The following is a 55,141-nucleotide window of genomic DNA, read 5'->3' as shown; positions in this document are numbered from 1 at the left end:
TCGCCGCAATGAAGCGGATCGAACGGCTGCTCGACGAGCGTCCGAAGCAGGCCCGCGTGCTGCTGCGCCTGCCGCGCAGCGGCGAGTGCGGCTGGCTCGTGCATCGCCAGGCGCAGTGGTTTGCCGCGCAACACGGCTGGGATCAGACCTTCGAGGGGCTGCTGGCTCGGATCGTCGCCGACTATGCGCAGCGCAACGATCCGCTGCGCGAGCGCTGCTGGATCGCCGAGCAGGACGGCGTGGTGGTCGGTTCGGTGTGCGTCGTCGGGGTCTCGACGACAGTGGCGGGCGTGCGTCTGCTGTGGGTCGAACCGGACGCGCGGCGGCTCGGCGTCGGCGCCGACCTGGTCGGCGAATGCGTGCGCTTCGCGCGGCGCGCGGGCTACACGAAACTCACGTTGACCACCGCGAGCACCTTCCCCGAACCGCGGCGGCTGTGCGAGCGAGCCGGCTTCAGGCTGGCCGGCTCGGCGGCGGAGCGCCGCTTCGGCCACGAGCTGACGATCGAACGATGGGAGCTGGAGCTATGAAAAAAGGCACGCGCCCGGGGGGCTGCGTGCCTTTTCCTGATTCGATGATTCGCCGCGTCGCGCTCAGCGCGTGAACGCGGCGACTGTCAACCCGCCGTGTTCATTAGAACGACGGCACCATCGAACCCTTGAACTGCGTCTTGATGAACTGGCGCACTTCTTCCGACTGGTACGCCGCGACCAGCTTCTTGACCCACGGCTGATCCTTGTCCTTCGCGCGCACCGCGATCAGGTTCGCGTACGGGCTGTGGATGTCTTCGAGCGCGATTGCGTCCTTGGTCGGCTGCAGGTTGGCGGCCAGCGCGAAGTTCGTGTTGATGACGGCGGCGTCGACGTCGGCGAGCGAGCGCGGCAGTTGCGCGGCGTCGAGTTCGACGAACTTGATCTTCTTCGGGTTCTCGGCGATGTCGAGCGGCGTCGCGTTGTTGCCGCCGGTGCCCGCGCCGGCCTTCAGCTTGATCACGCCTTGCGACTGCAGCAACAGCAGCGCGCGGTTTTCGTTCGACGGATCGTTCGGCACCGCGATCTTGCCGCCTTGCGGCAGATCCTTCAGCGACTTCAGCTTCTTCGAGTACGCGCCGAGCGGCGAGATGTACGTGAGGCCCGCGTTCGCGAGCTTGTAGCCGCGCTGCTTGATCTGGCTGTCGAGGTACGGCTGGTGCTGGAAGCTGTTCGCGTCGAGGTCGCCCGCGTCGAGCGCGGCGTTCGGCTGGATGTAGTCGTTGAATTCGACGACCTTCACGTTCAGGCCGTCGCGCTTCGCGACCTTGGTGACGACTTCCCAGATCTGCGCGTCCGGGCCGCCGATCGTGCCGACCTTGATGACTTTGTCGTCGGCGTGCGCGCCGAAGCTGGTCAGGATTGCCGCGCCAGCGACGACTGCGGTGAGGGCTTTGAGGAGATTTCTGCGCTGCATGTGATTCTCGCTATTGCTGATCGACTGGATATCGATCGGGTTCTGGACCTTGCCGGAACCGGGTAAGAAAACTCGCGGCGCACTCGTTCAGGCTGGCGCGCCGTCGGCCAAACCACGAATTGTTCCATATGGCCGGCGCGTTGGGAAATACCCTGATCGCATATGGGTATGCGGGGGCGGAGTGTCCGTGGTTGGCCGCATAATTCAAGGCCGCGGCCGCCGACGGCCCCACCCAATCGCCAGTGAGAACCACCATGTATGTAATCAACCTCGTCTACACCGCCCCGCTCGATCGCATCGACGACGCACTCGACGCGCATCGCGCGTTTCTCGCGACGCAATTCGATGCGGGCATTTTCGTGGCGGCGGGGCCGAAGGTGCCGCGCGACGGCGGCATCATCATTGCGGTACGGATCGAGCGCGACCGGCTCGACCGGATTCTCGCCACCGATCCGTTCGCCGAACAGGGGCTGGCGCGCTACGAAGTGACGGAGTTCAAAACGACGCGGCTCGCAGCGGGGCTGAATGTACCGATCCCGGTTTGAGCGCTAGAGGAATGCGAATCAGCTAAGCAGCAGCTTGATGTCGTGCACCCACGGCGTCGCGCCCTGCCCGTCACGGACGAACAGCCGCAGCTTGCCGTCCGTGTCGAACACATAGCTCGCGGCGGTGTGATCCATTGTGTAGCTGTCGGGCGTCTTGCCCGGCGCCTTCGCGTAGTAGACGCGGAAGTCCTTCGCGACCTTCGCGAGCTGCGCGTCGTTTTCCGGACGCAGACCGACGAAAGTCGGATTGAACGCCGGCACGTACTGCGCGAGCAATTGCGGCGTATCGCGCTCGGGGTCGACGGTCACGAATAGCACCTGCACGCGCTTCGCGTCTTCCGGGCCGAGCTGCTGCAACGCCTGCGACAGTTCGGCCATCGTCGTCGGGCAGACGTCCGGACAGTGCGTATAGCCGAAGAACAGCACTACCACCTTGCCCTTGTAGTCGGCCAGCGTGTGGACCTTGCCCGAGGTATCGGGCAACGAGAAGTCGCTGCCGAACTGGGTGTTGCCGGTGATGTCGAGATTCGAGAAGGCCGGCGGCTGCTGGCCGCAGCCCGCTACCAGCAGGGTGCCGCCCAGCGCGCCGCCGAGCGCGCAAGCCATCACAGCGGCGCGCGCGACGCGCGCAAAGCGGTTCTTGAGCATGGTGTTACGCGCCGATCACGACGCGCGCGTAATGGTCGATCAGCAACGCCGCGAACAGCAGCGACAGATAAACGATCGAATAACGGAAGGTCGCGCGGGCGAGATCGTCCGAATACTCCCGGTAGATCTTCCACGCATACGCGAGGAACACGGCGCCGAGCAGCACCGCCGAGACGAGATACACAACGCCGCTCATGTCCGAGATAAACGGCATCAGCGACACCGCGAACAGGATCACCGTGTAGAGCAGGATATGCAGACGCGTGTATTTTTCGCCGTGGGTGTTCGGCAGCATCGGCAGACCGGCGTTCTCGTAGTCTTTGCGGCGATACAGCGCGAGCGCCCAGAAATGCGGCGGCGTCCACACGAAGATGATCAGCACCAGAATCCACGCGTCGCCCGGTACGTGACCGGTGACCGCGGCCCAGCCGAGCGCCGGCGGCATCGCGCCCGACGCGCCGCCGATCACGATGTTCTGCGGCGTGGCCGGCTTCAGCAACAGCGTGTAGATGACCGCATAACCGACGAAGGTGGCAAGCGTGAGCCACATGGTCAGCGGATTGGCGAACGTGTACAGCGTCCACATGCCGAGGCCGCCGAGCACCGCCGAGAACAGCAGAATCTGCGCGGTGGTGATTTCGCCGCGCGCGGACGGGCGCCACGACGTGCGGCGCATCTTCGCGTCGATCTGCTGTTCGACGAGGCAATTGATCGCGAACGCGGCGCCGGCCAGCAGCCAGATGCCGACGGTGCCGCCGATCAGGACGGTCCACGGAACCATGCCGGGCGTCGACAGAAACATGCCGATGACCGCGCAGAACACCGCGAGTTGCGTAACGCGCGGCTTGGTGAGAGCGAGATATTGGGAGACCCGGCTACCGGGCGTCTGGGAGAGTGTCGTGCTGTCCATGTGAGTCACGCTGGCGCGGCATCGCGCGCTGGGAGCACGGCGCGGCCGGGACGGCTATAAGCGATCCTAAAGTTTAACATAACGAGCAATAGCAGCAGGATCGCGGCGCCACCGTTATGGGCGACCGCGACCGGCAGCGGCCATTGCAGCACGATGTTCGACAAGCCCGTGACGAACTGGATCAGCACCACCAGCAGCACGCCGTCGGCCGGCCGGCGCAGCGATTCGAAGCGACGCATTTTCACCGCGAACCACACCAGATAGGCGATCACGACGAACGCGAAGGTGCGATGGGTCCAGTGAATCGCGACCAGCGCATCCTGCGTGATCACGTCGCCGCTGGCTGTCATGCCGAGCGCGCGCCACAGGTGGAAGCCGTGCGCGAAGTCCATCGGCGGAAGCCATTGGCCGTTGCAGGTCGGGAAGTCGGTGCAGGCGAGCACCGCGTAATTGGTGCTGACCCAGCCGCCGAGCGCGATCTGCAGCACCAGCAGCGCGAGACCCGCGAGCGCCGCCGCGCGCCAGCGCGCGATCTGCGGCTCGTAGGCGGGCAGCGGCGTCAGCCGCGCGGCCAGCCAGCCGAGCGTCCCGAGCAGCGCGAGACCGAGCAGCAGGTGGATGGTCACGATCACCGGCTGCAGCTTCATCGTTACGGTCCACGCGCCGAACGCGCCCTGCACGAGGATCAGCAGCAGCAGCGAGGTCGGCCACCACGGCGACACGTGCAGCGGCCGGCGCTTGATCCGCGCAGTCCACGCGATGACCGTCTGCGCGATGATCAGCACGCCGATCGCCATCGCGAAGTAACGGTGAATCATCTCGATCCACGCCTTGGTCATGCTGACGGGGCCGCTCGGCATCGCCTGATAGGCGGCGGAGATCGCCGCGTGCGCGATGAACGGCGACGAGGTGCCGTAGCAGCCCGGCCAGTCCGGGCAGCCGAGGCCGGAATCGGTGAGGCGGGTGAAGCCGCCGAACATCACCAGATCGAGCGTCAGGAAAGTGGTGAGCCAGACCAGCTTGCGGAATTTGTTGTCGTCGGCCTTGACCCATACGTAGGACAGCGGCAGCAACGCGATACACAGGCCGATCAAGGCCAGTTGCAGTACGAACATCTTGGTTACCCTGTTTGCGGCATCAGCCGATCCGCGACCACTTCAGCAGCTTGGTCAGATCGCCCTTGATCTTGCTCGGATTTGCGTCCTTCGGGAAACGCATCATCAGATTGCCGTTCGGATCGACCAGGTAGATATGGTCGGTGTCGCGCGTCCCCGTATCGGCCGGCAGCCACGCGGCGACCTGCGCGGGGTCGGCGATCAGTATGTTGGTGTCGGGGTAGGCGGTTTGTATCACATCGGCGACCTTGCCCGCATCGGTGCGCAGCCACACTTCCTCGACCCGCTCGCGTTCCGGCCCCTGGGCTGCGCGGATTTGTCGCATGAAGTAGAGCTTGGTCACGCAGGCCTTGTCGCACTCGCTGCCGTCGACCGAAATCATCAGCCAGTGACCGCGCAGCGACGCGAGCTGGAGCGGCTTGCCGTCCTCGCCGGTGACCGTCAGCGCGTCGGGAATCGGCCGCTGCGGTTCGATCAGCGTGCCGTAGTTGGTGCTGCCGCCAGTCGGCTTCACCACGTAGTAGACGAAGTACGAGATCGCGATCGGCGCCGCGCAGACCAGCGCGAGCAGCAACAGCACCCAGCGGCCGCGCTGCCACGAGCCCGGGCCGTTCGGTTGACCGGGGATCGGTTTGGTCGCGGCGGGCTTGCCGGCGGGTTTGCCAGCTTGCGGCGAACGGGGAGTTTGAGTCGACACTACAGAACCTCTTTCGATGATTGGACGGCGCGCGGCCGGCCGTAGACTACCTCAAGCGCCCGGCGCGTGCTGCTTTCTGCCCGCGCGGCGCGCCGCATACAGGCCGAAGCCGAGCGCCGCGGCGGCCATGCCCCACCACTGCAGCATGTAGCCGTAGTTGCGCTCGACGCCGGTGGTCGGCGCGGGCCAGTCGCGCACGAGGCCGTCGCCGGTCTTGCCGGTTTGCTGGATCACGAACGCCTGCAGCGGCAGCCCGGTTTCGGCCGCGTACGCGCCGGCGTCGAGATTCTGACGGATCCGCTGATGTGCGGCCGAACCGCCCTGCCCGAGTTCGAACGCGCGCGACGCATCGGCGCGCGCAATCCCTTCGATCTCGACCTCGCCCGCGGGCGTCGAGTACGGCGCGATCGTCTCGCGATTGCTCATATTGCGCGGCAGCCAGCCGCGATTGACCAGCACGTAGCCGCCGTCGGCCAGTTTAAAAGGCATCACGACGTAAAAGCCGGGCTGGTCGTTATACGGACGATTATCGAGGTACACGACCTTGTCCGCGACGAAACTGCCGCGCGCCTTCACACGATGAAATTCGACGTCCTTCAGCGCGAGCGGCGCGGCGCCGACCGGCAGCGCGGGCGCGTTCTCGAACTGCGTGATGCGCGCTTCGAGCGCTTCCTTCTGATGCGCGCGATCGCGCTGCCAGAAACCGAGCCGCACGGTCACGGCGACCACCAGCAGGATCAGCAGCGCGGGAATCAGGCGAAATTTCATGGCTGGCGCTCCGGCACCGCGTTCAGGGCAGCCGGGACCCCACGGCAGAGGCCCGCGCGCGGTGCGATAATAAATGTCTTGCCTCTGCGCTTTCCGGTTTCAGTCGGTTCCATGCACATCATCGTTCCCATTGCCTTTGCTCTGATCATCGCCAGCATGATTTCGGCGCTGTATTTCATGATGCACGACAAAGGCAAGACCAAGCGGATGGTCTGGTCGCTCGCCACGCGGGTCGGGCTGTCGATCTCGCTGTTCCTGCTGATCCTGTTCGCACACTGGATGGGCTGGATTCAGTCGACCGGGATTCCGTACGGGCGCTGAAGCCGCCAACGCCCCGATCGCCCCCCAGCAAACAAAACGCCGCCCCGACAGGTCGAGGGCGGCGCTGCATTGATCCTTGCATACTGCTCGTGCGCGCCGCCCGGCGGGCGTTTTCGCGCACGACCCGCGGCTCGCGCGGGTCCGACTGCGTTACAGCCAGTACACGACGACGTACAGACCCAGCCACACGACGTCGACGAAGTGCCAGTACCAGGCCGCGCCTTCGAACGCGAAGTGATGCTCGGCCGTGAAGTGGCCGCGGATCAGCCGCACCAGAACCACCGCCAGCATCGTGCCGCCGAGGAACACGTGGAAACCGTGGAAGCCGGTCAGCAGGAAGAACGTCGAACCGTAGATGCCCGACGTCAGCGTCAGGTTCAGTTCGTTGTACGCGTGGAAATATTCGAACGCCTGCAGGAACAGGAAGCAGACACCCAGCACCAGCGTCGCCGCCAGCCAGCCGATCGCCTTCTTGCGATGGTTGTCGCGCAGCGCGTGGTGCGAGACCGTCAGCGTCGCGCCCGACGACAGCAGCAGCGCGGTGTTGATGGTCGGCACCGGCCACGGTTGCATCGACTTGTAGGTCGGCACCAGCGCCGCCGGACCGTTGTTCGGCCACACCCCGGTGAAATCCGGCCAGATCAGCTTGAAGTCGAGGCTGCCGAGCTGATGCAGCGCGATTTCGCGCGCATAGAACAGCGCACCGAAGAACGCGCCGAAGAACATCACTTCAGAGAAGATGAACCAGCTCATGCTCCAGCGATACGAGCGGTCGACGTTCTTGCCGTACATCCCGCCTTCCGACTCGGCGATCGCGTCGCCGAACCAGTGCCACAGCGTGAACAGCAGCCACAGCAAACCGACGAACACGCCGAGCGGCGCCCAGCTCTGCTCGTTGATCCAGGCCGCAAGCGATCCGAGCATGACCAGCAACCCGGCAGCGGCGCTGATCGGATGCCGCGACGGATGCGGTACGAAATAGTACGGGCTCTCGTTTTGACCGCTCATTCTTGATTCTCCACTTCAGTCCAGTTGTTCCGGAATCCCCGGCTGTATCCTCGGCGGCGCGTCGATACCGCACCGCTTCACTCTAATTCGCGGGCGCCGCTGCGCCCCACTGCTGCCCACGTCCGTCGCTCTCACGGCACAACGCGGGCACTGAAGACCGCTCAACCGACTACCGCGCGCACGATCAGGATCAGCACCCCGATAAAGATCGCCGCGCCGATCAGCGCCGCCACGATCACATGCAGCGGGTTCAACTGCGTCGCATCCGCCTCCAGATGGCTGCGCTTGCGCACCCCGAAAAACGACCAGAACACCGCGCGCATCGACTGCCCGAAACTGCTTTTGCGCGGACCGCCGCCGTTATCGCTCATCTTGCTTCGTCTTCCTCGTTTCTTCGGCCGGCTTCACCGCTTACACCGGCTTCAGGTCGGCTTCGCGGCGCTCGCCGCCGGGTTGGCCGCGTTGCCCGCATTCGCCTTCGGCAGCGCGTCGTCCGCGTTCGCCGCCGCCGGCGTATTCAACTCAAAAAAGGTGTACGACAGCGTGATCGTCTTCACGTCCTTCGGCAACTTCGGATCGACCACGAACACCACCGGCATCCGCTTGCTCTCGTTCGCCGTCAACGTCTGCTGCGTGAAACAGAAACACTCGATCTTTCTGAAGTACTCGGTCGCCTGCTTCGGCGCGTAGCTCGGAATCGCCTGCGCGCGAATCGTGCGCGCCTGCTGGTTGCTGACGTCGTACATGACCGTCATCACTTCGCCCGGATGCACATCCATACTGCGCTGCTCCGGCATGAAACCCAACGGGCCGCGCGCGTTCGCATCGAATTCGATCGACACCGTGCGGCTCATATCGACCTGCGTGTTCTTCGCCTCGCGCGCGGTGGTGTCGCGCTGCACGAGGTTGTTCACGCCGGTGATCTCGCAGATCGCCCGATACATCGGGATCAGCGCGAAACCGAAGCCGAACATCATCAACGCGACGACGAACAGCTTGATCAGCATCGAACGGTTGAAAGAGCGGTCGGCCTCGGCCGGCGGTTGCGTCGACATCTGAATCCTCAACGATCCTGCAAACAGACTTCAAGACTTCAATAGCGGCGTCAGCCGAACCAGCACTGCTTGACAACGATGCTTGCGAAAAACATCGCCGCGATGGCCAGCATCACCAGCCCGATGCGCCGGTTGCCCGCGCGAATCTGCTCCGGCGTACGTCGTTCGTGTGGATTGCGCGTCATGCTCGACATTCTGAATACCTGTCCTGAGTGACGGCGCCGCGCTGGCGGCGGCCGCCTCGCGAAGCCCCGGGTTCCGGCCGTTGTGTATCACGGCCCGCGAACCCGGCGCCTCGCCGGATGCTGCTTACTCGACGGTCGGCGGATGCTCGAACGTGTGGAACGGAGCCGGGCTCGGCACGGTCCACTCGAGGCCGGTTGCGCCGTCCCACGGCTTGTCGCCCGCTTCGACGTGCTCGCCGCCGCCACGATAGGCCGGCAGCGCGACCGCGAACAGGAAGTAGACCTGCGCGAGACCGAAGCCGAACGCGCCGATCGAGATCACCTGGTTCCAGTCGGTGAACTGGGCCGGGTAATCCGCATAACGACGCGGCATGCCGGCGAGACCGACGAAGTGCATCGGCAGGAACGCGAGGTTGAAGAAGAACATCGACGCCCAGAAGTGGATCTTGCCGCGCGTCTCGTTGTACATCCAGCCGGTCCACTTCGGCGCCCAGTAGTACCACCCGGAGAACAGCGCGAACAATGACCCGGCCACTAGCACGTAGTGGAAGTGCGCAACCACGAAGTAAGTGCCGTGATACTGGATGTCGAGCGGCGCCATTGCGAGCATCAGACCCGACAGGCCGCCGAACGTGAACACGATCAGGAAGCCGACCGCGAACAGCATCGGCGTTTCGAACGACAGCGCGCCGCGCCACATCGTGGCGACCCAGTTGAACACCTTCACGCCGGTCGGCACCGCGATCAGCATCGTCGCGTACATGAAGAACAGCTGGCCGGTGACCGGCATGCCGGTCACGAACATGTGGTGCGCCCAGACCATGAACGACAGGATCGCGATCGATGCCGTCGCGTACACCATCGAGCTATAGCCGAACAGCGGCTTGCGCGCGAACGCCGGGATCACCTGCGAAACGATCCCGAACGCCGGCAAGATCATGATGTACACCTCGGGGTGCCCGAAGAACCAGAAGATGTGCTGGTACATGACCGGGTCGCCGCCGCCCGCCGCGTTGAAGAACGACGTGCCGAAGTGACGGTCGAACAGCACCATCGTGATCGCGCCGGCCAGAACCGGCATCACGGCGATCAGCAGGTACGCGGTGATCAGCCAGGTCCACACGAACATCGGCATCTTCATCAGCGTGAGGCCGGGTGCGCGCATGTTCAGGATCGTCACGACGATGTTGATACCGCCCATGATCGACGACGCACCCATCAGGTGGACCGCGAAAATCGCGAAGTCCATGCCCGGGCCCATCTGCGTGGAGAGCGGCGCGTACAGCGTCCAGCCCGCGGCGGTCGCGCCGCCCGGCGAGAAGAACGAACCGACCAGCAGCACCGCGGCAACCGGCAGCAGCCAGAAGCTGAAGTTGTTCATCCGCGCGAAGGCCATGTCCGATGCGCCGATCTGCAGCGGCACCATCCAGTTCGCGAAGCCGACGAAGGCCGGCATGATCGCGCCGAACACCATGATCAGCCCGTGCATGGTGGTCAACTGGTTGAAGAACTCGGGGCGCATGATCTGCAGGCCCGGCTCGAACAGCTCGGCACGGATCATCAGCGCCATCACGCCCCCGGACAGGAACATGGTGAACGAGAAGATCAGGTACAGCGTACCGATGTCCTTGTGGTTGGTTGCGAACAGCCAGCGACGCCAGCCGTGCGGCGTTTCGTGGCCGTGGTCGCCGTGCACGTGCTCGTGGCCCGCGACTACATCGTGTCCGATGCTAGACATGACTATCTCCTAAAGCGAATTCTGCGGTGCTGACCATGAACACGTCAGGCTGCCGGGCTGATCTGAACACGCCGCGCTTCCTTCGCGTCGGTGCCGCCCGTGATCGATTCCGGCTTCTTCAAAATAATATGGTCTTCGGCAATGCCGGCTGCTTTCAGTGCGTCGCGCACGGCTTCGGCACGATCCTTCGCGAGCTTCGCGTTCAGATCGGCGGAACCGCTTGCGTCGGTGAAGCCCGACAGCGTGAATTTCGCATCCGGATGCGCCTTCGCGTATGCGCTAGCGGCGTCGACCGCCGCTTTCGCGTCGGCCGGCAGCGTGCTCTTGCCGGTCTCGAAGTAGACGCTCGCCGGCAGCGTGGCCGCAGCCGCGCCGTTGTCCGTACCCGCAGCCGGAGCGGAGGCCGCTTCAGCAGCCGGTGCCGCGGCAGCCGCGCCCGCGTCGGCCAGATGGTTGCCGCCTTCCGGCAGCTTGCCGTTGCGCGCGTCGGCCACCTGCTTCGGCTGCAGAATGTCGCCGGTGTGGTTGCCCCACGAGTTACGTTCGTACGTGACCACCGAAGCGATTTCGACGTCGTTCAGCGTCGGCGCCCACGACGGCATCGCATTCTTGCCCTTCAGCACGAGGCTCACGTGTTCCGCGAGCGGGCCGTTGGCGATCTTGCTGCCGTCGATCGCCGGGAATGCGCCCGCGCCCTTGCCGGTCGGCTGGTGGCAGACCGCGCAGTTCGCCGCGTACACCTTGCCGCCGCGCTCCATCAGCTCGGCCATCGTGTAGGTCTTGTTCGGATCGTCCTGGCCGGCGGCCATTTTCTTCTTCTGCGCGTCGACCCACTTCGCGTAGTCCTCGGCGGACAGCACTTCGACGACGACCGGCATGAACGCGTGTTCCTTGCCGCACAGTTCGGTACAGAAGCCGCGGAACGTGCCGGTGCGGTTAGCCTTGAACCAGGTGTCGCGCACGAAGCCCGGAATCGCGTCCTGCTTCACGCCGAAAGCCGGCACGTACCAGGAGTGGACCACGTCGTTCGCGGTCGTGATGATGCGCACTTTCTTGTCGACCGGCACCACCAGCGGGTTGTCGACTTCCTGCAGATACAGCGTGGAAATCGGCTCGCGGCCGTCGGTCTGCGCGCGCGGGGTGGACAGCGTGGACAGGAAGTTGATGCCCTCGCCCGGCCCCTTCACGTAGTCGTAGCCCCACTTCCACTGGTAGCCGGTGACCTTGATCGTGAGATCGGCGTTCGAGGTGTCCTTCATCGCGACGACGGCCTTGGTGGCGGGCAGCGCCATCAGCACGACGATGACGAACGGCACGATCGTCCAGATGATTTCGACGGTGGTGCTTTCGTGGAAATTGGCTGCCTTGTAGCCCTTCGACTTGCGGTGCGCAAAGACCGAATAGAACATCACCGCGAACACGCCGATGAAGATCACCGTGCACAGGACCAGCATGAACATGTGGAGGCTGAACAGCTCCTCAGCGATTCTCGTTGCAGGCGGCTGGAGATTGATCGCATTGACGGCGGGGCCGCCGGGAGCATCGCCCACTGCCAGGGCCGCACCGGCGAAAAGCATTCCGCTCGTCGCCAGCACGCTCGTGAGCGCTCGCTTGATTGTTTTCATAGCTTCCTTACCCAAATTTTCCATTCAAACCCCTCGACCCCGCTGGCAACGTGTCGCGCGCCCCTTGAACGCCGCGTGCCCGGCACCACATTCAACACCGTGCCAGCCACATCCGCAGTTCGCCTGCGAACTGCGCGCGCCGATTCTGCGCGAGATGCTGCCCGATCATGATCGTCTGCCCGCGCGAGACCAATTTGATCTGTTCGCGCGGCGTTGCGCCCGGCTCGATCCGCACCCAGCGCGGATTGAATTCGAACTGCGTAATCTGCTCGGCGCTGACCTGCTCGATCACGAGCCGGTTTGGAAACAACCGGATGCGCTCGTAATCGACAGCATGGCGCGCATATATTGCAAACGCGATACCCACCGCCAGCAACTCGATTCCGGTGAACGGCAACACCAGCCAGGCGCCGACCAGAACCAGCATGAAAGCTATTGCAAGCGAGAACAACGCAAGCGACACGTACAGACAGACGAACTGCCGCGGCGATATCGAACAGTTGCGCTTCATGGTCCAGTCCCTGAGGACCGGCTCCGAATCCGCCAGCAGATGATCTGAAGCGCCCATCGCTGCCTCCTGCGAATCGTCGCGTCCGGCCTGCCTTCTTCTACTCCGGATGCATCTTGCGGCCGTCGCGTTTGCCTGCACTTGCATCACTGCGTGCGACCGCCCGAACCACTACCGCATCACTTCATATTGCAGCCCTGCGCCTTGGCGCTCGTCGCCCCAAAAGTGGGAACCTCGGGCGACAAACTGACGCATTATAGGCGCGATCCATAGGCACGACAAGCAAGCCCAGAATGGCCCGCAACCCAGGCGCGACAAGCCTTAGCGCCATTTTGCGCGGGCTTTTGCGACTCTCGCGGAGGGCAAATCCCAGGCATAACAGATGTCGTCTTTACCGCTTTAACAACACGTCACCCGCAACGTCGACAAGCTATTGATGACAAGCGCGCAATCTGCTAACGACGCTTCGACGGCCCCCGTCCAATATCCTCGAGCCGCACGATTCCGTGACCTTCCGCGGTCGTGCGCGGCACCGCTTTCCATGCGTGGCCGTAGATCACTTCGAAGGTCAGCGCGATCGTGCCGTCGGCGCGCCGGCGCGCTTCGAGCGCGGCCAGCAAGGCCTTGTGCAGACGCCGCGCGAGCGCGCCCGGCAGCGCTTCGCGCTCGAACGGATAGGCGCCCCAGCGGCGCACGTCCGCGAGCAGCGACTCGGGCGACTTGTAGGTGATCGTCAGCGTTTCCTGGTCCATCACCGGAATCTCGAAACCGGCCTCGACCAGCATGTCGCCGAGATCGTGCATATCGACGAAGTCGATCACATGCTTGCGCGACGCGACGCCGTGCGCGGCCTCGATCTCGGCATAGGCGCCGCGCAGCTCCTTCAGCGTGTCGGGACCGAGCGTGCTGAACATCAGCAGGCCGTTGACTTTCAGCACGCGCTGCCATTCCGGGAACACCAGATCGGGCCGCGAATGCCAGTGCAGCGCGAGATTGGACCAGATGAATTCGAACGCGCCGGCCGCGAACGGCAGCGCGGAGAAGTCGGCCTGCGCGAAGCGTGGGCCGCGCGCGCCGAGCGCCTTGCCGAGCGAGGCCGGCAGAAAGCGCCGCCAGCTGGTGTCGCCCGCATCGTGACGCAGCGCGCGGCTCAGCATGCCGTGCGATAGATCGGTGCCGAACACCGGCGCCTCGGGGAAGCGCTCGCGCAAGCCGGGGATGTCCTCGCCGGCGCCGCAGCCGGCGTCGAGCACGCTCGCCGGGGCCACCTTGATGTAATCGAGACGCTCGCGCATGCGCTGCGCAATCTCGCGCGGCAGGAATGCAACCTCGTCGAAGCTGGCGGAGCGGCGATCGAAAATACGCCTGAGGCGCCGTGAATCATTGGCCGGACGGCCAGATTGAGCGGGTGTTGGGGACATGAGTGTCGTGCTGGCGTAGAGCTCGAAGTATACTCGTTCGCTTCCCCGCATTCAGCGTGAACGGCCCTGCAACGCCCTTCCGGGCGCCCACTCGTGCGATTTCAGTCACTTTCCTCGTCCTGTCGCCAGCGCGTCGCGCGTTTGGCGCGCGATCTGCATCCGCTCTCGTCGCGCGTGCTGCAAGCCGCGTTGCCGAACCTGTGCGCGTTATGCGGCAATTTGTCGCATAACGCGCTGTGCGATGGCTGCGACGACGCTTACTGGAACGAGCCGCGGCTGCGTTGCACCGTCTGCGCGGTGCCGCTGGCCGCGTCGCGCTGGGCTGCGCGTGCGCACTATCGCTGCGCCGATTGCGTGGCCGCGCCGCCGCCGTTCGACGCGAGCTTCGCGCTCGCCGACTATCGCGCGCCGCTCGACACGCTCGCGGTCGGCCTCAAGTTCCGCGCCCGGCTGAGGCTCGCACGCGACTTCGCGCAGCGCCTCGCACGGCTCGCGCAGGACAGTTGGCGCGAGCAAAACGAATGGCCCGATGTGATCGCGCCGGTGCCGCTCGCGCAGCGTCGTCTGGTCGAGCGCGGCTACAACCAGGCGTGGCAGATCGCGAAGCCGCTCGCCCGCGCGCTCGGCGTGCGCAGTGACGCGACGTTGATCGAACGCACGCTCGACACCGCGCCGCAATCGCGACTCGATCTCGACGCGCGGCGGCAGAACGTCGGCCGCGCGTTTCAAGTCACGCATCCGGTACGCGGTCTGCATGTCGGCATCGTCGACGACGTGATGACGAGCGGCGCGACGCTCGAAGCGCTCGCGCATACGCTGAAGGCGGCGGGCGCGCGACGGGTCACCAACTTCGTCGCGCTGCGTACTCCAAAAAACTAGTCTCCAGGTGGTCCCTGTATGTTCAATGTCGTTCTCGTAGAACCCGAAATCCCGCCGAACACCGGCAACGTGATTCGCCTGTGCGCGAACACCGGCGCGCGCCTGCACCTGATCGAGCCGCTCGGCTTTCCGCTCGACGACACCAAGATGCGCCGCGCCGGCCTCGACTATCACGAGTACGCGGAGATGAACGTGCACGCCGATTGGGCCGCGTTCGTCGCGAAAGAAACGCCGGACCCGGCGCGCATGTTCGCGTTCACGACGCGCGGCTCGGGCCGCTTTCACGACCATGCGTTCCAGCCCGGCGACTGGTTCGTGTTCGGCGCCGAAACGCGCGGCCTGCCCGACGCCGTGCTCGACCAGTTTCCGAACCAGCAGCGCGTGCGCCTGCCGATGCGGCCCGGCAACCGCAGCCTGAATCTGTCGAATACCGTGGCGGTCGTGGTGTTCGAAGCGTGGCGTCAGGCCGGCTTCGAAGGCGGCAGCTGAACGCGTTCGAGTTCGAGCTCGTAGCGCGCGAACATTGCGGCGTCGAAACAGGCGAACGTCACGTGTTTGATGCGCGGCGTGCGCGGCAGCGTGTCGAGCACGGTGGCGACCGCGATGCGTACCGCATCGTCGGCGGGGAAATGGTAGATCCCGCAACTGATCGCCGGAAACGCGATGCTCGTGCAATGCGCATCGCGCGCGACTTCGAGCGAACGCTGGTAGCACGATGCGAGCAGATCGGCCTCGCCGTGCGCGCCGCCGCGCCATACCGGGCCCACCGCGTGAATTACATGAGCGGCGGGCAGACGGTAGCCGCGAGTGAGCTTCGCGTCGCCGGTCGCGCAGCCGCCGAGCGTTTCGCATTCGCGCAGCAACTCCTTGCCGGCCGCGCGATGAATCGCGCCATCCACACCGCCTCCGCCCAGTAGCGACGTATTCGCGGCGTTGACGATCGCATCGACCGCGAGCGTCGTGATGTCGACCACGCGCGCTTCGAGCGAGCAGATTCCGTGACTGAGAGTGAAGGTGGGCATGCGAGCCTCGCTGGTCCGTGCATCGATACCGAAGTGGACAGCAAGGTGAGGCAGCCGTTCAACGCGCAGCGGCGCTAAACGGCTGAAGAGAAAGGCTTATTCGGCTTTCGAGTCGCGCCGCAGCAGCGCGCTCACCGCATCGCGCGGCGCCACGCCGTCGAACAGCACCGCGCACACCGCTTGCGTAATCGGCATCTCGATCGAGTGCGCACGCGCGATCGAAAGCACAGCTTGCGCGCAGCGCACGCCTTCGGCCACGTGACCGAGGGCGCCGAGGATATCGTCGAGCGTGCGGCCGGTGGCAAGCTGCAAACCCACGGTCCGGTTGCGCGACAGATCGCCGGTCGCGGTCAGGATCAGATCGCCGAGGCCGGTCAAACCGGTGAAGGTTTCCGCGCGACCGCCGAGCGTCACGCCAAGGCGCGACATTTCGGCGAGACCGCGCGTGATCAGCGCCGCGCGTGCATTCAGACCGAGCCCGAGACCATCGGCGATACCTGTAGCGATCGCCAGCACATTTTTCACCGCGCCGCCCACTTCGACACCGACGACATCGTCGCCGGTATAGATGCGCATCGCGTCGTGATGGAATGCGGCAACCGTGCGCTCGCGGCAGGCCGCCGACGCACTCGCGATCGTCAACGCGACCGGCAGCCCCTGCCCCACTTCGCGCGCGAAGCTCGGTCCGGACAGCACGCCGTTGCTCGCGTGCTCGGGCAACTCCGCGGCGACCGCCTGATGCGGCAGCAATTGCGAATCGGCTTCGAAGCCCTTGCACAACCAGACGATGTGCGCGGGCACCTTGCCGGCGTCGCGCATCGTGCGCAGCAGTCCGCGCAGACCCGCGACCGGCGTCGCGACGACGCACAGCGCATCGTCGGCAAGCGCATGTTCGAGCGCCGCGCCGAACGCCGCCTCATAGCGAAGCGACGGCGGCAGCGCAACGCCCGCCAGGTAGCGGGCGTTTTCGTGCGCAGCGGAGAGTTCGGCAATGAGCGCGGACTCGCGCGCCCACAGCACCGTGTCGTGCCTTAAGGCCAGATGACCGGCAAGGGCGGTGCCCCATGCGCCGGCGCCAAGAACGGCAATCTTCATAGCCGGCACCGTTGCGGCGCGTTAATGCGTGACGCCGTTTTGCGCCGCGCCGTCCTGCTGGGCTGCGCCCAGTTGCGCGAGACGCTGTTCGTACAGCGCCTGGAAGTTGATCTCGGCGAGGTGGATCGGCGGGAAGCCTGCGCGGGTGATCGCGTCGGCGATGTTCGAGCGCAGATACGGGAACAGGATGGTCGGGCAGGCGATGCCGACGAGCGGATCGATCTGTTCGGCGGGAATGTTACGGATGTCAAAAATCCCGGCCTGCTTCGCTTCGATCAGGAACGCAACCTTGTCCGCGACCTTGGCGGTAACCGTACCCGTCACGAGGATCTCGAACACGGTTTCGGCGAGGCGCTCGGCCTTCACGTCGACTTCGACTTCGACCGACGGCATTTCCTGCTCGAGGAAGATGGCCGGCGAATTCGGCTGCTCGAGCGACATGTCCTTCAGATAGATGCGCTGGATGTTGAAGAACGGCTGGTTATTCTCGTCGGACATGATGGTGATTCCCTGATAGGTGTGCGTGGCGGCGGCCGATGCACGCATGGGCCGCCGAATTGTTGCGCCGGCTCGCGCGCCTCACGAGAGGCACGCACGCGCCGGCCGGTCGAGTTGTCCGCCCGCGCGCGCCGCGCGGCAGTCGAACTCAGGCTGCTTCGAGCAGCGGCATCAGACCGCCCGCGCGATCGAGCGCGGACAGATCGTCATAACCGCCGACGTGCGTCTCGCCGATGAACACCTGCGGCACCGTGCGACGACCGGTCCGGGTCATCATCTCCTCACGACGGGCCGGGTCCTTGTCGATCAGTACTTTTTCAACGTGCTCGACGCCGCGCGACTTTAAAAGACGTTCGGCCATCTGGCAATACGGGCACACCTGGGTGCTGTACATGACCACTTTATTCACTTGGCTGCTCCTTGTTTCACAACCGGCATACCGGCTTTCTGCCAGGCGTCGACGCCGCCCTCGAGAACATGGACTTCCGTGTATCCCGCTTCCTGCACGATACGCGCTGCCTTGTTCGACTGCTGGCCGGTCTGGCACACCAGCAGCACCGGGTTGCTCTTGTTCTTCGCGAGTTGCGCGACCTTCGCCTGCAATTCCGCGAAATCCAGATGCCGTGCCGACGGCAGATGCCCGGTGGCGTAAGCGGCGGCAGGCCGTACGTCGACGACTACCGCGTTGCGCCGGTTGATCAGTTGGGTCGCTTCCCCGGCCGACAGGCCGCCGCGGCCGCGCCGGCTGATGGTCGGCCACAGCAGCAACCCACCAGAAATGAGGACGATTGCGATCAGTACAAGGTTGGTGTAATCGGTGAAAAACTTCACGGAGAGGTCGCCGGTAAGAGAGAAATCGGAAAGAGGAATCCGCGCATTATAAAATAACCGTTTGACGCGATGGCGACGCGCCTCCGGGCACGCCATGCAGCGCACACCGCTTCCTCACTACCGACCGGCAATTCTCATGTACAAACTCGTTCTCATCCGCCACGGCGAATCGACGTGGAACAAGGAAAACCGCTTTACCGGCTGGGTCGACGTCGACCTCACCGAGCAGGGCAACCGCGAGGCGCAGCAGGCAGGCGTGCTGCTCAAGGAATCGGGCTACACGTTCGACATCGCTTACACGTCGGTGCTGAAGCGCGCGATCCGCACGCTGTGGCACGTGCAGGACAAGATGGACCTGATGTACCTGCCGGTCGTGCATTCGTGGCGCCTGAACGAGCGCCACTACGGCGCGCTGTCGGGTCTGAACAAGGCCGAAACCGCCGCGAAGTTCGGCGACGAGCAGGTGCTGGTCTGGCGCCGCAGCTACGGCACGCCGCCGCCCGCGCTCGAGACGACCGACGAGCGCGCGCCGTACAGCGACCCGCGCTACGCGAAGGTGCCGCGCGAGCAGCTGCCGCTCACCGAATGCCTGAAAGATACGGTCGCGCGCGTGCTGCCGCTGTGGAACGAGTCGATCGCGCCGGCCATCAAGTCGGGCCGCAGCATCCTGATCGCCGCGCACGGCAACTCGATCCGCGCGCTGGTCAAGTATCTCGACAACATCTCGGATAACGACATCGTCGGCCTCAACATTCCGAACGGCGTGCCGCTCGTGTATGAACTCGACGCCGACCTGAAGCCGATCAAGCACTACTACCTCGGCGACCAGGACGCGATCGCGAAGGCGCAAGCCGCGGTCGCAAGCCAGGGTAAGGCGGGCTAAGCACCCATCCCAACATATGGCCCCGCGCGGCAAAACCGCGCGGGGCCATATGCTGTCAGCAGGGCTACTGAGAAATACTGTATTGCGCGTGACGGTCGAAGTGGCGGCCAGTTAGCGCGTCGCGGAGCGGGCAAAGTTACCGGTCACGCAAAACCCTGCGATCGCCGACCTTAGCCGGCGGACGCGCCTCAACCGCCATCCTCCCCTCCGATGCCTCATCGCACGGCTTCGCGAGGTAACGAGCGGATCCCGCGAACCAGGACCTTCCCGTACTGTCGAAGCACGATTGTCTGCACCGCGCCCTGACCGGGCAGGTGTGCAGTTATACTTGTCCGTCCAATCTTTATCGACGCTGCCACGCGCTCCCGACCGCAACAGACTCTATGCGAAAGAACCTGAAAAATATCGGCCTGATTGCCGCGGGCCTTGCTACCGGTGTCTTTGCCACCCTGCAATTCTCCGCCTCGGCTGAGCAACCCGCGAGTGCCGTGGTTGCCCCCCTGCCGCTAGACCAGCTCAGGCTCTTCGCCGAAGTGTTCGGGCAGATCAAGCACGAATACGTCGAACCGGTCGACGACAAAAAGCTCCTCACGTCCGCGATCAAGGGCATGGTGTCGAGCCTCGACCCGCACTCGTCGTATCTCGACAAGACCGATTACGAAGAGCTGCAGGAACAGACCAAGGGCCGCTTCGCGGGCCTCGGCATCGAAATTTCGTCGGAAGACGGCCTGATCAAGGTGATTTCGCCGATCGAGGACACGCCCGCGTTCCGCGCCGGCATCCGTCCGGGCGACCTGATCACGCGTATCAACGACAAGCCGGTGCGCGGCATGACGCTCGACCAGGCGGTCAAGCAGATGCGCGGCGAGCCGGGCACCAAGGTCACGCTGACCATCTTCCGCAAGACCGACGACCGCACGTTCCCGCTCACCGTGACGCGCGCCGTCATCAAGGTGCAATCGGTCAAGGGCAAGATCGTTGCGCCGGGCTTCGCGTACGTGCGCATCACCAGCTTCCAGGAACGCACCACGCCTGATCTCGCGGCCAAGCTGCAGGACCTCGCGCGCCAGGAGCCGAACCTGAAGGGCGTGATCCTCGATCTGCGCAACAACGGCGGCGGTCTGCTGCAAAGCGCGGTCGGCGTCGCCGGCGCGTTCCTGCCGCCCAATTCGGTGGTGGTGTCGACCAACGGCCAGATCCCGGATTCGAAGCAGATCTATCGCGACACCTACGACAACTATCGCCTGCAATCCTTCGACAGCGATCCGCTGAAGGACGTCCCGGCGATCTTCAAGACCGTGCCGATGATCGTGCTGACCAACGCCTACTCGGCGTCGGCGTCGGAAATCGTCGCGGGCGCGCTGCAGGACCAGCATCGCGCGCTGATCCTCGGCAAGACCACGTTCGGCAAGGGCTCGGTGCAGACCGTCCGGCCGATGACCGCCGACACCGCGCTGCGTCTGACCACCGCGTACTACTACACGCCGAGCGGCCGCTCGATCCAGAACAAGGGCATCCGCCCGGATCTGCCGGTCGATCAATACGCGGACGGCGATCCGGACGACGCACTGGTGACCCGCGAAGTCGACTACTCGAATCACCTCGCGAACACCCAGGATCCGAACGAGAAGAAGGAAGCGGAGCAACGCGAGCAGGAGCGCATGGAGCAGCTGCGCCAGCTCGAAGAGCAGAACGACAAGAAGACCCCGGAACAGCGCCAGAAGGATCGTGAGCGCAAGCCGGTGGAATTCGGTTCGGCCGACGACTTCATGCTGCAACAGGCGCTCAACAAGCTCGAGGGCAAGGCGGTTCAGCAATCGAAGTCGATCATGGAACGCCGCCTCGCGCAGAACAAGCCGGCTACGTCGGCTTCCGCGCCGGTCGCGGTGAAGCCGACCCAACCGGTGCCGGGCGCATCGGGACCGGCGCCGGCTTCGGCGCCCGCTCCGGCTGGCAAGTAAGCAGTCATCCGTACGTGTCTTCGCAGCGCTTCAGGTTGCGAAGACACGCGGTAACCTTGCGTCTCCTTCGTAGTTCCTCGTAGCAGCGCCCGCACCAACCCACCCTCCCCGCGCGACTAAAATAACAGCGACAACACGCGCGCCGCGGACCGTCCCGGTCCGTCTCCCGATGCGCGACACACTCGCGCGCCTCCGCCATGAATGACGATCAACTCCTCCGTTACTCCCGCCATATTCTCGTCGACGAAATCGGCATCGAGGCGCAGCAGCGTTTTATCGATGCGCACGCGATCATCGTCGGCGCCGGCGGCCTCGGCTCGCCGGCCGCGATGTATCTGGCGGCCGCGGGCGTCGGCCGTTTGACGCTGGTCGATGCCGATACGGTCGACCTGACCAATCTGCAGCGACAGATCCTGCACGTGAGCGCATCGGTCGGCCGCAAGAAAGTGGAGTCCGGGCGCGACATGCTCGCGCAGATCAATCCCGAGGTCGTCGTCAATGCGGTGGCCGAACGTGTCGACGACGCGTGGCTCGATCGCGAGGTCCCGCACGCGAGCGTCGTGCTCGATTGCACCGACAACTTCGCGACCCGTCACGCGATCAACCGCGCGTGCGTCAAACATCGCGTGCCGCTCGTGTCGGGCGCGGCGCTGCGCTTCGACGGCCAGATCAGCACCTTCGATTTCCGCAACGAAGCGTCGCCGTGCTACGCGTGCGTGTTTCCCGAGGACCAGCCGTTCGAGGAAGTCGCGTGCTCGACGATGGGCGTGTTCGCGCCGACGGTCGGCATCATCGGGTCGATGCAGGCCGCCGAAGCGCTGAAGGTGATCGGTGCGATCGGTACGCCGCTGGTGGGCCGTCTGACCATGCTCGACTCGCTGCGGATGGAGTGGAACACGATGCGTATCGGCCGTCAGCCGGATTGTCCGGTGTGCGGCCACGCGCATCCGGCTTGATGGAGCGCGCCGCGCTTACTCGCACTGCGCGACTACAGCGAGCGACACGTCAAAATGAAAAACGCCGCACATGTGCGGCGTTTTTCATTCAACGGTGACTGACGACGCTACCACTCAAACCAGCGCGACCCGCTTCAGCGCCGCCTGCACTTCTTCCGGCTCGAACGACGCGAGCACGTCGGCGACCGGCTTCTCGAGCGTGCGCAGATGCGAGCGCAGCACTTCCTGCTTGACCTCGAGCAACTGGCTCGGATGCATCGAAAATTCGGTGAGGCCCATGCCGAGCAGCAGACGCGTCATCGCCGGATCGCCGGCCATCTCCCCGCACACCGACACCGGCACGCCCGCGCGCTTCGCCTCGCGCAGCGTGAACGCGATCAGATGCAGCACCGCCGGATGCAGCGGATCGTACAGATGCGCGACCGCGTTGTCCGCGCGATCGATCGCGAGCGTGTACTGGATCAGATCGTTGGTGCCGATCGACAGGAAATCGAGCCGCTTCAGAAACAGCGGCAACGCGATCGCCGCGGCCGGAATCTCGATCATCGCGCCGATCTGCACGTTCGGATCGTAGGCGATGCCCGCGTCGTCGAGTTGACGCTTCGCCTCGCGGATCAGATCGAGCGTCTGGTCGATTTCCTGCGCGTGCGCGAGCATCGGAATCAGGATCTTCACCTTGCCGAACGCCGACGCACGCAAAATGGCGCGCAACTGCGTGAGGAACATCTGCGGCTCCGACAGGCTCCAGCGAATCGCCCGCAGCCCCAGCGCGGGGTTCGCGGCGGTCTCGTAGCCGTCGCCGCCGCCCATCGAATCGAGCGGTTTGTCGGCGCCGACGTCGATCGTGCGGATCGTCACCGGCAAGCCGTTCATCAGCTCGACCGCGCGGCGATACGCTTCGAACTGCTCCTCCTCCTCCGGCATCCGGTCCTTGTGATTCATGAACAGGAACTCGGTACGGAACAGGCCGACGCCGGTCGCGCCGGATTCGATCGCCGCGCGCGCGTCTTCCGGCAGCTCGATGTTCGCGCACAGCTCGATGCGCGTGCCGCACAGCGTTTGCGTCGGTGAGAACTTCAGGCGCTGCAGCTTGCGCTGCTCGAGCTCCTTCTCGCTTTGCCGGTACGAGTACTCTTCGAGCACGATCGGCGCCGGATCGACGATCACGATGCCGTGGTCGCCGTCGACGATGATCAGATCGTCCTGGCGAATCAACGCGCTCGCATGCTGCACGCCGACCGCGGCCGGAATGCCGAGACTGCGCGCGACGATCGCGGTATGCGAGGTGCGGCCGCCGAGATCGGTGACGAAGCCCTGGAAGGTCTGCGTCTTGAACTGCATCATGTCGGCCGGCGCGATGTCGTGCGCGACGACGATCATTTCGTCGCACGCGCCATGCACGTTGTCGACCAGATTCGACGCGCCCGCGAGCGCCTTCAGCACCCGTTCCACGACCTGCTCGATGTCGGCTTTACGCTCGCGCAGATATTCGTCTTCGATATCGTCGAAGTGGCGCGACAGCCGTTCGAGCTGCTCGGTGAGCGCCCATTCGACGTTGTAGCGGCGGGTGCGGATCAGGTCGATGGTTTCCTGCACGAGCATCGCGTCGTTCAGGATCATCGTATGGACGTCGATGAACGCGCCCATTTCGCTGGGCGCGTCGGCCGCGAGATCGGCGCGCAACGCGTTCAGCTCTTCATGCACGCGTTGCTGGGCCGCGCGAAACCGCGCGACCTCCCCTTCGATCTGGGCAGGTTCGATCAGATAGTGGTCTACGTCGAGTGCTGCCGGGGCGATCAGATAGGCCCGCCCGATGGCGATACCGCGTGACACGGGAATTCCATGCAGCGTGAATGACACGCGCACCTCCTCTAGTTGTGTGATGCCGCGGCAAACCGCTGCAATGCTCTCAGACTGTACTGGGCATTATAAATTCCGCGCCTTTTTGAAGTATGTCAGGGCTGTGTGCGGCGCAGCACGAATTGTCGTAATCGGCGCCCGCGCACGGCCGCTACATCGGGCGAAGCGCGGTTTTAGCGGAAGACTTTAATTATTGAAAAATCGCCGCTCGCCTTACCCGCTCTTTCACCCTGGCTTTCGCTCCCATTTAGGAAGCCGACGTTTTAATAATCGAATGCCGGCGGCGAAAAAAAACCGCGGCGAGGGCCGCGGCTTTGTTCTGCCATTCGAATCGCACAGCGCGTGGCTTTATTGCCCCTCGCCGAATTTATCGGCGATCAGTTTCAGCAATGCGTCCATCGCGTCCTTTTCGTCGGCGCCTTCCGTTTCGATCAGCACCGTACTGCCGATGCCGGCGGCCAGCATCATCACGCCCATGATGCTCTTCGCGTTGATACGACGGCCATTGCGGCTCATCCAGATTTCCGACTGGTAGTTGCCCGCGAGTTGCGTCAACTTGGCCGACGCGCGCGCGTGCAGCCCCAGCTTGTTCACAATAGTCGTTTCCTGTTGCAGCATGTGTTGGTCCGAAGCGCGGGTGAATGAAAGGGTGAAGGGTGAAACCGCCAACCGGTTGCCAGGCCTTTGAAGCGTCGCGCGCACAACCGGCCGGCTTACAGGCCCGCCGCGTCCGTCTTCTGCGTCAGATCGGCGCCGGCCGGCAACGCCGGAATACAGTCGCCGGGTGCCGCGTCGGGCGGCAGCGCCGGCAGGCAATCGTTCGAGCACGCGGGCGGCGCGACCGGTTCCGGGGTCGCCGGACCGATCGCGTGCACGCCCTTGGTCGCGCCGGCCAGCGCCTTGTCGACCAGCGTGTCGAGCGGGGTCGCGCGATAGCAGACGGCGCGCACGAGCATTGGCAGATTGACGCCGCACAGCACGCGCACGTCGGGCAGCGTCGCGAGCCGCCCGGCGATGTTGGCCGGAGTCGCGCCGAACATGTCGGTGAGCACCAGCGCGCCGTTTTCTTCTCTCAGCCGTGTGATTTCCGAATCCGCGAACGCGACGACCTGCGCGGGATCGCAATCCGGCGACACGTCGATCACGCCGATCCGTGCCGGCAAACCGCCATAAATGTGGGAAATGCAATCGCGCAACGCGGTGGCGAACGGAGCGTGCGCAATGATCAGAATGCCTGCCATGTCAGCCTTACTGCAAAAGAACGGCCCCAAATCGTGGACCGGGGTTAGCCCGGCTCGCCTGCGCCTCGCAGCGGCCGTAGCTGGCGAGGGCGGCAACACATCGTGGAACGAGCGATTCGGCGCGCCTGTCGGCGCCGGCGCTCGCGTTGCCCGTTGCTGGTCCGCGAGCCGCGCCAGGGTCGCCGAGGGCAACCGCCAGGGCTGCCGGACGACGCCTCGCGCGGGCGAGCGGGCATTGTATCAGGCTCATTTTCGCGCCAAATCTGGCGACCTGCCCACTGCGGATTTACTTCCTAAATGGGGGACGCGGCCGCGCATTCAAGCCGGTCGCCCCCACGCCTGCCTGCCCGTCCGGCGGGTCAGGCGGCCGCGCGCTCCAGCGCGTCGATGAACATCGCGGCAACGTCGAAACCGGTCTGATCCATGATTTCACGGAAGCAGGTCGGGCTCGTCACGTTGACTTCGGTGAGCCAGTCGCCGATTGCATCGAGTCCGACCAGCAGCAAACCGCGCGCCGCGAGCACCGGCGCGAGCGTATCGGCGATCCGGCGATCCTGGTCGCTGAGCGGACGCGCGACGCCAAGGCCGCCGGCCGCGAGATTGCCGCGCACCTCATTGCCCTGAGGAATCCGCGCGAGCGAGTACGGCACCGGTTCGCCGCCGATCAGCAGAATGCGCTTGTCGCCGTCCTTGATCTCGGGGATGAATTTCTGCGCCATCACCGAACGCGCGCCGTCATGGCTCAGCATTTCGATGATCGAGCCGAGGTTCATGCCGTCCGCCTTCACGCGGAACACGCCCATCCCGCCCATCCCGTCGAGCGGCTTCAGGATCACGTCGCCGTGCTGCTCGTGGAACGCGCGCAGACGCGCGGCGTCGCGTGTAACCAGCGTCGGCGCGACGAACTGCGCGAACTCGCCGATCGCGAGCTTTTCGGAATGGTCGCGAATCGCCTGCGGCTTGTTGAAGATGCGCGCGCCGCCGCGTTCGGCCAGCTCCAGCAGCCACGTCGACGTCACGTACTCCATATCGAACGGCGGGTCCTTGCGCATCAACACCGCGCCGAAGCTCTTCAGCGAACGCGGCGCGAACGGATCGGCCGCATACCACACCTCGCGATGCAGATCGGTGGTGTCGCCGGTGATCTCGATGCGCTGCACGTTCGCCTCGACGTCGCCGCCGGTCCACGCGAGCTGCTTCGGCTCGCACGTGTACACCGTGTGACCGCGCCGCGCCGCTTCGGCCATCATCGAATAGGTCGAATCCTTGTAGATCTTGAACTGGCTGAGCGGATCGGCGATGAAAAGAATGTCCATGGAAATCCCGGTGCGCCCTGCTGGGCTTGGCATTATTCGTCAATGAATCGGCGCGGACAGCGCCGGCGGCACGCTCGCCGCCGGCGCTGTCCGCGCGCTAAGTGGCTTAGACCTGGATCGCTTCCGGATCGGTCTTTTCGAGTTCGACCGACGCGGCCAGCAGCCCGAGCCGCGCGACCACGCCGTACATGTAGAAGCGGTTCGGCGGCGCCGCGCCGGGCTTCGCATGCGCATCGGGCAGCGCGGTGTGCTCGAAGCCGAGCGGCACGAAGTGCATGCCCGGCGCGTTCAGGTTCTGGTCGCGCTCGCGGCTGCCGTGCACGCGATAGAAACCGCCCACCACATAGCGGTCGATCATGTAGACGACCGGCTCGGCCACTTCCTCGCCGACCCGCTCGAACGTGTACACGCCTTCCTGCACGATCACGTCGTGCACTTCGAGGCCGTCCTTGGTGGCCGCCATCCGCGCGCGTTCGCGCTTGGTCAGCGCGGCCACTTCCGACGCGTCGTGTACGGTCATCACGCCCATCCCGTAGGTGCCGGCGTCCGACTTGATCACCACGTACGGCTTCTCGGAGATCCCGTACTCGCGGTACTTGCGGGCGATCTTCTTGAGCACGCCGTCGATCGCATCGGACAGCGCTTCCTCGCCGGTGCGCTCCTGGAAGTCCACGCCTTCGACGTGCGCGAAGTACGGATTGATCATCCACGGATCGATTTCGACCATCTTCGCGAACTTCTTCGCGACGTCGTCATAGCACGAGAAATGCGTCGATTTACGCCGCACCGCCCAGCCCGCGTGCAACGGCGGCAGCAGATACTGCTCGTGCAGATTTTCGAGCACCGGCGGAATGCCGCCCGACAGGTCGTTGTTCAGCAGGATCGAGCACGGGTCGAAATTCTTCAGACCAAGGCGCCGCTGCGAACGCTCGAGCGGTTCGAGCACGAGCTTCTGGCCGTCGGACAGCGCGATCGTGACCGGGCCGTTGATGGATTCGTCGAGCGTGCCGAAGCGTACGTTCAGACCCGCCTGGCGCATGATCGACGCGAGCCGGGCGACGTTTTCGAGGTAGAACGCGTTGCGCGTGTGGCGCTCCGGAATCACCAGCAGATTCTTCGCATCCGGGCAGATCTTTTCGATCGATGCCATCGCGGCCTGCACCGCGAGCGGCAGCACTTCCTGCGGCAGATTATTGAAGGCGCCGGGAAACAGATTGGTGTCGACCGGCGCGAGCTTGAAGCCCGCGTTACGCAGATCGACCGAACAGTAGAACGGCGGCGTGTGCTCCTGCCATTCGAGCCGGAACCAGCGTTCGATAGCGGGCGTGGCGTCGAGGATCTTCCGCTCGAGATCGAGCAGCGGGCCGTTTAACGCCGTAACTAGGTGCGGAACCATTGATCACTCGCAGACTGGAGAAAAAAGATTGTAGAGCAAATGCTTTGCCCATTTGGGGACGGTTTCTCCGTACGCAAGCAGACTCGAAATGCTTTTCCCTATCACGATGATAGGCGGGGAAAACTGCCGTTTCCATCCGGATCAGCAAGAAAAAAGCCCGCCATGAAGGCGGGCCAAATCGCTGCGCTTAAATCTTACCGGTCGAATCTTCGAACGCTGATTCCGTAATTTCCACTGTTTTCGTTATTCGACGCGCTCGCCGTGCAGGCTGACGTCGAGACCTTCGCGTTCCTCTTCGTGGGTCACGCGGATGCCCATCACCATGTCGATGATCTTCAGCAGCACGAAGCTGACTACACCGCTGTAGACCAGCGTCGTGACCACGCCCTTCAGCTGCAACAGCACGCTGCCGTCCGCGCCGCCGATGTCCTTGACCGCGAACACGCCGGTCAGGATCGCGCCGATGATGCCGCCGATGCCGTGCACGCCGAACGCGTCGAGCGAGTCGTCGTAGCCGAACTTGTGCTTGAGCCAGGTGGCCGACCAGAAGCACACCACGCCGGCGACGATGCCGATCACCAGCGCGCCCGTCGTACCGACAAAGCCCGAAGCCGGCGTCACCGCGACCAGACCCGCGACCGCGCCCGACACGATGCCGAGCACCGACGGCTTACCCTTGCTCGCCCATTCGGCGAACATCCACGCGAGCGCCGCGGCGGCGGTCGCCACCTGGGTCGTGAACATCGCGAAGCCGGCACGGCCGTCCGCCGCCAGCGCCGAACCCGCGTTGAAGCCGAACCAGCCGACCCACAGCATCGACGCGCCGATCAGCGTGAGCGTCAGGTTGTGCGGCGCCATCGCTTCGCGGCCGTAGCCGATCCGCTTGCCGAGCACCAGACAGCAGACCAGACCCGCGATACCGGCGTTGATGTGCACCACCGTGCCGCCCGCGAAGTCGAGGATGCCCTGGCTCGCCAGCCAGCCGCTCGGCTCCCACACCATGTGCGCGATCGGCGCGTAGACGATGATCGACCACAGCGACATGAACACCAGCATCGCCGAGAACTTCATCCGGTCAGCGAACGCACCGGTGATCAGCGCGGGCGTGATGATCGCGAAGGTCATCTGATAGACGAAGTAGACGGTTTCGGGGATCGTCGGCGCGAGGTGGCTGACGGTCAGCGTGACGCCCTTGTCGCCCTTGATGTAGTTCATCCCCGCCATGAACACCCGCGAGAAGCCGCCGATGAACGAGCCGCCCGGCGTGAACGCGAGGCTGTAGCCGACCACGGTCCAGATGATCGTCACGAGGCAGGTGATCGCGAAGCTTTGCATCAGCGTCGCGAGCACGTTCTTCTTGCGGACCATGCCGCCGTAGAACAGCGCGAGGCCCGGAATCGTCATGAACAGCACGAGCGCGGTGGAGGTCAGCATCCACGCGGTGTCGCCGGCGCTGATCTTCGATGAATCGACCGAGAACGGCGCGGTCGGGGTGGCGGGAGCGGCGTCCGCCGCCGGGGCGCTCGCTGCGGCGGCGGTGGCGTCGGCGGCCGGAGCCGAAGCGGCCGGCGCGGCGACCGCGGCCGACGCATCCGGCGCCGGCGCGCTGGCGCTCGCCTCGGGTGCCGAGGCGGCGGCGGGCGCGGACGCGTCGTCCGCGAGGGCGGCGCCGACACCGCCCGCGAGCAGCGAGCCGGCCATCAGCAGGGACATCAAAAATTTGCGCATCTTGGTTTTCCTCTTGTCGCTATCTATGTCGCTTATCCGTGTCGCGAGGGTTGGGGCTTACAGCGCATCCGCGCCGGTCTCGCCGGTGCGGATGCGGATCACCTGCTCGATCGGCGTGACGAAAATCTTGCCGTCGCCGATCTTGCCGGTGCGCGCGGCGCGCTCCAGCGCCTCGATCGCCTGATCGACGATGTCGTCCGATACGGCTGCCTCGATCTTCACCTTCGGCAGAAAATCGACGACGTATTCGGCGCCCCGATACAGCTCGGTGTGTCCCTTCTGGCGCCCGAAACCTTTCACTTCCGTGACCGTGATGCCCGACACGCCGATCGCCGACAAGGCTTCGCGCGCTTCATCGAGCTTGAACGGCTTGATGATTGCGGTAATGAGCTTCATGAAATCCCTCGCTAATGTGGTGCTGTTCCCGTTGCGTCCCGGTAAGCCGGTCTGTTGCGCTACCGGTAAAACGTGCTGTGGCAGTGCGCGCGGGGCAGTAACAGCAACTCCTATGCCATGTTGTGTCAGACTGCGGTCCGCGCCGCTCCCGCGAAGCGCCCGGACGGCCTTGTCCGAACGGCCAGCGGCGCGGTGCGCGGGTGGCGCCGCGCGGGGATCGTTGCTAGAGTGTTCGAACACTTCCGGCGCCCCGGCGCGCACCAAAGGCGCTCACGCGGTCGCGGCGCCCACGCTCCAACGCACCACGAATGCCCATTCGCCGCGACGGGGCACAGACGTAACGAAACATGCACATTTTTTGTGCACCAAGGGGAACACCATGAAACAACCGAACGACGTTTTTAACGACTTCCAGGCTCGCGTCAGCGATCTGTTCAAGAATTCGCCGGCCAAAGATGTCGAGCGCAACGTCAAGGCGATGCTGTCGCAAGGCTTTTCGAAGCTCGATCTGGTCACGCGCGAGGAATTCGATACGCAGACCCAGGTATTGGTGCGCACGCGCGCGCGCCTCGAAGAACTCGAGCGCCGGGTCGCCGAACTCGAACAGAAGCTGCCGCTCACCCAGACGCCGTAACCCGCGCTCGCAGCGTTCGCGCTGCGCAGCGCCGCACCTCACCGGCAAGCGAGCCGTGACGTCATCAGCGTTTTAGGGGCTTCGCGCTCGCCACGAGCGCACCGTCCGACGGGAGAAAACATGTCGCTTGCCGTGGTGCGCAGTCGCGCGCCGGCCGCTGGCCGCGCGCCCGAAGTCACCGTCGAGGTTCACCTCGCCAACGGACTACCGTCTTTTTCGATAGTCGGCCTGCCCGATCTGGAAGTGCGCGAAAGCCGCGAGCGCGTGCGCGCGGCGCTGCAGAACTGCGGCTTCGAATTTCCGGTGCGGCGCATCACCGTCAATCTCGCCCCCGCTGATCTACCCAAAGAATCCGGCCGCTTCGATCTGCCGATCGCGCTCGGCATCCTCGCCGCGAGCGGGCAGATTCCGGCCGAGTCGCTATTGCGGCGCGAGTTTGCCGGAGAGCTGTCGCTGACCGGCGCGCTGCGGCCGATGCGCGGGGCTTTCGCGATGGCTTGTGGCACTGCGCGTGGGGCCGCGGCCGGTGATAGTGACGTTGAACAATCTTCTGCCGATGCTGGAGCTGCGCTGTCTGCCGGGGCTACAGCTGACGCAGCCGCAGCGCGGACCTCGTGCACCCGAACGGCCACCCCACAGCTTTACCTACCGGCGGCAAGCGCGGCCGAAGCGGCGCTCGTGCCGGGCGTCGATGTCTACGGCGCCGCCGATCTCCCTTCACTCTGCGCTCATCTGGCCGGCGTGCCGGACGCGGGCCTGCGCCCGGTCGCAACGCCCGTGCTCGACGCGCACAGCGCGACGCCGATTCCCGACATGGCCGACGTGATCGGCCAACGCGCGGCGCGGCGCGCGCTCGAAGTCGCCGCGGCCGGCGGTCATCACGTGTTGTTGATCGGGCCGCCCGGCGCCGGCAAGTCGATGCTCGCCGCACGCCTGCCCGGCCTGCTGCCGCCGATGACCGACGACGAAGCGCTCGACTCCGCCGCGCTGCTGTCCGCGAGCCGCCTCGGCTTCAAGCCGTCGCAGTGGCGTCAGCGGCCGTTTCGCGCGCCGCATCATTCGTCGAGCGCGGCCGCGCTGGTCGGCGGACGCAACCCGCCGCAACCGGGCGAGATCACGCTCGCGCATCTGGGCGTGCTGTTTCTGGACGAATTGCCGGAGTTCGACCGCGTGGTGCTCGAAACGCTGCGCGAGCCGCTCGAAGCCGGCCGCATCACGATCTCGCGGGCCGCGCTGCAAACCGACTTCCCGGCCGCGTGCCAGCTGATCGCCGCGATGAACCCGTGCCCGTGCGGCTGGCGCGGCGATCCGGGCGGCCGCTGCCGCTGCACGCCGGAGCTCGCGACGCGCTATCTGCGCAAGCTGTCCGGGCCGCTGCTCGACCGCATCGATATCCAGCTCGAAATCCCGGCGCTGACGCCCGCCGAACTGAGCGCGCGCGCCGCCGGCATCGGCGAGGCGAGCGCGACGATCGCGGCGCGAGTGAGCGTTGCGCGCGAGCGCCAACTGGCCCGGCAAGGCAAAACCAATCGCGAACTGAATGGGCGGGAAGTGGACGAAGCATGCCGCCCCGACGCGGCCGGCGAAGCGCTGCTGCGCGAAGCGGGCGAGCGCTTCGGCTGGTCGGCGCGCGCCTATTACCGGGTGCTGAAGGTCGCCCGCACCATCGCGGACCTCGCCGGCACCGCGATGCCGAGCGCCGCGCAGATCGCCGAAGCGATTCAGTACCGGCGCGCTTTTGGCTCGTTATGAGGAGAAAAATCTACTGTCAAGACTTGACTTATACACAAGTTCGCGATCCTGACAGATTTTGAAACAACTGGATGGCGGTTTCGTAGGCATCTCTAAAAGCCATTGATTTTATTGATATTTTTTGAACGCACCGCAGCCGCGCATCGTTGATGGAAGGCCCGCCAGACGGGCCTTTGAGGCAAATCAAGCGAAGTTCTCAACAAAGTTATCCACAGGAATCGCGACGAAGTGGAAAACTTCAACGTAAACCGGGAATTAGCGCGTAAACCCAGGAAGGAACTTTCACTACGCGCGGCACTCTGACGCACCCGCGATCGGCCAGAAATACCTAGGTCAATACAGCTGGAACGACGAAAAAAACTGGTCGACCTGATCCTGCGGCAGCGGTTGGGCGGCGATGATCGCCGCCTGATAGACATGCCGTCCGTGCGCGACCAGCCGCGCGTAGACGATGCGCTGCTCGTGCTGCGCGCCGGCCGCGCCGCTGACCTTCATTTCGAGGCCCGGCATCTTGCCGCCGGCGGCGAGCGGGATCTGCACCTCGTGCGCGTCGGGCGCCGCGCCGACGTTGCGCGCGAGGCCCGCGCGCAGGAATTCGAGCGCCGCGCGCTGGGTCGCCGGGTTGGCGTCGGGCAGCATCACGGTGCCGACCGCGAACACCGCGTGGCCGGCTTCGGCGGTCTGCATCGCCATCTGCATCGGCGTGCCGTCGATCTGCACCGCGCGCTGGTCGTGGCCCGGCTTGGCCGGGAAGTCGACCGTATAACCATCGTCGTTGTTCATGACGGTGCGCCAGTCGAAGGTCGGCGTACAGGCTGACAGCGCGGCGCCCAGCAGCAGCGCTGCGGCGGCGGTGCGGAGCGCGGCGCGCAGCTGACCCACGGGAGCGAACGCGTTTGCCGAGACGGCTGAACGAACAACGGGAGCGCCAACGCGACGGGTCGGCGAGCGATCGAACGGGAAGCAACGGAACGAAGTGCGGGCAAGGAAACGGCGGATGCAGCGAGCAGTTCGGAACATGGGAGCGGGAGATCGGGCTGACAAAGCGGAAAGCGCCATTATCCGCTGATCCGCCGCCTGGCCGGCTCCCGCCGCCCCGCCCCTTCCGGCGCAAGCACCAGTAATGGAGCTACAATAGCCAAGCTCTTCAGCACCGGCCCAAGGCCCGCCCGACCCATCGTTCCGCGCTGCGCGCGACTCCCGAGGTTCCGTCCATGAGTTCCAATCCGTCCACCGCCGGCACGCGCACGAGCCCGCTTCGCTACCTGATCGCGGCCGTCGTCGCGGTTGCGATCGCCGTCGCCGGTTACTTCGCGTTCGCCGGGCAGCAGCGCGTGCCCGATGCGACCTTCACGCTGCTGTCGGGCCAGAAACTCACGACTGCCGACCTGAAAGGCAAGGTCTATCTGGTCAACTTCTGGGCGACCAGCTGCGATACCTGCATGAAGGAAATGCCGCAGATGGTCGAGACCTATAACCGCTACAAGGGCCAGGGCCTCGAATTCGTCGCGGTCGCGATGAACTACGACGCGCCGATGTACGTGACCAACTACACGGAAACGCGTCAGCTGCCGTTCAAGGTCGCGATGGACGACGGCTCGGCCGCCAAGCAGTTCGGCAACGTGCAACTCACGCCGACCACCTTCGTCGTCGACAAGGACGGCAAGATCCTGAAGCGCTATGTGGGCGAGCCGCAATTCGCGGAACTCGACCAGTTGCTCGCGAAGGCGCTGAAAGCGACTTCGACCTGAGTCAGGACCAGCGGGGCTTCAGCGCCCCGCCCGCTTAAGCTAATCCCGCTCGCAGCGCCGGCACGATTTCCCACCGCCGGCGCCAACACCCCTCACCGCTCCCCTTCCCCTTTGGCCGCCAGGCCATAGCGCTTGATCTTCTCGTACAGCGTCGCCTTGCCGAGCTGCAGCCGGTCCGCCGCGACCGCCACCGCGCCGCCCGCCTGCTCCAGCGCCTCGGCGATCATCGCCCGCTCGAACTGTTCGACCCGCTCTTTCAATGGCTGCGGCGCTGCGGTGTCGTCGGTATCGAACGACAGCGCCGGTTCGTCGGCGATGCCGAGCACGAAGCGGTCGGCCGCATTGCGCAGCTCCCGCACGTTGCCCGGCCAGTCGCGCTGCATCAGGCTCGCGCGCTGGCGATCGGTGAGGATCGGCGCCGGCCGCTGGTAGCGCACCGCCGCATCGAGCAGGAAGTGTTCGAACAGCGGCACGATGTCTTCGCGGCGCTCGCCGAGCGGCGGCAACGCGATCGTCACCACGTTGAGGCGGTACAGCAGGTCGCGCCGGAACGAGCCGTCCGCGACGTGCTCGGCCATATCGCCCTTGGCCGCCGCGACCACCCGGCAATTGACGCGAATCGGCTGATTCGAGCCGAGCCGCTCCAGCACGCCGTCCTGCAGCACGCGCAGCAGCTTGACCTGCAACGCGAGCGGCATGCTTTCGATCTCATCGAGAAACAGCGTGCCGCCCGATGCGTGTTCGAGCTTGCCGATCCGCCGTTTCGCCGCGCCAGTGAACGCGCCCGGCTCGTAGCCGAACATCTCGGACTCGAACATCGGCTCAGGCAGCGCGCCGCAGTTCACCGCGATAAACGGCTTGTCGCGCCGCGGCGACAGCTCGTGCAGACTGCGCGCGATCAGCTCCTTGCCGGCGCCGGTGTCGCCGTTGATCAGCACCGACGCATCGGTCGGCGCGACGTTCGCGATCAGCCGCCGCACCTGCTCGATCGCCGGACTGCGACCGATGATGCGCGGCGCCAGCGCGTTCTGTTCAGCCAGCTCGCGGCGCAGCGCGAGGTTTTCGAGCAGCAGCTTGCGGCGCTCCAGCGCGCGCCGCACCGTTTCGATCAGCCGCTCGGATGCGAACGGCTTTTCGATGAAGTCATACGCGCCGTCGCGCATCGCCTGCACCGCCATCGAGATGTCGCCGTGGCCCGTCACCAGAATCACCGGCACGTCGGGCGCGCGTTCGTGGCACTGCGCGAGCAGATCGAGACCGCTCGCGCCGGGCAGCCGGATGTCGCTGACGATCACGCCGGAAAAATCCGCGCTGATCAGCTTCGCGGCGGCCTCGACCGATGCATGGCCGATCACGTCGAAGCCCGCCAGTTGCAGGCTCTGCACGCTCGCGCGCCGCACCAGTTCGTCGTCTTCGATATACAGCACCTGCAGGCCATCGGTCATTGCTTGTTCCGGGTCGGGTCGGATCGGTTCAGGAGCCCGCGGTCAGCGAGTCCGGCGAGGGGTTCGTCTGCACGCGCGCGCGGCGCAGCGTCAACACGAATAATGCACCGCCCCGCGGCGCGTTGCGCGCGACCAGCGAGCCGCCGCAATCGCGCGCGATCGACGACGAAATCGCCAGACCCAGGCCGAGCCCCTGGCCCATCTCCTTGGTCGTGAAGAACGGCTCGAACAGACGCGGCAGCACGTCGTCGGGGATGCCGGGGCCGTTGTCGGCGACCGCGATCGCGAGATTCGCGGCGGCGGCCTCGACCTCGACGGTGATGCGCGGCGGGCTCATGCCGGCGGTCGCGTCGAGCGCGTTGCCGAGCAGATTGATCAGCACCTGTTCGAGCCGCAGATCGTCGCAATGCGCGACGAGTTCGGGGTGATCGTCGGCGAGGCTCAAAGGCGTGCGGATGCTGTTCGCGAAGTTGTCGTCGGCGGCATCCACCAGCACGAATTCGAGCTCGACGCCCTGCAACCGCTTCTGCAACAACCCGACGACGTTGCGCAGCGCCCGCACGATCGGCGCGCGCGCGCTACGCGGGCGGGCCCGGCCGACGAACAGCTTCAACTGATTGGTGATCTTGCCCATCCGCTCGGTGAGCGCCGCGATCGCTTCGAGATTCTCGCGCGCCGACGCCTGATCGCCGCGTTCGAGCAGCACGCGGGTGTTGTCGGAGAAGCTGCGCAGCGCCGCGAGCGGCTGATTCAATTCATGCGTGATGCCGGCCGCCATCTGGCCGAGCGCGGCGAGCTTGCTCGCCTGGATCAGCTCGTCGTGCGCGGCGCGCAGTTCCTGTTCGGCGCGGGTGCGCTCGGCGACTTCCTTGTGCAGCTGCTCGTTCGCCTCGGACAGATCCGCGGTGCGCTCCGCGACGCGCTGGTTCAGTTCCGCGTACGCCTTCTGCAGCAGCGCGCGGCTGCGCATCACCTCGCGCACGCGCGCGCGGCGCATCCGCCAGTAGAACGCGAGCAGCACCAGCGACACATAGCCGAAGCCGGTCACAATCGTCGCCTTGCGCGCGTCGGCATCGACCGGATCGACCGGCGACATCGTGATCAGATGCCAGTCCGGCTCGCCCATCCCGCGCCGCGACGCGAGGTAGCGCGGCGCGGACCGGCCGCCGCCGATGCGCAGAATCTGCGCGTTGCCTTCGAGCATCCGTTCGATCGTCACCGGCAGCGGCTCGATCGGCTGCTGCGCATACTGGCGCGCCTGGTAGATCGAATCGGCGATCTGGCCGGTCAGCGGCCGGATCGTGTGGTACTTCCACGCCGGCACCGAGGTTAGAAAGATCACGCCGTGATCGTCGGTGACGACCAGCGGCTCGGACGCGTCGGCGGTCTGGAACCATTCGAGATCGAGCTTGACGACCGCGACGCCGATGATCTTGCCGTCGCGCCGGATCGGTTGCGAGATGTAGTAGCCGGGCGCCTGCGAAATCGTGCCGATGCCGAAAAAGCGGCCGACGCCGCCGCTCATCGCATCGAGGAAATACGGCCGGAACTGATAGCCGGCGCCGACGAAGCTGCCCGGTCCGCGCCAGTTGCTGGCGGCGACGCAGTAACCGTCGGCCGCGATCACGTAGCTGACGGTCGCGCGCGCATGGCGGTTCAGGTCTTCGAGATGGAGATTCGCGCGTTCGACGTTGGCTGGACTGGGATCGACCAGCACGTCCTGCACGATCGGATGCTCGCCGAGCAGATAAGGGAGGGATTCGTAGCGCTCGAGCGTGCTTTTGAGCGCGCTCGCGGTGCGTTCGGCACGCACGGCGGCGTTGCGCCGCAAGGTGTCGATGCCGCTGCGCCACGCGACGCTGTAGGTGAGCCAGCATGCCGCCGCGAGCCCGGCTGCGAGCGCGAACAGGATCAGCAGACGGCGCGTCACGTTGGCAAAGTCCAATCGATGGGGATCGGACATTGTGGCATAAGGCGGCAGCGCATCGTCCCCGGCAGGGCGAGGCGCGTCGGTTCCGGGTTGGCGGCGGTTTGCGCCGCGCGCGTCGTCCGTCTCCGCCGACGGAGCCGCTTCTTCAGAAGCGCGTGCGGACGCCGGTTTCATACGCAGGCGTCCGCACACATGACGACAGAACTCAGCTAAAGGCCGCGCTTACACGCCGGCCGGCTCTTTGACCGTCGCGTCGCCGCTCAGCACCGCTTTCAGCTTGCTGCGATCGAGCTCCTTCTCCCAGGCCGACACGACCACCGTCGCAACGCCGTTGCCGACGATGTTGGTCAGCGCGCGGCACTCGCTCATGAAGCGGTCGATACCGAGGATCAGCACCATGCCCGACAGCGGAATCGTCGGCACCACCGCCAGCGTCGCGGCCAGCGTGATGAAGCCCGCGCCGGTCACGCCGCTCGCGCCCTTCGAGGTCAGCATCGTCACCGCGAGCAGCGTCAGCTGCTGGCCCCACGTGAGGTCGGTGTTGGTCGCCTGGGCGATGAACAGCACGGCCATCGTCATGTAGATGTTGGTGCCGTCGAGGTTGAACGAGTAACCGGTCGGCACCACCAGACCCACCACCGAGCGCGAGCAGCCGAGCTTTTCGAGCTTCTGCATCAGCTGCGGCAGCGCGGCTTCGGACGAGCTCGTGCCGAGCACGATCAGCATCTCTTCCTTGATGTACGCGATGAAGCGCAGGATGTTGAAGCCCACCACCTTCGCGATCGCGCCGAGCACAACCACCACGAACACGATCGAGGTCAGATAGAACGTGCCGATCAGCTTGAGCATCGGCAGCAGCGAGCCGACCCCGTACTTGCCGATCGTGAAGGCCATCGCGCCGAACGCGCCGATCGGCGCGAGCTTCGTGATGATCCGCACCATCCCGAACAGCACGTGCGAAATCCCTTCGATGAAGTTCGTCACGACCTTGCCCTTCTCACCGGCGGTCGCGAGCACCGAGCCGAACAGCAGCGCGATCAGCAGGATCTGCAGGATTTCGCCCTGCGCGAACGCCGACGAGATCGTGTCCGGAATGATGTGCATGAAGAAGTCGACCGTGCTCTGGCCGTGCGCCTTGGCCGCGTACGACGCGACCGCGCGGCTGTCGAGCGAGGCCGGATCGACGTTGAAGCCGGCGCCCGGACGCAGCAGGTGGGTCGCGAACAGGCCGAGCACCAGCGCGAAGGTCGAGACGATTTCGAAGTACAGCAGCGCCTTGCCGCCGACGCGCCCGACCTTCTTCATGTCCTCCATCCCGGCGATACCGGTGACCACCGTGCAGAAAATGATCGGCCCGATCACCATCTTGATCAGCTTGATGAAGCCGTCGCCGAGGGGCTTCATGTCGATGGCGAAGTTCGGGGAGAAATGCCCAAGTACGATGCCGATGATGATCGCCACGATCACCTGGACGTACAGCACTTTATAGAAAGGTTTCTTCACGATGGTTCCTGCTAGGGGGATGAGCTCATTGACCCACCGCGATGCGCGGCGCGCGAACGGAACGTCGCGCGGGCGCACTGCATCGGGGCGACCAAGACGACGAATTCAGAAATACCGGGAAGGGAAATCGGACATCGTTGTCTCCTTGCTTTAATTGTCGGGCCGTGGCGGCCACGGGCTTCTGAATTGCAAGGTCGATGCCAGCTTGGCACTCGGCCGAGGGCCTTGATTCTTAGGGGTTTTCTGGCGCCGCAGGACGAGCGCCGTCCGGGATTCCGGAAATCCGGACGACGGCTGTCGGGGAATCCGGAATTCTTCGCGCGCGAATTTACGGGGAAACCCGCAAGGGTTTCCCAAGGGGCTGCGGTTTCAGGTCAACCGCTTCAGACCAGCAGATCGATCCGGTCCGTGCAGATCATGTCGACGCCCCATTGCGTGAGCGTTTGCGCGCGCGCCGGATCGTTGACCGTATAGGCGAGCACCCGCAGTCCGGCCGCGCGGATCTGCGCGACCAGCTGCTCGCTCAGATAGCGATGGCTCGCGTGCAGCGACACGCAGTCGAGTTCGCGCACGATGCTCAGCCAGTCCGCCGGCACTTCCTCGAACAGCATCCCCCGCGGCAGCGACGGCGCGGCGTCGCGCGCGGCGGCCAGCGCGTCGAATGAAAACGACGACAGCAGCGGCGGCGTTTGCCCTGCCCACAACGTCAGCGCACCGCTCGCGACCAGCGTGCCGGTGATCGTTTCGCGGCCCGGACACGGCTTGATCTCGATGTTCGCGGCGATGCCGTCGCGCGCGCAGCGCTGCGCGGCTTCGGCGAGCGTCGGCAGCCGCGTGCCGGCGAACTGCGCGCCGCGCCATGCGCCGGCGTCGAGCGCGGCGAGTTGCTGCCACGTGTGGTCGGCGGCCGGACCGTGGCCGTTGGTGGTGCGCTCGAGCGTGTCGTCGTGCAGCAGGAACAGCGCGTTATCGGCCGACAGCTTCGCGTCGAATTCGACCATCCGGTAGCCGTAGCGCACGCACGCGTCGAAACCGGCCAGCGTGTTTTCCGGCGCGAGCGTGCCGCCGCAACGATGCGCGACGAGCCGCGGATAAGGCCAGGGTGCGGACGGTCCGCGAGCGATCTCTGTTGTCACCTGTCGTTCCTTTGTCGAACAGCGGCCAAAGAAAAAGCCCGCTAACGAAGCGGGCTTTTGCTGCTACTGCAAATACCGGGCGTTACCTCAAACCACCCCGGCGCCATGCGCCTGCAGGTCGGCGTGATAGCTCGAACGCACCATCGCGCCGACGGCCGCGTGCGTGAAGCCCATCTTGTACGCCTCTTCCTCGTACATCTTGAAGGTGTCCGGGTGCACGTACGCGCGCACCGGCAGATGGTGCTCCGACGGCTGCAGATACTGGCCGATAGTCAGCATGTCGACGTCGTGCTCGCGCAGATCGCGCATCACCTGGAGGATTTCCTCCTCGGTCTCGCCGAGACCGACCATCAGGCCCGACTTGGTCGCGACGTGCGGATGCAGCGCCTTGAAGTCCTTCAGGAGCTTCAGCGAGTGCGCGTAATCCGAACCCGGACGCGCTTCCTTGTACAGACGCGGCACCGTTTCGAGGTTGTGGTTCATCACGTCGGGCGGCGCGGCGTTCAGGATGCCGAGCGCGCGATCGAGACGGCCGCGGAAGTCCGGCGTCAGGATTTCGATGCGGGTGGACGGCGACAGCTCGCGCGTCTGACGAATACATTCGACGAAGTGCGCAGCGCCGCCGTCGCGCAGATCGTCACGGTCGACGCTGGTGATCACCACGTACTTCAGCTTCAGCGCGGCGATGGTGCGCGCGAGGTTGGCCGGTTCGTCGGCGTCGAGCGGATCGGGGCGGCCGTGGCCGACGTCGCAGAACGGGCAGCGGCGCGTGCACTTGTCGCCCATGATCATGAAGGTCGCGGTGCCCTTGCCGAAGCATTCGCCGATGTTCGGGCAGCTCGCCTCTTCGCAAACCGTATGAAGATTGTGTTCGCGCAGGATCTGCTTGATTTCGTAGAAGCGCGAATTGCCGGTGGCCGCCTTCACGCGGATCCAGTCCGGCTTCTTCAGCTTTTCGATCGGCACGACCTTGATCGGGATGCGCGCGGTCTTGGCTTGCGCTTTCTGCTTCGCGGTGGCGTCGTAGGCGGCGGGGGCCGGCACGCCTTCGGGGGCGGGGGTAGCTGCTGCGGGAGTCGCGGTTACGTCAGTCATTCGTTCGATCCAGTCAGGCGGTGAGCGCACCGGCCTGCGGTTGGGCGACGGCCGCGGGATTGCCGTCGAGGTTTGCGGTGAGGCGTGCTGCAAAGGTCCGGGCCACGTCGTCCCAGCCGGCGGCGACGCCGAGCGTCGCCATATCGACCGTTTCGAGCCCCGCGTAGCCGCATGGGTTGATCGCGAGGAACGGCCGCAAGTCCATGTTCACGTTCAGACTCACGCCGTGATAGCTGCAGCCGTTGCGGATTTTCAGACCGAGCGCCGCGATCTTGGCGCCGGCATGCGGCCCGGCGTCGGGCCCGGGCGCCACGTAGATGCCGGGGGCGCCCGCCTTGCGTTCTCCGGCGAGATTATACGCCGCCAGGGTGTCGATCACGGCCTGCTCGATCCGCGTGACCAGCTCGCGCACCATCAGCTTGCGGCGGCGCAGGTCGAGCAGCAGATAGGCGACCACCTGGCCCGGTCCGTGGTACGTGATCTGCCCGCCGCGGTCGACCTTGACGAGCGGAATCGAACTGTCGGCGGCCAGCAGATGGGCCGGATCGCCGGCCTGGCCGAGCGTGAAAACCGGTGGATGTTCGACCAGCCAGATTTCGTCGGGTGTGTCCGCAGTGCGCGCTTCGGTGAATGCGCGCATCGCGTCGAAACTGGTTTCGTAGGGCTCGCGGCCGAGCCAGCGCAGCGTGGGCGGCTCGACGGCGGGAGATGGGGACGGAGACGGGGAAAGCGGGGTGGCGCACATGATGCCCGGAGTTTACCGAAATCCGGGCATCCGCGCCGGGGTCCGCCGGCGCCGCGCCGCCTCTCAGACCGTGCGCCAGCCGCCCCGCACGCGCAGCATCCAGCGCTCGCCGATCCGCGCGAGCCAGTTCAGCGCGCGCTCGTCGTAGCGGGTCGGCACCGAGAACGTAACCCTCGCGTATTGCTCGCCCTCGGCGCTCAGCCACAGCCGCTCGCCGCGCCGCAGATGCACGGTATTACCCGGTTGTAACCAGTAGTCGTTGATGTCGTCGCTGCGCGTGAGCCACACCGTACCGCCGCGCACGGTCAGTTTGGTGCTGCGCGCGACCTTCAGCGGCAGCGTCTCGCCGGTACCGACTTCATAAGCAATGCTAGAGGAAATTTCTCGCATGATGCCCTCGCCAAAAATCGTCTGATGGCTAGAATCGTAGGTGCAGCAAGGGCTTGGGCAAAACGATCAATTTTCACCTCTATGTGAGAAATATTGCGATGGACCTACGTCAACTCCCCGCCTTGAACGCGCTGAAGGCATTCGAAGCCGCCGCCCGCCACGAAAGTTTCTCGCGCGCCGCCGACGAGCTATTCGTCACCCACGGCGCGGTCAGCCACCAGATCCGCGCGCTCGAAGCCGAACTCGGGGTGTCGCTGTTCGCCCGCGACGGCAAGCGCGTGCGCCTGACCGAAACCGGCCGGCGCTACGCGACCCAGGTGCGCGGCGCGCTGATGGAGCTGGTCGACGCGACCCGCGCGATCCGCGCCGGCGACCGCGAGCGGCGCCTCGTCGTGTCGATGCTGACGTCGTTCGCGGCGCGCTGGGTCACGCCGCGCATCGGCAGCTTTATCGAAGCGCATCCGCAATGGGACCTGGAGATGCTGTCCACCAATGCGCTGACCGACTTCGCGCGCGACGATGTCGACGCGGCAATCCGGTTCGGCTTCGGCAAATATCCGGGCCTGCATTCGGAGCTGCTGCTGGAGGAGATTTTCTTTCCGGCGTGCGCGCCGGACTTCAACGGCGGCAAGCTGCCGCAAACCCCGGCCGATCTCGCCAAAGTCCCGCTGCTGCGCTCCGGCGACGAGCTGTGGCGGCCGTGGTTCGACGCGGCCGGTCTCGCCGACTGGCCGGAACCGAGCCGTGGCGTGCTGTACGAGGATTCGTCGAATCTGCTGCAGGCGGCCATCGACGGCCAGGGGATCGTGCTCACGCGCCGCTCGCTGGCGATGCGCGAAATCGCGGCCGGCCGGCTGGTGCGTCTGTTCGACGTGGATGGGCCGAGCCCGTGGCAATACTATTTCGTCTGCCCGCCGCAAATGCTCGAAACCGCGCGGGTCAAGGCGTTTCGCGACTGGCTGTTCGCCGAGGTGGGACGATTCCGCCAGCTGTTCGAACTGGCCTGCACCGCGGGGCCGGAAGCGTGCTCGCGCGCCGCGGCGGAAGGAGAGACGGCGGACGCATTGCGCGTCGCGCCGTGAGGTGAAGCAGGCGAAAAGTCGCGCCGCGCGTTGGCGTTACAGCACGACCTTGACCATCGGATGACCGGTCAGCGCGCGATAGATGTCGTCCAGATGCGCGCGGCTGGTGGCCGTGACGTGAATGGTCAGCCCGGTGTAAGTGCCGCTGCTCGACGGCCGCGTTTCGACGCGCGATGCGTCTACTTCGCTATCGAACTGGCGCACCACTTCGACGATCGTCGCGGCAAACTCGGGATGCGATTTGCCCATGATCTTGATCGGGAAATCGCAGGGGAATTCAAACAGTGAGTCGTTCTCGGGATTCATTCTCTACTCCTTCTTCTGCCTCGGCGGCCTTGGCGCGCTGATAGGCTTCATACAGTGCCGCAAACACCGCGCCCGGCTTGCCGGCGCCGACCGGCGCGGCGTCGAGCCGGGTGACCGGCAGCACTTCCTTGGTCGCCGAGCTGACGATGATTTCATCGGCCGCGCGCACTTCGGCCTCGGTGATTTCACGCGCTTCGAAACGGATCCCGCACTGCGCGGTCAGCTCTTCGATCAGACCGTAACGGATCCCTTCGAGGATCCTGTTGCTGCGCGGCGGCGCGGCGACCACGCCGTCCTTGACGATCCACACATTCGACGACGACCCTTCGGTCAACCAGCCATCGCGGAACTGGATCGTTTCGAACGCGTCGTTTTCGGCCGCGTACTGCGCCATCAGCACGTTGCCGAGCAACGACACCGACTTGATATCGCAATTGAGCCAGCGACGATCCTCGGCGCTCACGCAACGCACGCCCTGCGCGCGCTGCGCGGCGTCGGGCAGGTTCAACGCGGTGACCATCACGAACACGGTCGGCTTCGCGTTGGCCGGAAACGCGTGGCCGCGCTTCGCAACGCCGCGCGTGACCTGGATATACGCGATCGCGTCCTGATCGGCGCGCAGACCGCCGTCGCTTTCGTTCGCCTCGACCACCCGCGCGATCAGCTCGCGCCAGCCGGCGTCATCAAACGGATTGGCGATGCCGATCTTGCCGACCGAACGCGCGAGACGCGCCAGATGCTGGGTCAGACGAAACGCGGTGCGGCGGCCGCTCGCGTGCGCATACAGCGGCGCGACCTCGTAAATGCCGTCGCCGAAGATAAAGCCGCGATCGAGCACCGGCACGCGCGCCTCGGACAACGGCACCACTTCGCCGTTCAGATAAACGATCGGTTCCAGCGCAACTTCGGAGACAGCGGTCATTACGAGGCAGCCCTTACTTTTTCTTGTTGAACATCAGCATCAGCGAATCCCACACGCGGCCGACCACGCCAGCCTGCGGCACCGGCTGCAGCGCGACCACCGGGAACTGCGCGAGCACCTTGCCGTCGGCGACGAGCTTCGCGGTGCCGACCTGCTGGCCGTTCGCGAGCGGCGCGACCAGCGGATCGTTCAGTTCGATCTGCGGCTTGGCCTTGTCGCCCGCGCCCTTCGGCAGCGTGATGTACTGGTCGCTCTTCACGCCGACCTGCACGCTGTCCTGCGAGCCCTTGTAGACGCGCGGCGTGGCCACCACCTGGTTGGCCTTGTACAGACGCGTGGTGTCGTACGCGGTGTAGCCGTAGTTCAGCATCTTCAGGCTGTCCTGCACGCGGTCGTGCTCTTTCGGCTCGCCCATCATCACCGACACCAGACGGCGCGACGCGTCGGTCGTGCCCGGCAGCGGCCGCTTCGCGCTCGCGATCAGGCAGTAGCCGGCCGCTTGCGTGTGGCCGGTCTTCAGGCCGTCGACGGTCGGGTCGATCCACAGCAGACGGTTGCGGTTCGGCTGCTTGATCTTGTTGTACGTGAATTCCTTGACCGAGAAGATGTTGTAGTAGTCCGGATAGTCGCGGATCAGGCGCGCCGACAGGATCGCGAGGTCGCCCGCGGTCGTGTAGTGCTGCGGGTCGGGCATGCCGTTCACGTCGGCGAAGTGGGTGTTCTTCATGCCGAGCTTCTGCGCTTCGGCGTTCATCATGTTGACGAACTGCGCTTCGCTGCCGCCGACCAGCTCGGCCAGCGCGATCGCCGCGTCGTTACCCGACTGCACGATCATCCCGTACACGAGGTCGTGCACGGTCACCGGCTTGAGCGCCTCGATGAACATGCGCGATTCGTCGGTGCGCACGCGGCGCACGGCGAGACTCGGCTCGATGGACTGATCCATCGTGATCTTCTTCGTGTCGAGCGCCTCGAACACCAGATACGCGGTCATCAGCTTGGTCAGCGAAGCCGGTTCGACGCGTTCGTCGGCATTGGCCGAGGCGAGCACCTGGTTGCTGGTGGCGTCGACCAGCACCCACGAACGGGCGTTCACGCCCGGCGGCGGCACTTGCGCGAACGCGCTGGACGCGACCAGCGTGGCGGGCAGCACGAGACCGACGGTGATGGCGCGGGTAAGCGAGGCGGGAACGAAGGAAGCGACTGACGGGAAGGACGTACGGCCAGAGGAGGAGAAACGCATAGGGATCGATTCGTACAGAAAAATACGTCGCGCGACAGCGCGCAGTGTTGGGAGGAGCCGGTCGGCGGGTGTCTGGCCGTAAAACGGCGCGGCGCCCGTTGGACTTCCGGCGACACGATCGGTTCGCGAGCGCAGCGCGCCACAGCCGGCTGCGCTGCCCGCGAAACGACTCCGCCGCGCGCGAAACTGCCGGATGGGCGGCGCTGCGCCCAAAAAAAGAGCGCTCATTATACGCGCGCCGCCAGGTCGGCTTCTCACACCGGACAGTGTTTTACACGCGTTTCCCGCGTACCTGTCCCCCGCCAAACGCGCGCGGCGCGGCCAATCAGCGCCACGCGTCGACGATGATCCGCTTCAGCACGTGCAGCTTGCGATGCAGAAAATGTTCGGCGCCGGGGATCACGACGACCGGCAGTTCCTGCGGCCGCGCCCAGTCGTAGACCGATTGAATCGGCACGGTTTCGTCGACCTCGCCGTGAATCACCAGCGTGCTCTCGGGCACCGGCGCGACGTCCCAGCGGCTCGCGGCAGTGCCGACGAACACGATGCGCTCGATCTCCTGCCCTTCTTCACGCAGCCGCGCGGCGACATGCGACAGCACCACGGTGCCGAACGAAAAGCCCGCCAGCACCAGCGGCAACTCGCCGTACTGCGGGTCCGCGCGCATATGGTCGAGCACCGCGCGCAGATCGTCGCGCTCGCCGACGCCGGCGTCGTGCTCACCCTCGGTCTGGCCGACGCCGCGGAAATTCGACCGGTAGGTCACGTAGTTCAGTTGCACCAATGTGCGCGCGAGGGTCTGCGCGACCTTGTTGTCCATCGTGCCGCCGAACAGCGGGTGCGGATGCGCGACGAGCGCGATGCCGCGCGGCGCGGCGCCGTTCTCGCGGACCGCGTCGGGCAGGTCCAGCGCGACCTCGATCTTGCCGACCGGGCCGTCGATCAGATATTTCTTCGTGTTGACGTTCATGACAGTGCCTGCTGATCGCTTGTCGTTCGCGTGGTTAATTCGCGGTTTTTGATTCGCGGTTTTTGATTCGCGTTACTGATCGATCTTCAGACGCTCGACGATCTTGCCGTTCGCCAGATGCGAGTCGACGATCTCGTCGATGTCGCTTTCGTCGACATAGGTGTACCAGACGCCTTCCGGATACACGACCAGCACCGGGCCCAATTCGCAGCGATCGAGACAGCCGGCCTTGTTGATGCGCACCTGGCCGGGACCGGCGAGGCCCAGTTGCTTCACGCGTTTTTTCGCGTATTCCTGCATCGACTGCGCATTGCAGTTCGCGCAGCTCGGCCGCTCGGCGCCGGGTTCGCGCTGATTCAGACAGAAGAAAACGTGGTGCTTGTAGAAGGAATCCATGATGTCGGGGAGAGACTGAAAGGGAGTGCAAGGACGCCGTCAGCGCGTGGAATGCCCACGGCGCCTGTCGTGCGGACGATTATAGCGAGCGGGCTTTGGCGCCGCCGGGGGCGGCGTGAGGCGACCACAGCGTCGCGCCCGCCTCACGCCCACTTCAGGCGGGCTGCGCGCGCCGCTTCAGCCACGCGCGCTCGACCGCGAACGCGAGCCACACCAGCGCCGCGTACGGCCACACCCACGCGAGCCAGTGCGCGAGCCCGTTGAAGTGCAGATACCGTCCCTGCCGCCAGTCGGCCAGCACGACGTCGAAATACGGATTCACCGGCAGCAGATTGACGAACACCAGCGCGACCGCCAGCGCCGCGCCCGCGAGCACCGCGCGCAGCCGCCGCCGCAACGGCAGCGCGAGGAGCGCCGCGAGCGTGCCGCCCGCAAGGCCGAACAGCGCGCCGCGCGTCGCCCAGTTGAACGCGAGGCCGGATTGCGATTGCAGAAAAGTCGCGCCGACTTTCACGACCAGCGCCATCAGCACGAACAGCAGCAACAGACGCACCCGCGGCGCATGGCGGCGCATCGGCAGCGACGCGAGCGCCAGCGCCGCGAACAGGTTCAGCGTGGTGATCAGCGCTTCCCAGCCGTCGTCGGGCAGCCACGCGGCGGCCGCCGCCGGCCAACCGCCGACATGCCACGCCGCCGGCGTCCACGCGAGCAGCGCGTCGTGGCTGGCCGCATCGAAGCGCAGCCACAGCGCGCGCGGCCAGTTGCCGAGACCGAACAGACGCGGCGCCGGGTACATCGTCGCGAACGGCCACGCGGCGACGAGGCACGCGAGCACCGCATGGCCGCGCTCGAACCACACGAGCCGCAGACGCCTGAGCAGACCGCGATCGAGCAGCGCGCCGGTCGCCGGCGACATCATCGCCGCGCCGAGCAGCGCGCCGAGCGTGTTGGCCGCGAGATCGAGATTCGACGCGACGCGCGTCGGCAGATAGGTTTGCACCGCTTCCATCGTGCCCGACAGCAAACCGCCGAGCAGGAACGCGAGCGCGACCGCCAGCGTGCCGCGCCAGCGCGGATATACCGCGAGCACCACCAGCGCGCCGAACGGCATATAGCCGAGCACGTTGGTGACGACGTCGAACGCCGTCAGGTACTGCGGCAGCGGATCGAACAGATAGGCGAGCGGCGCGAGACCGAGCGAGCGCCAGCCCGAAAACGGATACCACGAACCGTAGACGATCAGCGCGGCGTACAGCAGCAGCGCCTGACGCGACAGCGCCGACGGCCGGCGCAGCCAGGGGCGTTCGCTCATGCAGCGCTCCGGCGCGTGCGCTGCACGCCCGTCATTGCGCGGCGGCCAGCGCCTGCGAGCCGAGCCACGCGCCGATCTGCGCGACGAGGTCGTCGCTGGCCGCGGCGAGCGCCCGCGCGCCGCCGGCGGCGTCCGCCGAACGCGCGGGCGCGCGCGCGACGAACGAATGCTGGCCGATCACCTTGCCGCCCTTCATCAGGGTGGCGCGCGCGGCGATTGCGCCGTGGCTGTCGGCCTGGCTGTCGAACACCTGCTCGAACTCGGTCAGGTCGACGCGCAGCACCGGCGCGGTAATGCCGTCGGCGCCGGTCAGCACGGTGCCGCGTTCGCTCAGCGCATTGCGCAGCCGCTGGGTCAGCAATTGCGACGGCATCATGGTCCAGTGGCTGTTCGCGTACGCGGCCGTCTGCTGCGCGTCCGCGTAGCTGAGCCGGTACACCAGCCGGTCCGATTCGAGCACGGTCGGCGCGTTGACTTCGAGCACCTTGACGGCCGGCAGCGGCGCGGCCGCGGCGCTCTGCGGCGGCGGCCCGAAGTCGTAGCGGATATCCGAGACCACCGCGGACGAGCCCGCGCAGCCCGCCGCCAGTACGCCGAACGCGAGCAGCGCCGCGAGCGCGGCGCGCGTGGACAACAGTCGGTGAATCGAGCGTGACATGGAGATCTTCCTCAGTTCAGTTCTGGCTTCTTGCTTGCGGATTTAGTGGGCGGCCTGGCCGGCGGGCCACGCGAAGCCGGCTTCGCCCGGACCCGGCGCCTGTCGCGGCGCGCCGAACAGCACGCTGCGCGGGTTGTTGCTGAAGGTATCGGCGGCGCGGTCGATCGAGCGGGCCGCGGTGCGCACGTCTTCGCTCAGCGAATTCACGCGCGGCAACGTGTCGTAGCCGACCCGCGCGGACAGGTCCTGCAGCGAGCCGTTCATCTCGGCGAGCGCGTCGCCCGCCTGCTGCGCGGCCGTGCCGACCTTGTTCAGATTGGTCTGGAACGTGCCGTCCGGGCGGTTCAGGTTCGTGATCATCTGGTTGGTCGACGCGAGCGTGTGGTTCAGCTGGTCGATCGTGCCGGGCAGCTTGCTGGTCACCGGTGCCAACTGGCGGGTCAGCGTCGCGACGCCGGATGCGGCCTGCTCGATGCTCGCCGCGGTGTCGTGCAGCTGGTCGACCATTTCCGGCGACAGCATGTCGTTGACGCTGTCGGTGACCTTTTCGAGCTTGCGCAGCAGCACGTCGCCGCGTTGCTGCAACTGGTCGAGCAGACCCGGGCGCATCGGCAGTTGCGCGACCTGATGCGGCGACGACGGCAGCGGCGTCGGATCGCGGCCGGTGTCGTCGAGCTGGATAAACGCGATGCCGGTCACGCCTTGCAGCCCGAGGCTGCCGAATGTCGAGCGGGTGATCGGCGCGTGCGTGTCGACGTTGATGCGAATCATGATCTGGCCGGGATGACTCGGATCGAATTTGATCGACTGCACCTTGCCGACGTCGAGCCCGCGAAAGCGCACTGCCGCGTCCGCATAGAGCCCGGTCACGTTGGTGCGCGCGATCAGGTCGTACGGCACCCGCTCCGCGCGGTCGACGTTGAACAGAAACGCCGCCAGCGCGATCGCCGCCGTCAGCACGACCGTAAACAGCCCGGCCCAGAATGCATGCGCTTTGTTTTCCATTGTCAGGTTTCCTGGTTCTGAGCGGCCTGGCTCATAGCGGTAATTCGGACGACGCCGCTTCGAGCGCCTTTTGCGGCAGTTTCGCGCGGCGCTCCGGCGGCAGCGCCTGCAACGCGCGGCGCCCGCGCAGGCCGAGGAAATATTCGCGGATGAACGGATGGTCGACGCCGGCCGCCTCTTCGACCGGCGCGTTGACCAGCACCTTGCGGTCGGCCAGCACCGCCACCCGGGTGGACAGCGCGACCATCGTGTCGAGGTCGTGCGTGATCATTACGACGGTCAGGCCGAGCGCGCGATGCAGCGCGGAGATCAGCTCCACGAATTCGTCGGAGGCCTGCGGATCGAGGCCGGCGGTCGGTTCGTCGAGGAACAGCAGCTCGGGTTCGAGCGCGATCGCGCGGGCGATGCCGACCCGCTTGATCATCCCGCCCGACAGCGCCGACGGCATCTTCGACGCGTGCTTGCACGGCAGCCCGACCATCTCGAGCTTCAGCATCACGATGTCGCGCAGCAGATCCTCGGGCACCTTGCCGAGTTCGCGCACCGGCTGCGCGATGTTGTCGAACACCGACAGCGACGAGAACAGCGCGCCGCGCTGGAACAGCATGCCGGAGCGGCTGCGCATCAGCAGCGCGGTTTCGGGCGAGATCGTCGCGAGGTCTTCGCCGAACAGTTTGATGGTGCCCGCCGACGGCCGTTCGAGGCCGAGAATCTGCCGCACCAGCGTGGTCTTGCCCGAGCCCGAACCGCCGACGATCGACACGATCTCGCCGCGCCGCACGTCGAGGCTCAGGTGCTGATGCACGATGTTGCGGCCGTAGCGCTTGGTGATGTCGATCACCTCGATCACCGGTTCTTCGATCGACGGCACCGGCTGGCCGCGCACGGCTTCGGTAAGTGGCGCGATCATCCGAGCCCCACGTTCTGGAAGAGAATCGCGAACACCGCGTCCGCGAGAATCACGATGGTGATCGAGGTCACCACCGAGGTCGTCGTGCCTTCGCCGAGACTCTGCGAATTGGCCTTGATACGGAAGCCGAAATGACAGCCGGCGATCGCGATCAGCATGCCGAATACCACGCCCTTGCCGAGACCAATCCACAGATTCGCGATCGGCACGACGTTCGGCAACTGCCGCGCAAAGAAGCTCATATCGATGCCGAGCACCACCTTGGCGGCGAGCGCGCCGCCGGTCAGCGAGATCACGTTGGTCCACATCACCAGCAGCGGCATCGCGATGCCGAGCGCGATCACGCGCGGCAGGATCAGCCGCAGCCCGTGCGGGATGCCCATCACGCGCATCGCGTCGAGTTCCTCGGTCACCCGCATCACGCCGATCTGCGCGGTGATCGCCGAACCCGAGCGGCCCGCGACCAGAATCGCCGACAGCACCGGACCGAGTTCGCGAATCACCGCGAGCCCGAGAATATTGACGATGAACTGGTTCGCGCCAAAGATCCGCAACTGCTGCGCGGACAGATAGCTGAGCACGATGCCGATCAGGAACGCGACCAGCGCGGTGATCGGCAGCGCGCGGGCGCCGGCGTTGTAGACATTCGCGGAGATTTCGGTCCACGGCGTTTTGCGCGGGTTGCGCACGATCGCGAGCAGATCGAGCACGACCTGCCCGAGCATGCCGACGCCGCCTTTCAGGTGTTCGGCGAACGAGAAGAGGCTAAGGCCGAGGCGCGTGAACGGATCGAAACGCGTGACCGGTTCGGCGCTCTCGCGCACCGTGTCGAGCAACGCGATGCGCTCGAAGATGTCGCGTTGCGTGTCGGTCAGCTCGGTGCCGGGCGGCATCTGCCGGCCCCACACGCGCCACAGCGCCTGACCGCCGACGTGGTCCATCCGGTCGATGCGCGACAGGTCCCACTGGCCGATGCCCTGCGCGCCGGTCAACGACCGCAGCTGCGGAATCACCCGGCCGGTGGCGCGATCGCGCGCGAGCGCGAGCGCCGTCCACTGGCCCGAGAGACGGACGATCTTGCCTTGGCTGCCAGCCGCGACTTCGAGGCCGGGCGGAGTGTCGTAGTTCAAGGATCGTGTGAATCTGGTTATCGGATTAGGGGCCATTGTAACGAAGGCTCGGCTTGCGGTCCGCTCCGATCCGCATGCGTTTGTAAGCCGGGCCCGCGCGGGTTCGCGCTCGCTACAATATGTGGCATGAACGCTTCCAAGACTCCCCCTTCGTCGCCGGCGACGGCGACCACTCCGGCCGCTTCGGCTGCTTCGGCTGCTTCGGCTCCCGCTTCGGCCGACTGGCGCATCGATCGCGAGCGCGCGGTCAAACTGTTCGGCCCGCAGGCGCATGACTGGCCGATCGAAATCGTCGAAGAAACCGGCTCGACCAATGCCGACCTGATGGCCCGCATGAAAGCGCTGCCGCGCCGCGCGAACGCGCTGCCGCGGCCGATCGTGCGGGTCGCGTATCTGCAGACCGCCGGACGCGGCCGGCGCGGTCGGCCGTGGTATGCGGAACCGGGCAACGCGCTGCTGTTTTCGGTGGCCTGCGTGCTGCCGCGGCCGCTCGAAGGACTCGCGGGGCTAAGCCTCGCGGTCGGCGTCGCGCTGGTCGACGGACTGCGCTCGCTGCCGGTCGCCGGTCCCGGCCAGATCGCGCTGAAATGGCCGAACGACGTGCTGCTCGAAGGCGACAAGCTCGTCGGCATCCTGATCGAAACCGCGTGGAGCACCGACGACGCCAGCGCGGTCGTGATCGGGATCGGCACCAACGTGAAGGGCGCGGACCTGCTCACGGCGCAGGTCGAAGCGCTGAATGCCAACGCGCCGCCGCAAGCGCGCGGCACGTTGCCGACCGCGTTGCAGCGCGTGCTGCCGAACGCGAATCTGACCGACACGCTGGCGGCCGAGCTGAACGCGCTCGAACCGGCGTTGCAGCGCTTCGGCGCCGAGGGCTTCGCGCCGTTCCAGCCGCGCTGGAATGCGGTGCATGCGTATGCGGGCCGCGAGGTCGTGCTGCTCGAACAAGGCCAGGAACTCGCGCGCGGCGTGGCGGCGGGCGTCGACGAACGCGGCCAGTTGCTGCTCGATACGGCCGCCGGCCGCCAGAGCATCGCGACCGGCGATGTGTCGCTGCGGCTCGCCGACGGTGCCGCATGACGCGGCACGGGGCTTCGCAGCACGCGGCTTATCTGCTGATCGACGCGGGCAATAGCCGGGTTAAATGGGCGCTGGTGCAGCCGGATGGGGTGCAGTTGGCGAGCGGTGCGCTTGGGCATGATGAGTTGGCGGAGCTTGCCGAGGGCGGCATGCAGCCTGGTTCGCAGCCTGGTTCAAGGTCAGGTTCAGCGCAAGATTCAATGCCGGGCTCACAGCCCGCGTCACCGCTGGGTTCGCAGTCGGGTCTATCGCCTGATTCGCTGCCGAGTTCGCTGCGTGATTCGCTGCCGGGTTCACCGCTCAGTTGGGCCGCCTTGCCGAGGCCGCACGGCGCGTGGCTGTCGAACGTCGCCGGCAGCGAGGTCGCGGCGCGGATCGCCGCGCTGGTCGATGCGCATTGGCCGCAATTGCCGCTCACGACGATCCGCGCGAGCGCGCAGCAATGCGGCGTGACCAATTGCTATACGACGCCGCACTCGCTCGGCAGCGATCGCTGGGCCGGCATGATCGGCGCGCACGCGGCGTTTCCCGGCGAACATCTGCTGCTCGCAACATTCGGCACCGCGACGACGCTCGAAGCATTGCGCGCGGACGGTGCGTTTATCGGTGGCTTGATCGCGCCGGGCTGGACGCTGATGATGCGCTCGCTCGGCGAGCACACCGCGCAACTGCCGACGCTGTCGGCTGCCCGCGCACGCGGCCTGCTCGGCGTGGACGACGCCGCTGAAGCGAACGAGCGCGGACCGTTTTTCGCGACCGATACGCCGCGCTCGCTGTCGGCCGGTTGCACGCTCGCGCAGGCGGGGTTGATCGAACGGATGTGGGGCGATCTGTGCGACGAGTGGCAGGTGCCGGTGCGCCTCGTGGTCAGCGGCGGCGCGGCCGACGCTGTGGCGAGTGCGCTGAAAGTGCCGCATACTCGCCACGATTCGCTGGTGCTGTCGGGGCTCGCGTTGATTGCCGCCGCGGATGCGGCGCGCGAGGGCGGCTCAAGCTGAATAATGCACGCTTGCGTGGCGGCTGACCGCGCCGCCTCTGCCCTTGCACTCCCCGCTCGATCTCTTTTCTGGACTGGAAACAACCCACGATGCTTCGCTGGCCGATCGCGATTCTGATTCTTGCCAACGTGCTGGCGTTCGTTGCGCTGCGCGGCGCTTTCGGCCCGACGCCCACCGCCGGCGGACACGACCCGGTTCATCTGAACCGGCAGATTCGTCCGGAGTCCGTCAAGGTGCAATCGGTCAGCGCCGCGGATGCCGGCGATCAGGCGGTGGTCGGCGGACCGGCGCCGATGGCGCCGATTTCGACGTCGGAGTTGCCGGAGTAGCAGGTTTGGGCGGAGCCGCCCCACAGGCCTGATCGCACGGCCTCACGGTTCGCCGCGCTTTCACGCGGCAACCACGCGACTCAACCCTGAGTCCGCACCTTCGTCAACAGCGCGGTCGTCGAGCGATCGTGCTCGAACGCAATCGCCAGCGCCTTGCCGCCCCAGCCGCGCACCAGCGCCGATTCGGGCAATACGTCCATGTCGTAATCGCCGCCCTTGACCAGCACGTCCGGCCGCAGCGCCGAAATCAGTTCGACCGGCGTTTGCTCGCCGAAGCCCACCACGTAATCGACGCTTTCGAGCGCCGCCAGCAGCGCCATCCGGTCGGCTTCGGTATTGATCGGCCGATCGTCGCCCTTGCCGA

60 protein-coding genes (2 of these 60 only partly in view) are annotated in these 55,141 nt (G+C 65.8%); 15 read left to right on the top strand and 45 right to left on the bottom strand.

The genetic code is table 11. From position 1 onward, the window contains the following. Positions 1-530 carry the 3' portion of a bifunctional helix-turn-helix transcriptional regulator/GNAT family N-acetyltransferase gene (locus tag BTH42_RS01890; RefSeq protein WP_075295200.1) on the top strand. Its footprint begins 397 nt before the window's first position, so 530 of the gene's 927 nt are visible here — the last part of the coding sequence; the start codon falls outside the window, past its left edge; it ends in the stop codon at positions 528-530. Positions 531-633: 103 nt separating this feature from the next. On the opposite strand, the gene BTH42_RS01885 is transcribed toward BTH42_RS01890, so the two are convergent. Beyond that, positions 634-1,446 (bottom strand): MetQ/NlpA family ABC transporter substrate-binding protein, encoded by an 813-nt coding sequence (locus BTH42_RS01885; RefSeq protein WP_075295198.1) that lies wholly within the window; start codon positions 1,444-1,446, stop codon positions 634-636. A 254-nt stretch (positions 1,447-1,700) separates the two neighbouring features. Here BTH42_RS01885 and BTH42_RS01880 point away from each other — a divergent pair, with 254 nt between their 5' ends. Next, positions 1,701-1,991, top strand: a complete 291-nt coding sequence (locus tag BTH42_RS01880; protein WP_075295196.1) for a YciI family protein — start codon at positions 1,701-1,703, stop codon at positions 1,989-1,991. A gap of 18 nt (positions 1,992-2,009) precedes the next feature. Here BTH42_RS01880 and BTH42_RS01875 read toward each other — a convergent pair whose 3' ends face one another. Genes BTH42_RS01875 through BTH42_RS01855 form a run of 5 tightly spaced genes read right to left on the bottom strand, consistent with a single transcriptional unit; the run spans position 2,010 to position 6,129 of the window. Then, on the bottom strand, positions 2,010-2,639 hold the full coding sequence (locus BTH42_RS01875; RefSeq protein WP_075295194.1) for an SCO family protein: 630 nt from the start codon (positions 2,637-2,639) through the stop codon (positions 2,010-2,012). A gap of 4 nt (positions 2,640-2,643) precedes the next feature. After that, complete coding sequence (cyoE, locus tag BTH42_RS01870; protein WP_075295192.1) at positions 2,644-3,549, bottom strand: heme o synthase; 906 nt, start codon at positions 3,547-3,549, stop codon at positions 2,644-2,646. 5 nt (positions 3,550-3,554) lie between these two features. Further along, positions 3,555-4,664, bottom strand: a complete 1,110-nt coding sequence (locus BTH42_RS01865; RefSeq protein WP_075295190.1) for a heme A synthase — start codon at positions 4,662-4,664, stop codon at positions 3,555-3,557. A gap of 22 nt (positions 4,665-4,686) precedes the next feature. Continuing rightward, a complete protein-coding gene (locus BTH42_RS01860; RefSeq protein WP_075295188.1) occupies positions 4,687-5,361 on the bottom strand; it encodes a cytochrome C oxidase subunit I in 675 nt (224 codons plus the stop codon). A 51-nt stretch (positions 5,362-5,412) separates the two neighbouring features. Then, complete coding sequence (locus BTH42_RS01855; RefSeq protein ID WP_075295186.1) at positions 5,413-6,129, bottom strand: SURF1 family protein; 717 nt, start codon at positions 6,127-6,129, stop codon at positions 5,413-5,415. A 111-nt stretch (positions 6,130-6,240) separates the two neighbouring features. On the opposite strand from BTH42_RS01855, the gene BTH42_RS01850 reads away from it, so the two are divergent. Next, positions 6,241-6,450 (top strand): twin transmembrane helix small protein, encoded by a 210-nt coding sequence (locus tag BTH42_RS01850; RefSeq protein ID WP_075295184.1) that lies wholly within the window; start codon positions 6,241-6,243, stop codon positions 6,448-6,450. A 150-nt stretch (positions 6,451-6,600) separates the two neighbouring features. On the opposite strand, the gene BTH42_RS01845 is transcribed toward BTH42_RS01850, so the two are convergent. From BTH42_RS01845 to BTH42_RS01815, 8 genes are all read right to left on the bottom strand, one after another. After that, positions 6,601-7,458, bottom strand: a complete 858-nt coding sequence (locus BTH42_RS01845; protein ID WP_075295182.1) for a cytochrome c oxidase subunit 3 — start codon at positions 7,456-7,458, stop codon at positions 6,601-6,603. A gap of 161 nt (positions 7,459-7,619) precedes the next feature. Next, positions 7,620-7,829, bottom strand: coding sequence for a DUF2970 domain-containing protein (locus BTH42_RS01840; protein ID WP_075295180.1), 210 nt, complete (start codon positions 7,827-7,829; stop codon positions 7,620-7,622). Positions 7,830-7,880: 51 nt separating this feature from the next. After that, positions 7,881-8,513, bottom strand: coding sequence for a cytochrome c oxidase assembly protein (locus BTH42_RS01835; protein WP_075295178.1), 633 nt, complete (start codon positions 8,511-8,513; stop codon positions 7,881-7,883). Positions 8,514-8,563: 50 nt separating this feature from the next. Continuing rightward, positions 8,564-8,698 carry a cytochrome oxidase small assembly protein gene (locus BTH42_RS35780; RefSeq protein ID WP_218641988.1) on the bottom strand — a complete coding sequence of 45 codons (135 nt, stop codon included), beginning with the start codon at positions 8,696-8,698 and terminating at the stop codon, positions 8,564-8,566. Positions 8,699-8,822: 124 nt separating this feature from the next. Beyond that, complete coding sequence (gene ctaD, locus BTH42_RS01830) at positions 8,823-10,436, bottom strand: cytochrome c oxidase subunit I (RefSeq protein WP_075295176.1); 1,614 nt, start codon at positions 10,434-10,436, stop codon at positions 8,823-8,825. Positions 10,437-10,480: 44 nt separating this feature from the next. Beyond that, positions 10,481-12,085 carry a cytochrome c oxidase subunit II gene (gene coxB / locus BTH42_RS01825; protein ID WP_075295174.1) on the bottom strand — a complete coding sequence of 535 codons (1,605 nt, stop codon included), beginning with the start codon at positions 12,083-12,085 and terminating at the stop codon, positions 10,481-10,483. A 67-nt stretch (positions 12,086-12,152) separates the two neighbouring features. Further along, positions 12,153-12,629 carry a DUF2244 domain-containing protein gene (locus BTH42_RS01820; RefSeq protein WP_075295173.1) on the bottom strand — a complete coding sequence of 159 codons (477 nt, stop codon included), beginning with the start codon at positions 12,627-12,629 and terminating at the stop codon, positions 12,153-12,155. 395 nt (positions 12,630-13,024) lie between these two features. Further along, on the bottom strand, positions 13,025-13,990 hold the full coding sequence (locus BTH42_RS01815) for a methyltransferase domain-containing protein (RefSeq protein WP_075295171.1): 966 nt from the start codon (positions 13,988-13,990) through the stop codon (positions 13,025-13,027). Between the two features lie 141 nt (positions 13,991-14,131). On the opposite strand from BTH42_RS01815, the gene BTH42_RS01810 reads away from it, so the two are divergent. Both BTH42_RS01810 and trmL read left to right on the top strand, forming a co-directional pair. After that, positions 14,132-14,869: a ComF family protein gene (locus BTH42_RS01810; protein ID WP_256701703.1), complete on the top strand. Its 738-nt coding sequence runs from the start codon at positions 14,132-14,134 to the stop codon at positions 14,867-14,869. Between the two features lie 18 nt (positions 14,870-14,887). Continuing rightward, positions 14,888-15,358 carry a tRNA (uridine(34)/cytosine(34)/5-carboxymethylaminomethyluridine(34)-2'-O)-methyltransferase TrmL gene (trmL, locus tag BTH42_RS01805; protein ID WP_075295167.1) on the top strand — a complete coding sequence of 157 codons (471 nt, stop codon included), beginning with the start codon at positions 14,888-14,890 and terminating at the stop codon, positions 15,356-15,358. On the opposite strand, the gene BTH42_RS01800 is transcribed toward trmL, so the two are convergent. The 5 genes from BTH42_RS01800 to BTH42_RS01780 all read right to left on the bottom strand — a co-directional run bounded on the left by BTH42_RS01800 (position 15,331) and on the right by BTH42_RS01780 (position 18,315). Continuing rightward, complete coding sequence (locus BTH42_RS01800) at positions 15,331-15,891, bottom strand: O-acetyl-ADP-ribose deacetylase (protein ID WP_075295165.1); 561 nt, start codon at positions 15,889-15,891, stop codon at positions 15,331-15,333. The two genes, trmL and BTH42_RS01800, sit on opposite strands and share 28 nt — an antisense overlap. Positions 15,892-15,987: 96 nt before the next feature. Beyond that, the gene (locus BTH42_RS01795; RefSeq protein WP_075295163.1) at positions 15,988-16,986 is read right to left on the bottom strand and encodes an NAD(P)H-dependent glycerol-3-phosphate dehydrogenase; all 999 of its coding nucleotides are present in this window, start codon (positions 16,984-16,986) and stop codon (positions 15,988-15,990) included. 21 nt (positions 16,987-17,007) lie between these two features. Continuing rightward, positions 17,008-17,484, bottom strand: coding sequence for a protein-export chaperone SecB (secB, locus tag BTH42_RS01790; RefSeq protein ID WP_075295238.1), 477 nt, complete (start codon positions 17,482-17,484; stop codon positions 17,008-17,010). A gap of 148 nt (positions 17,485-17,632) precedes the next feature. Continuing rightward, positions 17,633-17,893: a glutaredoxin 3 gene (grxC, locus tag BTH42_RS01785; RefSeq protein ID WP_075295161.1), complete on the bottom strand. Its 261-nt coding sequence runs from the start codon at positions 17,891-17,893 to the stop codon at positions 17,633-17,635. After that, positions 17,890-18,315: a rhodanese-like domain-containing protein gene (locus tag BTH42_RS01780; RefSeq protein ID WP_075295159.1), complete on the bottom strand. Its 426-nt coding sequence runs from the start codon at positions 18,313-18,315 to the stop codon at positions 17,890-17,892. Before BTH42_RS01780 ends, grxC begins: the two co-directional genes overlap by 4 nt. 136 nt (positions 18,316-18,451) lie before the next feature. On the opposite strand from BTH42_RS01780, the gene gpmA reads away from it, so the two are divergent. The 3 genes from gpmA to BTH42_RS01765 all read left to right on the top strand — a co-directional run bounded on the left by gpmA (position 18,452) and on the right by BTH42_RS01765 (position 22,115). Beyond that, positions 18,452-19,198 (top strand): 2,3-diphosphoglycerate-dependent phosphoglycerate mutase, encoded by a 747-nt coding sequence (gene gpmA, locus BTH42_RS01775; RefSeq protein ID WP_075295157.1) that lies wholly within the window; start codon positions 18,452-18,454, stop codon positions 19,196-19,198. A gap of 383 nt (positions 19,199-19,581) precedes the next feature. Continuing rightward, on the top strand, positions 19,582-21,159 hold the full coding sequence (locus tag BTH42_RS01770) for a S41 family peptidase (RefSeq protein WP_075295155.1): 1,578 nt from the start codon (positions 19,582-19,584) through the stop codon (positions 21,157-21,159). 197 nt (positions 21,160-21,356) lie between these two features. Further along, positions 21,357-22,115 (top strand): molybdopterin-synthase adenylyltransferase MoeB, encoded by a 759-nt coding sequence (locus BTH42_RS01765; protein WP_075295153.1) that lies wholly within the window; start codon positions 21,357-21,359, stop codon positions 22,113-22,115. 114 nt (positions 22,116-22,229) lie between these two features. Here the strand turns inward: BTH42_RS01765 and ptsP are convergent, their stop codons facing one another. The 7 genes from ptsP to BTH42_RS01730 form a co-directional block, all read right to left on the bottom strand. Further along, positions 22,230-23,975: a phosphoenolpyruvate--protein phosphotransferase gene (gene ptsP / locus BTH42_RS01760; RefSeq protein WP_075295151.1), complete on the bottom strand. Its 1,746-nt coding sequence runs from the start codon at positions 23,973-23,975 to the stop codon at positions 22,230-22,232. Between the two features lie 348 nt (positions 23,976-24,323). Further along, positions 24,324-24,593 carry an HPr family phosphocarrier protein gene (locus BTH42_RS01755; RefSeq protein ID WP_075295149.1) on the bottom strand — a complete coding sequence of 90 codons (270 nt, stop codon included), beginning with the start codon at positions 24,591-24,593 and terminating at the stop codon, positions 24,324-24,326. A 95-nt stretch (positions 24,594-24,688) separates the two neighbouring features. Next, positions 24,689-25,216 (bottom strand): PTS sugar transporter subunit IIA, encoded by a 528-nt coding sequence (locus BTH42_RS01750; protein ID WP_075295147.1) that lies wholly within the window; start codon positions 25,214-25,216, stop codon positions 24,689-24,691. A 359-nt stretch (positions 25,217-25,575) separates the two neighbouring features. Next, positions 25,576-26,532, bottom strand: coding sequence for a glutathione synthase (gshB, locus tag BTH42_RS01745; protein WP_075295145.1), 957 nt, complete (start codon positions 26,530-26,532; stop codon positions 25,576-25,578). Positions 26,533-26,638: 106 nt separating this feature from the next. Beyond that, positions 26,639-27,928, bottom strand: coding sequence for a glutamate--cysteine ligase (gshA, locus tag BTH42_RS01740; protein ID WP_075295143.1), 1,290 nt, complete (start codon positions 27,926-27,928; stop codon positions 26,639-26,641). A 243-nt stretch (positions 27,929-28,171) separates the two neighbouring features. Next, positions 28,172-29,656: an ammonium transporter gene (locus BTH42_RS01735; RefSeq protein WP_075295141.1), complete on the bottom strand. Its 1,485-nt coding sequence runs from the start codon at positions 29,654-29,656 to the stop codon at positions 28,172-28,174. Between the two features lie 57 nt (positions 29,657-29,713). Then, positions 29,714-30,052, bottom strand: a complete 339-nt coding sequence (locus BTH42_RS01730) for a P-II family nitrogen regulator (RefSeq protein WP_006048089.1) — start codon at positions 30,050-30,052, stop codon at positions 29,714-29,716. Between the two features lie 379 nt (positions 30,053-30,431). On the opposite strand from BTH42_RS01730, the gene BTH42_RS01725 reads away from it, so the two are divergent. Beyond that, positions 30,432-30,686 (top strand): accessory factor UbiK family protein, encoded by a 255-nt coding sequence (locus BTH42_RS01725; RefSeq protein ID WP_026228952.1) that lies wholly within the window; start codon positions 30,432-30,434, stop codon positions 30,684-30,686. Between the two features lie 120 nt (positions 30,687-30,806). Beyond that, positions 30,807-32,438, top strand: coding sequence for a YifB family Mg chelatase-like AAA ATPase (locus BTH42_RS01720; RefSeq protein WP_075295139.1), 1,632 nt, complete (start codon positions 30,807-30,809; stop codon positions 32,436-32,438). 333 nt (positions 32,439-32,771) lie between these two features. Here the strand turns inward: BTH42_RS01720 and BTH42_RS01715 are convergent, their stop codons facing one another. Continuing rightward, on the bottom strand, positions 32,772-33,320 hold the full coding sequence (locus BTH42_RS01715; RefSeq protein ID WP_305954762.1) for a hypothetical protein: 549 nt from the start codon (positions 33,318-33,320) through the stop codon (positions 32,772-32,774). A 332-nt stretch (positions 33,321-33,652) separates the two neighbouring features. On the opposite strand from BTH42_RS01715, the gene BTH42_RS01710 reads away from it, so the two are divergent. Beyond that, positions 33,653-34,189, top strand: a complete 537-nt coding sequence (locus BTH42_RS01710; protein WP_075295137.1) for a TlpA disulfide reductase family protein — start codon at positions 33,653-33,655, stop codon at positions 34,187-34,189. Positions 34,190-34,281: 92 nt separating this feature from the next. Here BTH42_RS01710 and BTH42_RS01705 read toward each other — a convergent pair whose 3' ends face one another. From BTH42_RS01705 to BTH42_RS01675, 7 genes are all read right to left on the bottom strand, one after another. Beyond that, entirely contained in the window at positions 34,282-35,634 is a 1,353-nt protein-coding gene (locus BTH42_RS01705) for a sigma-54 dependent transcriptional regulator (RefSeq protein ID WP_075295135.1), read from the bottom strand. Positions 35,635-35,662: 28 nt separating this feature from the next. Next, positions 35,663-37,738 (bottom strand): ATP-binding protein, encoded by a 2,076-nt coding sequence (locus BTH42_RS01700; RefSeq protein WP_075295124.1) that lies wholly within the window; start codon positions 37,736-37,738, stop codon positions 35,663-35,665. A gap of 48 nt (positions 37,739-37,786) precedes the next feature. Then, the gene (locus tag BTH42_RS01695; protein ID WP_075295122.1) at positions 37,787-39,067 is read right to left on the bottom strand and encodes a dicarboxylate/amino acid:cation symporter; all 1,281 of its coding nucleotides are present in this window, start codon (positions 39,065-39,067) and stop codon (positions 37,787-37,789) included. A gap of 383 nt (positions 39,068-39,450) precedes the next feature. Then, complete coding sequence (gene ugpQ / locus BTH42_RS01690) at positions 39,451-40,203, bottom strand: glycerophosphodiester phosphodiesterase (protein WP_075295120.1); 753 nt, start codon at positions 40,201-40,203, stop codon at positions 39,451-39,453. Positions 40,204-40,290: 87 nt separating this feature from the next. Next, entirely contained in the window at positions 40,291-41,298 is a 1,008-nt protein-coding gene (lipA, locus tag BTH42_RS01685) for a lipoyl synthase (protein ID WP_075295118.1), read from the bottom strand. A 13-nt stretch (positions 41,299-41,311) separates the two neighbouring features. Further along, entirely contained in the window at positions 41,312-42,043 is a 732-nt protein-coding gene (lipB, locus tag BTH42_RS01680; RefSeq protein ID WP_075295115.1) for a lipoyl(octanoyl) transferase LipB, read from the bottom strand. A 63-nt stretch (positions 42,044-42,106) separates the two neighbouring features. After that, on the bottom strand, positions 42,107-42,433 hold the full coding sequence (locus BTH42_RS01675; protein ID WP_075295105.1) for a DUF2917 domain-containing protein: 327 nt from the start codon (positions 42,431-42,433) through the stop codon (positions 42,107-42,109). Positions 42,434-42,531: 98 nt separating this feature from the next. Here BTH42_RS01675 and BTH42_RS01670 point away from each other — a divergent pair, with 98 nt between their 5' ends. Beyond that, positions 42,532-43,515: a transcriptional regulator GcvA gene (locus BTH42_RS01670; protein WP_075295103.1), complete on the top strand. Its 984-nt coding sequence runs from the start codon at positions 42,532-42,534 to the stop codon at positions 43,513-43,515. A 36-nt stretch (positions 43,516-43,551) separates the two neighbouring features. On the opposite strand, the gene BTH42_RS01665 is transcribed toward BTH42_RS01670, so the two are convergent. From BTH42_RS01665 to BTH42_RS01620, 10 genes are all read right to left on the bottom strand, one after another. Further along, on the bottom strand, positions 43,552-43,821 hold the full coding sequence (locus BTH42_RS01665) for a DUF493 family protein (protein ID WP_075295101.1): 270 nt from the start codon (positions 43,819-43,821) through the stop codon (positions 43,552-43,554). After that, positions 43,793-44,743 carry a D-amino acid aminotransferase gene (locus tag BTH42_RS01660; RefSeq protein ID WP_075295099.1) on the bottom strand — a complete coding sequence of 317 codons (951 nt, stop codon included), beginning with the start codon at positions 44,741-44,743 and terminating at the stop codon, positions 43,793-43,795. Before BTH42_RS01660 ends, BTH42_RS01665 begins: the two co-directional genes overlap by 29 nt. A gap of 13 nt (positions 44,744-44,756) precedes the next feature. Further along, a complete protein-coding gene (locus BTH42_RS01655) occupies positions 44,757-45,986 on the bottom strand; it encodes a D-alanyl-D-alanine carboxypeptidase family protein (RefSeq protein ID WP_075295097.1) in 1,230 nt (409 codons plus the stop codon). Between the two features lie 325 nt (positions 45,987-46,311). Then, positions 46,312-46,956 (bottom strand): alpha/beta hydrolase, encoded by a 645-nt coding sequence (locus BTH42_RS01650; RefSeq protein WP_075295095.1) that lies wholly within the window; start codon positions 46,954-46,956, stop codon positions 46,312-46,314. Between the two features lie 72 nt (positions 46,957-47,028). Continuing rightward, positions 47,029-47,352, bottom strand: coding sequence for a ferredoxin (locus BTH42_RS01645; protein ID WP_075295093.1), 324 nt, complete (start codon positions 47,350-47,352; stop codon positions 47,029-47,031). A 154-nt stretch (positions 47,353-47,506) separates the two neighbouring features. Continuing rightward, positions 47,507-48,664, bottom strand: a complete 1,158-nt coding sequence (locus BTH42_RS01640; RefSeq protein ID WP_075295091.1) for a VanZ family protein — start codon at positions 48,662-48,664, stop codon at positions 47,507-47,509. 31 nt (positions 48,665-48,695) lie between these two features. Beyond that, the gene (locus BTH42_RS01635) at positions 48,696-49,322 is read right to left on the bottom strand and encodes an ABC-type transport auxiliary lipoprotein family protein (RefSeq protein WP_075295089.1); all 627 of its coding nucleotides are present in this window, start codon (positions 49,320-49,322) and stop codon (positions 48,696-48,698) included. A 42-nt stretch (positions 49,323-49,364) separates the two neighbouring features. Next, positions 49,365-50,327: an MlaD family protein gene (locus BTH42_RS01630; RefSeq protein WP_075295087.1), complete on the bottom strand. Its 963-nt coding sequence runs from the start codon at positions 50,325-50,327 to the stop codon at positions 49,365-49,367. Positions 50,328-50,358: 31 nt separating this feature from the next. Beyond that, on the bottom strand, positions 50,359-51,237 hold the full coding sequence (locus BTH42_RS01625; RefSeq protein WP_075295085.1) for an ABC transporter ATP-binding protein: 879 nt from the start codon (positions 51,235-51,237) through the stop codon (positions 50,359-50,361). After that, the gene (locus BTH42_RS01620; RefSeq protein WP_075295074.1) at positions 51,234-52,367 is read right to left on the bottom strand and encodes an ABC transporter permease; all 1,134 of its coding nucleotides are present in this window, start codon (positions 52,365-52,367) and stop codon (positions 51,234-51,236) included. The genes BTH42_RS01625 and BTH42_RS01620 overlap by 4 nt, the downstream gene beginning before the upstream one ends. A gap of 126 nt (positions 52,368-52,493) precedes the next feature. Between BTH42_RS01620 and BTH42_RS01615 the strand changes: the two genes are divergently transcribed. The 3 genes from BTH42_RS01615 (at position 52,494) to BTH42_RS01605 (ending at position 54,777) form a co-directional block, all read left to right on the top strand. Beyond that, a complete protein-coding gene (locus tag BTH42_RS01615) occupies positions 52,494-53,450 on the top strand; it encodes a biotin--[acetyl-CoA-carboxylase] ligase (protein WP_075295072.1) in 957 nt (318 codons plus the stop codon). After that, entirely contained in the window at positions 53,447-54,448 is a 1,002-nt protein-coding gene (locus BTH42_RS01610) for a type III pantothenate kinase (RefSeq protein WP_075295070.1), read from the top strand. The genes BTH42_RS01615 and BTH42_RS01610 overlap by 4 nt, the downstream gene beginning before the upstream one ends. Before the next feature lie 89 nt (positions 54,449-54,537). After that, on the top strand, positions 54,538-54,777 hold the full coding sequence (locus tag BTH42_RS01605) for a hypothetical protein (RefSeq protein WP_075295068.1): 240 nt from the start codon (positions 54,538-54,540) through the stop codon (positions 54,775-54,777). Between the two features lie 80 nt (positions 54,778-54,857). Here the strand turns inward: BTH42_RS01605 and rfaE2 are convergent, their stop codons facing one another. Beyond that, a protein-coding gene (rfaE2, locus tag BTH42_RS01600) for a D-glycero-beta-D-manno-heptose 1-phosphate adenylyltransferase (protein ID WP_075295066.1) crosses the window boundary here: on the bottom strand, positions 54,858-55,141 show its 3' portion. 199 nt of this gene lie beyond the right edge of the window; the window shows 284 of its 483 coding nt (coding positions 200-483); the start codon falls outside the window, past its right edge — the gene reads right to left on this strand; its stop codon occupies positions 54,858-54,860.

Source organism: Burkholderia sp. SRS-W-2-2016 (assembly GCF_001931485.1).
GTDB lineage: Bacteria > Pseudomonadota > Gammaproteobacteria > Burkholderiales > Burkholderiaceae > Paraburkholderia.
The sequence above is the reverse complement of the archived record's forward strand: the minus strand, read 5'-3'. Positions and strand labels throughout refer to the sequence as shown.

Bases quoted from the DNA above. Each gene is read 5' to 3' on its own strand.
- BTH42_RS01655 (WP_075295097.1), bottom strand. From the start codon at position 45,986: ATGCGTTTCTCCTCCTCTGGCCGTACGTCCTTCCCGTCAGTCGCTTCC.
- BTH42_RS01815 (WP_075295171.1), bottom strand. From the start codon at position 13,990: ATGTCCCCAACACCCGCTCAATCTGGCCGTCCGGCCAATGATTCACGG.
- BTH42_RS01880 (WP_075295196.1), top strand. From the start codon at position 1,701: ATGTATGTAATCAACCTCGTCTACACCGCCCCGCTCGATCGCATCGAC.
- BTH42_RS01670 (WP_075295103.1), top strand. From the start codon at position 42,532: ATGGACCTACGTCAACTCCCCGCCTTGAACGCGCTGAAGGCATTCGAA.
- BTH42_RS01730 (WP_006048089.1), bottom strand. From the start codon at position 30,052: ATGAAGCTCATTACCGCAATCATCAAGCCGTTCAAGCTCGATGAAGCG.
- BTH42_RS01675 (WP_075295105.1), bottom strand. From the start codon at position 42,433: ATGCGAGAAATTTCCTCTAGCATTGCTTATGAAGTCGGTACCGGCGAG.
- BTH42_RS01640 (WP_075295091.1), bottom strand. From the start codon at position 48,664: ATGAGCGAACGCCCCTGGCTGCGCCGGCCGTCGGCGCTGTCGCGTCAG.
- BTH42_RS01835 (WP_075295178.1), bottom strand. From the start codon at position 8,513: ATGTCGACGCAACCGCCGGCCGAGGCCGACCGCTCTTTCAACCGTTCG.
- BTH42_RS01735 (WP_075295141.1), bottom strand. From the start codon at position 29,656: ATGCGCAAATTTTTGATGTCCCTGCTGATGGCCGGCTCGCTGCTCGCG.
- BTH42_RS01800 (WP_075295165.1), bottom strand. From the start codon at position 15,891: ATGCCCACCTTCACTCTCAGTCACGGAATCTGCTCGCTCGAAGCGCGC.
- BTH42_RS01615 (WP_075295072.1), top strand. From the start codon at position 52,494: ATGAACGCTTCCAAGACTCCCCCTTCGTCGCCGGCGACGGCGACCACT.
- BTH42_RS01705 (WP_075295135.1), bottom strand. From the start codon at position 35,634: ATGACCGATGGCCTGCAGGTGCTGTATATCGAAGACGACGAACTGGTG.
- trmL (WP_075295167.1), top strand. From the start codon at position 14,888: ATGTTCAATGTCGTTCTCGTAGAACCCGAAATCCCGCCGAACACCGGC.
- BTH42_RS01850 (WP_075295184.1), top strand. From the start codon at position 6,241: ATGCACATCATCGTTCCCATTGCCTTTGCTCTGATCATCGCCAGCATG.
- BTH42_RS01795 (WP_075295163.1), bottom strand. From the start codon at position 16,986: ATGAAGATTGCCGTTCTTGGCGCCGGCGCATGGGGCACCGCCCTTGCC.
- secB (WP_075295238.1), bottom strand. From the start codon at position 17,484: ATGTCCGACGAGAATAACCAGCCGTTCTTCAACATCCAGCGCATCTAT.
- cyoE (WP_075295192.1), bottom strand. From the start codon at position 3,549: ATGGACAGCACGACACTCTCCCAGACGCCCGGTAGCCGGGTCTCCCAA.
- gshB (WP_075295145.1), bottom strand. From the start codon at position 26,532: ATGGACATTCTTTTCATCGCCGATCCGCTCAGCCAGTTCAAGATCTAC.
- BTH42_RS01650 (WP_075295095.1), bottom strand. From the start codon at position 46,956: ATGAACGTCAACACGAAGAAATATCTGATCGACGGCCCGGTCGGCAAG.
- BTH42_RS01755 (WP_075295149.1), bottom strand. From the start codon at position 24,593: ATGCTGCAACAGGAAACGACTATTGTGAACAAGCTGGGGCTGCACGCG.
- BTH42_RS01625 (WP_075295085.1), bottom strand. From the start codon at position 51,237: ATGATCGCGCCACTTACCGAAGCCGTGCGCGGCCAGCCGGTGCCGTCG.
- BTH42_RS01710 (WP_075295137.1), top strand. From the start codon at position 33,653: ATGAGTTCCAATCCGTCCACCGCCGGCACGCGCACGAGCCCGCTTCGC.
- gshA (WP_075295143.1), bottom strand. From the start codon at position 27,928: ATGGTTCCGCACCTAGTTACGGCGTTAAACGGCCCGCTGCTCGATCTC.
- BTH42_RS01660 (WP_075295099.1), bottom strand. From the start codon at position 44,743: ATGACCGCTGTCTCCGAAGTTGCGCTGGAACCGATCGTTTATCTGAAC.
- gpmA (WP_075295157.1), top strand. From the start codon at position 18,452: ATGTACAAACTCGTTCTCATCCGCCACGGCGAATCGACGTGGAACAAG.
- BTH42_RS01645 (WP_075295093.1), bottom strand. From the start codon at position 47,352: ATGGATTCCTTCTACAAGCACCACGTTTTCTTCTGTCTGAATCAGCGC.
- BTH42_RS01865 (WP_075295190.1), bottom strand. From the start codon at position 4,664: ATGTTCGTACTGCAACTGGCCTTGATCGGCCTGTGTATCGCGTTGCTG.
- BTH42_RS01750 (WP_075295147.1), bottom strand. From the start codon at position 25,216: ATGGCAGGCATTCTGATCATTGCGCACGCTCCGTTCGCCACCGCGTTG.
- BTH42_RS01845 (WP_075295182.1), bottom strand. From the start codon at position 7,458: ATGAGCGGTCAAAACGAGAGCCCGTACTATTTCGTACCGCATCCGTCG.
- BTH42_RS01635 (WP_075295089.1), bottom strand. From the start codon at position 49,322: ATGTCACGCTCGATTCACCGACTGTTGTCCACGCGCGCCGCGCTCGCG.
- BTH42_RS01700 (WP_075295124.1), bottom strand. From the start codon at position 37,738: ATGAAACCGGCGTCCGCACGCGCTTCTGAAGAAGCGGCTCCGTCGGCG.
- BTH42_RS01720 (WP_075295139.1), top strand. From the start codon at position 30,807: ATGTCGCTTGCCGTGGTGCGCAGTCGCGCGCCGGCCGCTGGCCGCGCG.
- BTH42_RS01630 (WP_075295087.1), bottom strand. From the start codon at position 50,327: ATGGAAAACAAAGCGCATGCATTCTGGGCCGGGCTGTTTACGGTCGTG.
- BTH42_RS01885 (WP_075295198.1), bottom strand. From the start codon at position 1,446: ATGCAGCGCAGAAATCTCCTCAAAGCCCTCACCGCAGTCGTCGCTGGC.
- BTH42_RS01855 (WP_075295186.1), bottom strand. From the start codon at position 6,129: ATGAAATTTCGCCTGATTCCCGCGCTGCTGATCCTGCTGGTGGTCGCC.
- lipB (WP_075295115.1), bottom strand. From the start codon at position 42,043: ATGTGCGCCACCCCGCTTTCCCCGTCTCCGTCCCCATCTCCCGCCGTC.
- ctaD (WP_075295176.1), bottom strand. From the start codon at position 10,436: ATGTCTAGCATCGGACACGATGTAGTCGCGGGCCACGAGCACGTGCAC.
- BTH42_RS01770 (WP_075295155.1), top strand. From the start codon at position 19,582: ATGCGAAAGAACCTGAAAAATATCGGCCTGATTGCCGCGGGCCTTGCT.
- BTH42_RS01875 (WP_075295194.1), bottom strand. From the start codon at position 2,639: ATGCTCAAGAACCGCTTTGCGCGCGTCGCGCGCGCCGCTGTGATGGCT.
- lipA (WP_075295118.1), bottom strand. From the start codon at position 41,298: ATGACTGACGTAACCGCGACTCCCGCAGCAGCTACCCCCGCCCCCGAA.
- coxB (WP_075295174.1), bottom strand. From the start codon at position 12,085: ATGGAAAATTTGGGTAAGGAAGCTATGAAAACAATCAAGCGAGCGCTC.
- BTH42_RS01605 (WP_075295068.1), top strand. From the start codon at position 54,538: ATGCTTCGCTGGCCGATCGCGATTCTGATTCTTGCCAACGTGCTGGCG.
- BTH42_RS01725 (WP_026228952.1), top strand. From the start codon at position 30,432: ATGAAACAACCGAACGACGTTTTTAACGACTTCCAGGCTCGCGTCAGC.
- BTH42_RS35780 (WP_218641988.1), bottom strand. From the start codon at position 8,698: ATGACGCGCAATCCACACGAACGACGTACGCCGGAGCAGATTCGCGCG.
- BTH42_RS01610 (WP_075295070.1), top strand. From the start codon at position 53,447: ATGACGCGGCACGGGGCTTCGCAGCACGCGGCTTATCTGCTGATCGAC.
- BTH42_RS01765 (WP_075295153.1), top strand. From the start codon at position 21,357: ATGAATGACGATCAACTCCTCCGTTACTCCCGCCATATTCTCGTCGAC.
- BTH42_RS01840 (WP_075295180.1), bottom strand. From the start codon at position 7,829: ATGAGCGATAACGGCGGCGGTCCGCGCAAAAGCAGTTTCGGGCAGTCG.
- BTH42_RS01665 (WP_075295101.1), bottom strand. From the start codon at position 43,821: ATGAATCCCGAGAACGACTCACTGTTTGAATTCCCCTGCGATTTCCCG.
- BTH42_RS01820 (WP_075295173.1), bottom strand. From the start codon at position 12,629: ATGGGCGCTTCAGATCATCTGCTGGCGGATTCGGAGCCGGTCCTCAGG.